The organism is Micromonospora sp. NPDC053740, from assembly GCF_040677775.1.
Taxonomy (GTDB): domain Bacteria; phylum Actinomycetota; class Actinomycetes; order Mycobacteriales; family Micromonosporaceae; genus Micromonospora; species Micromonospora alfalfae.
Genome location: NZ_JBFASO010000005.1, coordinates 64,181 through 119,045, shown reverse-complemented (window position 1 = coordinate 119,045; position 54,865 = coordinate 64,181). Strand labels below are relative to the sequence as shown.

The window sequence follows — 54,865 nt, the reverse complement described above, 5'->3', positions numbered from 1 at the left end:
CCTACAGCGAATGTGCGCGTTCGGCTTCCTGCGCCCAGCTGGCATCTCGTATCAGTTCCGCCACGACGACCTGCTGTCGCACTTCGCCCACCGGCACGACGCCCGTGCTCACCTGCGTCGAGTGAGAGCCCGGACGGGCGCTCGCCAAAGGCCAGACCGCTGGTCGAGTGAGTCAACGTGAATTCAACGCCTACTCCGGCAGCGGGGTGTGAGTCAGTGCGGAGACCCGGCAGAAATTCGCGCAGCGGAGCTGGCCCGGCGGGGAGTTGAGGGTGATGGCAAGATCGGTCCGTCACTCGGGACGTCCCCTGGGAGTGAGCCGAGAAGGCCTGTAGGAGGAAGCGTGCCGGACGCGCTGGACCTTCTGGCGGGCCCGGTCTGCCTCGGATTTGGCGTGGTGTTCACGCTGCAAGCAGTTCGGCGCTTGTGGACGGAAAGACGGCAGGGTCAGCAGCCGCCTCGCGGAGAACTTCTCAGTGGGCGCGAGTTGCTATGGGAGGGTCTCGCGGTCAGCCTGCTCGGGACCGCCAACCTGCTCGACAGGCCTTGGACACTTCTGGCCATTCCAGCCGTGGTCGTGATCCTGGTGCTCGCGGTGCGCATCCTCTTGCGCCTGGTACAGGAACGGTCACGCCGAGCAGGTTGAACAAGCCGGCTAGACAATCATCAGTTGCATCGGCCGCGCCGATGATCTCGTGGTCGGTTCCCGTTCGGCGATATTCGAGCAGCCTGGTCTGGACGAGTCGGCGGCCGAAAGCAGCGAGCGCTGATCTTCGAACAGTTCCTCGAGCTGTGGCGCTACCGTCCACCGCATGATCATCAGGGCGACGCCGCATTGCCAGTGCCGCCGGGTTCGCGGGTCTTTTCGCTCGTCGCCGGGAGGTGCCGGCGGCGCTGCGAGGTTGAGAAGGTTGAGTACGTCAACAAGAGGCGGATCGTGCCGGTCACCGCGCTCGACGTGACCCTCGCCCACGGCCGAGAGCGCGCACGTCGGCGCACTCCGCGGCTGTGGTCTGCGCGAGCAAGCAGTAGGCGCAGGGGAGTGTCAGAATCGTGTCGACGGAGCCGGTGCGTGGGGCGAGGAGAAGACATGAGTGACTGGAACGACAAGATCATCGCTGAGTTTCGCGACAACGGTGGGCAGGTCGGCGGTCAGTTCGCTGGCGCACCACTGCTGCTGTTGCACACTGTCGGCGCCAAGAGCGGCCAGCCCCGCGTGAACCCGATGATGTATCAGAAGGTGGACGGTGGCTATGCCGTGTTCGCGTCCAAGGGCGGCGCCCCCAGCAATCCCGACTGGTACTACAACCTGCTCGCCGACCCGAAGGCCCAGGCGGAGATCGGTACGGACAAGGTCGAGTTGGTAGCCAGAGTCGCCGCCGGGGACGAACGGGAACGGATCTGGAGCGCGCAGAAGGCCGCGTACCCAGGCTTCGCCGACTACGAGCGGAAGACCACCCGCCAGATCCCAGTCGTCGTACTGGAACCCAGGCAGTAGAGGGTCACCTCAGACAGTCGTCGGCGTGCCAGCCATGTCTCAGTCATCTCCGTATTCGTCCACGTCCAGCTCCGCCCCTGTGTGGCGAAGGAACTCCAGGGATCGGCGATCGAGGTGCCAGCCGAGACGGTGCTGCTGGTCGCCATCGTCGTCATTGAAGTAGCGCACCACCTGAAGTGTCGAGGGGAGATCGCGCGAACGCATCGAGAAATACACGTACTGGTGCACCCGCATGACCCCGATCGTGGCAGTGAACCGGCACAGCAAACACCCGCAATACCAGGGCATGCCCGATCCGTGCCCGACACCGCTGTCAACAACGGAGTCGGCGGTGGTGGGTGTGCGCCGCTGCGAGCCGGCATGGCAGGTCAGACGTGTCCCGTGGGTCCGTCGGCGGGGCGTACTCCCGCCGACGGACCTCAGCAGCAGACGGAGCCTACGGTTTGCGGGCGAGGAGCCCGACGAAGGTGTGATAGGTGTCGGTCTGCACCGTGGCCGGTGCGTCAGGCTCTGGACGCCACTCGGCCAGCGGCACCAGCCCCGGCTCCAGCACCGTCAGCCCGTCGGCGAACGAGAGGATCTCCTCGTCGGTGCGCCAGCGGCCGGTGCCCAACGATTCGTTGAAGACCCGCTCGACCTCGCGCGCCTTGCGGGAGCCTTCCGGGTCTCGCTCGCCCGGGTCGCGGAAGTGCGAGATCGCCACGTAGCTGCCCGAGGGCAGCGCGTCGATCAACGCGGCGGCGACCGCCTTCGGGTCCTCGTCGTCGCCAAGGTGGTGCAGGATCGCGAAGAGCAGCAAGCCGATCGGCCGGTCGAAGTCGAGGAACCGGCGTACGTCCGGGTGGTCGAGGATTTCCCGCGGCTCCCGGATGTCCGCCTGGATCACCGTCGCGGTGCCTTCCGCGGCGAGCAGGGCTCGCCCGTGTGTCAGGACGATCGGGTCATTGTCCACATAGACCACCTGAGCCTTCGGGTTCTGCTCGGTGGCGACCTCGTGCACGTTGCCCTGGGTGGGCAGCCCCGATCCGATGTCGAGGAACTGGTCGATGCCCGCCTCAGCGACAAGGAAGCGGATCACCCGACGCAGGAAGGCCCGGTTCGCCTGACCGGCGGCCGGCCCGTCCGGGGTGATGCGCAGGGCGTGCTCGGCGACCCTCCGGTCGGCCTCGAAGTTGTCCTTGCCACCCAGGAAGAAGTCGTAGACCCGGGCCACGCTGGGAATGTTGGGGTCGATACCGGGGGGTGCCGCCTTGTCGCGGGTCACAGGCGTCTCCATTCGATGGGGATTGGCGCAGGTCGAGGTCTGCGGCGGTGCCGGCGTTCCGGCGAGTGTAACGATCGGGCGGGTTGAATTTTGCCCCACTGGTATCGCTCCCAGTGAATCGTCCCATCGGTAATGGCGACACCGGGTCGCGGCCGGCGGCCGGCCGCGACCCGCCCCGCCCGAACGACGCGGCCCCGGCGTCAGGAGCAGTTCTTGCCCTTGTTGATGCAGGTGGCGATGCGTTGCATCGTCTGGGCTGAGTTGACGTTGACGAAGTCGTTGTGGTCGGAGAAGGGGTTGTGGTTCTCCTCGGGGAAGGAGTCGAGGGCGTACTGGCCCTTGACCTGCACGTCGCGGGCGATGTCGTAGGCCACTGTGATCCGCAGTTGCGGGATCGCCCGGAAACCCTGTGGGCAGGCGCCGGTGGCCTTGTCGGCGAACGCGACGTGGTTGCGGTGGTTGTCGCTGTCGACGTTCCTGCCGTCCCAGCAGCCGGGGAAGTCGTGGACACGCTGCACCTGACTGCCGGCGGGGCAGATCGGGTACTTGTCGGAGAGCCGGTCGGTGAAGCCCGAGCAGGTCCAGGTGGCGCGGGCGTTGGCCGGGCCACGGCTGGTGGGCTTGGCGTCGCCGGTGAGGGCCCGGAGGAACTTCGGCATCGGCACCACAGTGCTGACGGGGTTGCCGCGGTATTCGATCAGCACCTGCGCCGGGCGGACGATGCCGCCGGTGTTGCCGGGCAGCTCAAGGTTCGGTCCCTGCGGGTCGGGGAGCGCGGCGGCGGTGGTGGGTGCGCTGCTCGGTGCCGCCGGGGTGCTCGGGGCCTGGTCCAGCGTGCAGCCGGCGAGCGCGTCGAGACCCTGCGGGCGGGGGGCCTGCCGCCCGATCGCGGTGGCGATCCGGTCGAGCACGGCGACCCGCTTGGCGCGCAGCGGTCCGAGGATGGCGTTGTCGACGAAGGCCGGGCCGCCCTGGCCACGACTGGTGACCAGGCGCTCGTTGGCCTCGGAGATCTGCCGGTCGAGGTCGTCGAGGTTGCGGTTCACCTCGCCAAGCGCCCGATCGGGTACGCCGGGCAACCTGTCCCGCACGGCCGGGCACTGGATGCGTGGATTCGCGGCCTGGGCCGCCTTGACGCTCGCCCGGTGGGCGCTGCCGGGCATCCGGGCGTGCATGTCGTCGTAGCTGACGTCACAGTCGACAAGCGAGACCAGGCCAGGCTGGTTACCGCCAGCGGCGGTGATCGTGGTGCTGATCTGCTTGATCATTGCGGCGCGGCGGGCCCGCAGTGAGTCGATGACCTCCCGGTTGAATGCGGCGTCGATGCGGCCCCGGCTGGCGGTCATCCGGTGGTTCGCGGCGGCCTGCTGGCGATCCAACTCGGCCAGCAGGCGGTCGACGGTGCCGCGGGCCCCGGTGGGGACGGCGCGCAGCCGTTTGCCGACCGAGGGGCAGACGACCATGGGTTGGGTCTGGGCGAGGGCCTGCTGGAGCTGCTTGCCGCCGCGGACGGTCTTGTCGATGCGCACCACCGGCCAGAAGTAGGACGACTTGTCGCCGTTGCGGCAGGTGGTGCCGGAGGCGTCCAGATCGGCGTCGGAGGAGTTCGCGGTGATGGCCAGGTTGCCGACGAAGTCGTGGACGTGTTCGGCGCCGTTGCGGATGCCGGGCTGGGCCACCGGATTGTCCGGGCTGAACTTGCCGTTGCCGTTCGTGCCGCAGTCGACGGTGAACCTGCCGGTCGACGCACCGGCGGCCGGCCTCGGGTTCTGCACGTTCGGCGGCACGTTCTCGATCGACACGAACTGGTCCAGGCTGGTGGCGGCATCCGCGGTGCCCTTGCCGCCACCGGAGACGAAGGTGGCGGTGAGCGCGCCGGTGGCCGCCAGCACGAGCGCGGCCATGGCGAGTCGGGCCGGCCGGGTCTGGCCCAGTGCGGTCCCGTTCTTTCTGCGGTTCATCGGAATCTCCTCAAAGCCGGAAAGGGCTCCGGTGCTGTGCTGTCTCCCCTCGGTACGGGCCAACGGGCGGTCAACGGTCAGCGGTCACCGGGCACGTCACGGTTCGGTAAGAAGTCGGGCATGAGCCGCGCCGATCAGTGGCCGAGGCGTGAGACGCGTTGGCGATCATCGATGCCTTGCTGCATCGTCGACCTATGACAGGCGTTCGCTCGTCTTCGCTGTTCCGCCGTCTGCGGCCAGGCCTGCTGGCCGCCGTCGTGCTGTCGACGGCGGTGCTCGGCGCCGCTCTGAGCGCCGCACCGGCGGCCGACGCCGGCACCGTGACGCCCGCCGCGTACCCAGAGGTCGCCCCGGCGCCCGCTGGGGCCGCGGTGTCCGTCGCAGCGCCGGCCGGGACCGCCCCGCCAACGCCGACGCCGACAGCGCCGTCCAGTACGCCGAGCACCGCGCCCGTCCCGCCGAGCCCGCCCACGAACCTGACCGCCAGCGAGGTCCGGACCGGGTCGATCACCCTCACCTGGACGGCCGCCACGTCCAGCTGCTGCGCCATCACCGGCTACGACATCACGTACTACCAGGAGTTTGGCGACGTCATCTTCAGCGCTACCGCCGGCGCGGTCACCACCACCACGATCACCACCCACGTTGGGCCGGGCATGCAGCTCTCGTTCCGAATGATCGCCCGGGACAGCCTCGGGCAACGCTCGAACTGGTCGGACATGCTGACCGTGGTCACACCGGTGACGGACACCGGCCCGGACACCACCCCGCCGAGCGCGCCGCAGAGCCTGACCGTCGGCGAGGTGACCGCCTCGACGGCCACGTTGTCCTGGTCACCGTCGACGGACAACGTCGGCGTGCTCGGGTATGACGTCTACCGGTTCGACGGCTGGTTCATCTCCAGGCTGATCGCCACTGTGCCGGGTACGACGTACACGACGTCGCTACCTGCGTCGACGCCGCAGCGCAACCTCTACTACGTGCGGGCCCGGGACGCGGTGGGCAACGTGTCGATCGCGTCCAACACTGTCGAGTTGCCCACGACGCCCCCGCCGCCCTCCACCTGCCGGGTGACCTACCGCAACCAGTCCGAGTGGCCGAGCGGTTTCGTGGCCTCGGCGACGGTCCACAACGCCGGGACGGCGCCGGTCGACGGCTGGACCGTGACCTTCAGCTTCCCCGGCGACCAGCAGGTCACCTCGGGGTGGAACGCCACGATCGGCCAGACCGGTGCCACCGTGACCGCCCGTAACGTCGACTGGAACCGTGTCCTCGCGCCGGACGGCTCGGCGACCTTCGGCATCCAGGGCCAGTGGGGTGTCAGCGACGCGCCCCCGACCGGTTTCTCTCTGAACGGCACCCCCTGCACAGTGGGCTGAAGGAGTCTCGTGAACACCCAACCGGTCACCCCCCACCGCCGCCCCAGGGCCCTGCTCGGGGCCGTCACGGCCGGCATCCTCGTCGTCGCCACCACGCTCGGCGGCACGCCCGCACCCGTCTCCGCCGCGAACACGCTCACCATGCGCGGCGCCGACGTTTCCTCGTTGCAGCGCAGCCTGGACCTGGGTGCCAGGTACTACGACGCCGGCGGGGTCGCCCGAGACCCGCTGGACATCCTGAAGTCCGTCGGCGTCAACTACGTCCGACTGCGCGTCTGGAACAACCCCATCAGCGGCTACAACAACAAGAGCGCGGTGTTGGGCCAGGCGAGGGCGGCCAGGGCGAAGGGCCTCAAGGTGCTCGTCGACTTCCACTACTCCGACACCTGGGCCGACCCGGGCAAGCAGTACAAGCCGGCCGCCTGGGCCGGCCACAGCCTGAGCCAACTGCGTACCGACGTCTACACCTTCACCTACGACGTCTGCTCCAGCCTGCGGGGGCAGGGCACCCCACCGGACAGTGTGCAGATCGGCAACGAGATCAACGTGGGGATGCTGTGGAACGAGGGCAAGGTCGTCAACAACGACTTCGCCCCGCTGGCCGGCCTGCTGAAGCAGGGCTACAACGCCACAAAGGCCTGCGGCAGCGGCATTCCGGTGATGATCCATACCGCAAACGCCGACAGCAACGCCAACGCCCGGTGGTTCTACGACGGCATCCGCGCCCAGGGTGTGCAGTGGGACATCACCGCCCAGTCGTACTACTGCATGTGGCACGGCAGTCTGGCGAACCTCTACAACAACATCGTCGATCTGCGCGGGCGCTACGGCAAGCCGGTGGTGATCGCGGAGACCGCGTACCCCTTCACCCGCAACAACGCGGACAGCGAGCCGAACGCCATCGGCGACGCGACCTGCGACGGCATCAGCGCGACCTGGGCCGGTCAGGCCCAGGAGTTCGACTGGGTGCAGAACACCGCCCGCAACGCGGGTGCCATCGGTGTCTTCTACTGGGAACCGACCTGGTACGCCGTCCGCGGCAACGGCTGGGACCCGGCCAACATCAACGGCACCGGAAACCAGTGGGACAACATGGCCGTCTTCGACTGGTCCGGGCGGGTGAACCCGGGCGTGCGCTGGACACCCTGACCCTGCGCCGGACGCGCGGCGACGGTTCCTGGCCTCTGCCACTACCGCTCGGGCAGCAATGGAAGATCTCCTGAGATTCCTCCACGCCCGGTACGAGGCGGGCTGCCACGCCTACGTCGACGTGTTTCACCGCTTCGGGAGCGAAGCTCTCCTCGACAGCCAGTGCCGATGCTCGACCTGGTCGACATGCTGGCGCGGGAGTACGAGGCGATGGGCCACGGCGACGAGCGCTTCGCTGGTCTCGCGTATGCGCTCCGAGTGCTCGTGCAGTCGTACAACGAGCACCCCGACTACCGCAAGGAGTGGCGCCTCTAGCTGCCCAGCAGGCGTCCGGGAGCCGTCAGCGGTTGAGGTAGGCGTTCAGGCCACCGAGTTCCTCGCTGGCGATGAATACCGACCGCACGTTGAGGATGGCCTCTTCGACGTGGGCGGGGCAGCCCCACGCAGCGTCACCCCACGAATCGGCGACCTTGACCTCGGCTGGCGCGGTGCACCCCGCGGCACCGCCGAGCTGGCAGTGCTCGGGGTGCGGCGTGGCGGCCTGCGCGGCCGCGGCGGCACGCATCTGGGTGGCGAGTGCCGCGGCGGCGGCGGCGCGCTGCTCAGCCTCGGCGCGCAGTTCCCGCTCCACGCGCAGCACCTTGGCCAGCTCGTCATTTGCCGACTTGGCGCGTGCCTCGGCGGCGAGCTTCGCCTGCTCGATGTGGTGGCGTTCGATGGCCAGGGCCGCGGTGCCGGCGAAGAGCCGGGTGAGGGCGAGGTCGGTGTCCTGCGGGACGCGCGGCGTGCGGTGATACATCGCGAAGGTGCCCAACAGGCCGCCGTCGCGGGCCAGGATCGGCGTGGACCAGCAGGCCGCCAACCCGGCCTGGCCGGCCAGGCCCCGGAAGTCGTCCCAGAACGGATCGGTGGCGATGTCGGTGACGATGACTGGTTCCCGCCGGTGGGCGGCGGTGCCGCACGAACCGACACCTTCGCCGGTCGCGATGCCGTCGATGGCCTGGTTGTAGAAGTCGGGCAGGCTCGGCGCGGCGCCGTGGCGCAGGTGCCGGGCGTCGGGATCGGCGAGCAGGACGGAGACGAGCACCTCCTGCGGTGCGAGGTTCTCGATACAGCGGGCCATCCCGTCGAGCACCTCGGTCAGGGGCGCCTGGCGGGCGATCTGCTCCAGCAGGGCACGGTGTTCGGCCATCAACCGTTGGGCGTGCTTGACCTGCGTCGTCTCCACGCCGAGCACACGGATCCCGGTCACGTTGCCGTCGGCGTCCCGACGCGGCTCGTAGGTGAAGTCGAAGAACGCCTCCCGCGCCTGCGGGCCGTTGCCCAGCTCGACCCGGACGTCACGGCCGGTGTAGGGCTCACCCGTGCGGAAAACCTGGTCCAGGAGCGCGATGAATCCCTGACCGGCCAGTTCGGGCATCAGCTCGGCGATGGCCACCCCGACCCGGGCCCGCTCCTCGCCGATGGTGGCGAAGAACGCCGGGTTCGCCGTCTCCACCAGGTGCGATGGCCCCGCCAGAGACGCGAAGACGGCGATGGACTGCCCGAACAACGCGCGCAGGTCCTCCTCCGCTGCTTGCTCGGCAGCCGCCGAACCCGCAACAGCAGTAGACCGTTGGCCTGGTACTGCGGTCATGGTGTGGCTTCGCCTCTCGTCTGCGGATACGGGAACGCCGGTGGTGCCACCCGGGCGGTGAGGGTGGCCGTGCTGCGGAGGTGCTTGGCCGAGGCCACCGCCGGTGCAGCGTACCCATCTGCCCGACACTCAGGTCCTACCCACCAACCAGGCACCGCAACCCGGCACTCGAACGGCCACGAGAGCCAGCGAACTGGTCCGGCCGGCCGTGTTCATCAGCCCAGCTGAGGTGTGTGCTCTGTCGGGGCGGGCTGGGGTTGCTGTTGCCAGGGATCATTGGAGGCGCCGGCGGCGAGGTGTTTTTCGTAGCTGGCCACTTTGCCGTTGATGAGTCCGAGGGTGTCGTGCAGCTGCGTGAGCTGCTCGCTGATGTGGAGCTGGTGTTCGCGAAGCAACGCGAGCCGCTCGGCCTCGTTGCCGCTGCCCTCGCGTACGAGCTGGGCCAGGCGGCTGATGGTGGTGAGCGGCATCCCGGAGGCACGGAACTTCACGCAGTTTGCCAGCCACTCGACGTCCCAGGCGCTGTAGACGCGCCTGCCGGACCCGTCGCGCCGCACCTCGCTGGCCAACAAGCCCTCACGCTCGTAGAGCCGCAGGGTGTGCACGCTCAACCCGGTGCGCTGCGCCACCTGCCCGATGCTCAGGCCGCTGTCCGCCATGGCGTCGACCGTAGCCATTGACCTAGACCTCGGTCTAGCACCTAGCGTCCGCGACATGAGCAGAGACACGACCCACACCAGGTTCGGTGCCCACAGTACGGCCGGAGACGTCCTCGCCGGGCTCGACCTCACCGGAAAGACCGCCCTCGTCACAGGCGGCTACTCCGGTCTCGGTCTCGCCACGACCCGCGCGCTCGCCCGAGCCGGGGCTCGGGTCGTCGTCCCAGCTCTCCGTCCGGATGCAGCGCGGCAGGCACTCGCCGACGTAGCCGGGGTCGAGGTCGACCAGCTCGATCTCGCCGACCTCACCTCCGTCCGCGCCTTCGCCGTACGGTTCCTCCGCAGCCACCCCGCGCTCGACATCCTGATCGCGAATGCCGGCATCATGGCCTGCCCGGAAACCCGGGTTGGACCCGGCTGGGAAGGGCACTTCGCGGTCAACCACCTCGGCCACTACGCGCTGACGAACCTGTTGTGGCCCGCGCTCACCGCCCCCGACACGGCTCGCGTCGTCTCGGTGGCCTCCGGGCGCAACCCGGCGTGGCGTATCCGGTGGGACGACGTGCAGTTCCAGCGCGGGTACGACAAGTGGGAGGCGTACACCCAGTCCAAGCTCGCGAACATCCTGTTCGCCCGCCACCTCGACCTGCTCGGCAGGCCGCACCGCGTCCGTGCCTTCTCCACAAACCCTGGCTGGATCCGCACTCCCCTGCAACGGCACCTCGCAGCCGAGGAGATGGTCGCCGCCGGCTGGATCGACGCTGAAGGCGCTCCCACGCCGGGCCTGTTCAAAACCGTCGAGCAAGGCGCGGCGACCCAGGTCTGGGCCGCCACGTCACCCCAGCTCGACGCGAACGGCGGCGACTACTGCGTGGACTGCCGCATCACCGACGGCAGCCCCACGGACAGGGGCGAGGCGGCCCGCCTCTGGGCGCTCTCGGCCGACCTGACCGGCCTCGATCTCGTCGGGTGAGTCAGAGCGCAGTCGGAGGTCAGATCAGGGCTGCGGCGAGGGCGCGGAACGCGTCGGCGGGGAACGACGTGTCGTCGCCGCCGTTGAGCACCTGGATCGCCACCTCGTCCGCGCCGGCCTGGTAGTGCTTCTCCAACCCGGCCACCACATCCTCGACGCTGCCCCACGGGATCAGGGCGTCGACGAGGCGGTCACTGCCGCCGGCGGCGAAGTCCTCGTCGGTCCAGCCGAATCGCCGCAGGTTGTTGGTGTAGTTCGGCAGCGCGAGGTACCCGCTCGTGTACTGGCGGGCGGTGGCACGCGCGGTGGTGGGGTCCGCGTCGAGAACCACAGCGACCTCGGGGGCGAGCAGCCGGTCGGGCCCGATTGCCGCCCGCGCTTCGGCGGTGTGCTCGGCTGGGACGAAGTACGGGTGCGCCCCGGTCGAGCGGTCGCGGGAGAGTTCGAGCATCCGCGGGCCCAGTGCCGCCAGGATGCGCCGCTCGGGCGAAAGCCCGGCCGCGTCGAGGCCGTCGAGGTACTGCACCATCCGTGAGTACGGCTTGCGATAGTCGGTGCCGCCGCTCTCCACCACCACCGCGTGGCTGGCGCCGAGACCGAGCAGGAACCGGCCGGGATGCGCCTGCTCCGCGTCCTTGGCGAACGCCGCCGCCTCGGGAGGCGACGAGTGCCAGATGCTGACGATCCCGGTAGCGACCCCGATGCGCGTGGTCCCGTCCAGGATCTCCCGGAAGCGGGGAGCGACGTTCTCGCCGAAACCACCGGAGAACCAGATTCGTGAGTAGCCGAGGTCCTCCAACTCGGTCGCGGCGTCGATGGCCGCGCCCTGACTCTCGCTAGCAAGGAAGAACGGTTGCCATACGCTGACGAGTCGTTGTGCCATAGCGCAACCCTACGACCCATCAACCGCCGACCGTGTCAGCTAGCGCTTCCAAGCCCGATGTGAACGGGCCGACAGGGCCGCCGGCAGAGTCTGTGGGGTCAAGCGCCGAGCCGGTCCACGGTAGCCTCGCGGCATGGGTTCGACCTGGTCGATGACCAAGCGGCTCAGCCTGATGTGGATATCGACTGTGCTCCTGCTTGTGCTGTTCGCGCACGGACCGCGTGTCGAGTACCTGCCGATCGAGGCGCTCACCGGCAGCGTCTGGGCGGCGCTCCTCGGCGCGGGGGCGATCCTGTCGAGCAGGTTGGCCAGGCGGGGGCACGGCAAGAGTGCCATTGGGCTGCTGTGCGTGGCTGCCCTGGTTGCCTGCGATGTGGCCGTCGTCGTCGACAGCGCGTTGATCTACGACGGGGCCGGTTACTGGACGCTCAACGGTGGTGTCGGCCTGCCGTACTCGTACGCGCCGTTGTGGTATCCGGCCTCGCTGCTGCCGGGGACCGATGTCTTCGGCATCGACCAGACGGCCATCACGGCGGGCGATGTCGAGTGGCAGGCCGAGCACGTCGCTCCGGTGGCCGTGGTGCTGACCATCGCGTCGGCCCTCGTCATCGCCGTCGTGGCGAGGGCGCTGACCGGGGGGCGGCAGGCCAGCCCGCAGCGCCGGCCGATCCGCGCCGGCGCCTGACTCACGGCGTCAGGCCGGCCTGGATCGCCAGGATGGCTGCTCGTACGCGATCGCGGCTGCCGGTCTTGGCCAGCACGTTCGTGACGTGGGTCTTGACGGTGCTCATGGACAGGTAGAGGCGTTCGGCGATCTCGTTGTTGTTGAGCCCCGCGCCGATCAGGGCGAGCACGTCGGTTTCCCGGGCGGTCAGCTGGTAGGCCGCCAACTCCACGCGGGTGGCCGGGCCGGTCGCGCGGACCCGTTCGAGGACGGCGCCGGTGACCTCGGCGGAGAGGACCGCCTCGCCGGCCGCGACGGTGCGCACCGCGGCGATCAGGTCGCGGGCGCTGGAACGCTTGAGCAGAAACCCTCGTGCGCCGGCGGCGATGGCGTCCAGGACGTAGGCGTCGTCATCGAAGGTGGTGACGACGATGACGGCCGGGGCGTGGGGGATCGTGGCCAGCTCGCGGGTGGCTTGCAGGCCGTCGAGCACCGGCATGCGGATGTCGACGAGGGCGACGTCGATGCGGGAGTCTCGACGTACGGCGTCGAGGAACTGCCTGCCGTCGGCCGCCTCGGCCGCGACCTGGATGTCGGGTTGGGACCGCAGGATCAGGCTGAAGCCGTCCCGGACCAGTTCCTGGTCGTCGGCGATCGCGACGCGGATCATGTGTTCACCGGCAGGTCGGCCTGCACCACAGTGCCGCCGCCGGGGCGGTGGCTCAGCTCCCAGCTCCCGCCGCGCGCGGCAACGCGCTCCCCGATGCCGAGCAGGCCCGAGCCGCTCGTTGGTGCGCGGGGCGGGCCGACGCCGTCGTCGCTGATCCGCAGGCGGGCGTGATTGCCGACGCGGGCCAGTTCGACCCAGGCCTGGCTGGCTTTCGCGTGGCGGGCGATGTTGGTGAGGGCTTCCTGGGCGATGCGGTAGGCGGTCAACACGCCGATCTCGTCCAGGCCCGGCTCGGGGTCCACCTGGACCCGCACCGTCACGCCCTGCTGGCGCAGCGGCTGGGCGAGCAGCTCGTCGATGTCGGACAGGCGAGGCGGGGCGCTCACCGCTATCGACGCGTCCGGATCGCGCAGGTGCACGACGAGCGTGTCCAGTTCGCTCAGTGCGGTGCGGCCACTGCCCGCGATCGCCCGCAGCGCCGCCCCCGGGTCGTCACTGAGCTGGCCCGCCTCGGCCTGCACCACCATCGCTGTGACGTGGTGGCCGACCACGTCGTGCAGCTCGCGGGCCAGATTGGTGCGCTGTTCGAGCCAGGCGGCCTGGCCGCGCAGGTCGTCGGTCTCCCGGGTGAGGGCGTTGCCGCGTGACCACGATCGCAACAGGATCGCCAGGAGGTAGCCGGCCGTCACGAAGAAGAACGGCTGTTCGTACAGCCCGCGCCCGTTGAGCAGCGCGACGCTGAGGGCGCCGGCCGCGCCGGCCAAGCCACCCACCCACCCCAGCCACGGGTGTCGGGCCGGGTCCTCGCAGACCGAGACGAACACCAGGCCGGCGGCTGCCAAACCCAACTGCACCGACTCGCCGGTGCTCACGATCGCCACGAACCCCGCGCAGACCGCGAAGACCGCGGTTCGGTAGCGGGGGCGCAGCGCTATGGCCCCGAGGCCGACCGGCAGCACCAGCCACGCCCAGCCCGCCGGCACCGACACGCCGTCCTCGACGGTGGTGACCACCGCGGCGATGATCAAAACCACCGCGGCGTACGCGAGTCGGCGCACTCGCTCGGGGTCGCGCACCAGTTCGCGGATTCCAGTCATCACCTGCACAGTCTCCGTGACCAGCCGGAAGACCGACCAGTACCCAGGTACCGGATCGGCCGGCACCCCGGTACCGCCCTCGGAACCAGATCGGCACCGTGGCACGTTCCGCGACAACGCTCACCGGACGACTCTGCGGAGGTGACTCTCGTCGACTCCCGCGCCGCCATCACCGTCGGCCCGCTCCGTACGGTTCCCAACTACATCACCGCCATCCGCACGGTCGCCGCTGTCACCGTCGGTATCGTGGCCCTCGTCTCCGGGTCGGTGGCATTGATGGCGGTATCGTACGGTATCTACTGGCTCGGTGACGTGCTCGACGGCTGGGCCGCCCGCCGGCTCGGACAGGAGACCCGCGCCGGGGCCGTCTTCGACATCGTGAGCGACCGCGCCTGCACCGCCGTACTCTGCGTGGGCCTGGTCTCCCTCGTGCCGGACGTCGCGGTCGTGGCAGTGGTCTTCCTGCTCTCGTTCCTGGTGCTGGACACCATGCTGTCGCTGGCGTTCCTGTGCTGGCCGGTGCTCAGCCCCAACTACTTCCACCTGGTCGATCGGCGGGTGTGGGTGTTGAACTGGTCGCCAGTGGCCAAGGTCGCCAACACCGCCGGCGTCATCGGCGCCATCGCGTTCGGGCAGTACCTGCTCGCGCTGGGCGTCGCCGTCGCCGTCGTCGCGGTCAAGCTGTGGTCGGTCGCAGCGGTGGTCCGGCTGCTCGAACGGGACGGCCGGGCATGAGCAGCCTCGCCGAGGCCGTGGTGGCGCTCGGCTACGGTGTGGCTTCGGCGCTCGTCCCGGTCGTCAACGCCGAGGCGTACGCAGTGGTCGCCGGTCAGCGTGCCGGCCACGCTCTCGTGGCCGTGGTCGCCCTGGCGCTCGGGCAGACCGCCGGCAAGCTGCTGCTGTTCGAGTCGGCGCGTCGCGGATCGGGACGGCTGGCCCGGACGGTCGCGAAACGGGGAAAGTCAGGTCGCGCGGCGGCTCGGGCCGCGCGGTGGACCGAGCCGATCCGGCGCTGGCTCTCCCGCCGCCGCACCGCCCTACCGACAGTGCTGGCCTCCGCCGCGGTCGGGGTTCCACCGCTGGCCGTCGTCAGCCTCGCCGCCGGCACCGCGGGCCTTCGACGCTGGGAGTTCGCCGTCGCCTGCCTCTCCGGGCGGGTGATCCGTTTCGCCCTCCTGCTCCTGCCAGCGGTGCTGGCCTGACCCCGGCTCCCCGTCAGAGGAGCCGACCGTCGTGGGCGAGCAGAGCGATCTGGGTGCGGTTGTCGAGATCCAGCTTGGTCAGGATGTGCGAGACGTGGGCCTTCACCGTCGTCACGCTCATCAGCAGCTCGCTGGCGATCTCGGCGTTGGAGCGCCCCTGGGCGATGGCCAGTACGACGTCGCGTTCCCGGGGCGTGAGCAGGGCCAACCGCTGCTGCGCCCGCTCGTGGGACTCGGCCCCCGAGGCGACCCGCTGCATGAGGCGGCGCGTCACGCCCGGAGACAGCATCGGGTTGCCGGCCGCCACCGCGCGGACCGCCTGACTGATCTGCTCGGGCGGGGTGTCCTTGAGCAGGAAGCCGCTCGCGCCGGCCCGGAGGGCTCGCACCACGTGCTCGTCGGTGTCGAACGTGGTGAGCACGATGATCTCGGGTGGCCGGTGGCGGCGGCGCAGGCGCTCGGTGGCGGTGATGCCGTTGACGCCGGGCATCCTGATGTCCATCAGCACCACGTCGGGCAGGTGCCGGTCCACCGCCGTGATCGCCGTGGCGCCGTCGGCGGCCTCGCCCACGACGACGATCCCGTCGGCGCCGTCGAGCATCAGCGTGAGCATTCCCCGTACGAGGGGATCGTCGTCCACGATGACGACCCGGATCGGAACCGTCACGTCGGCCACGGCAGCCACGCGCTGAGCTGGAACCGGCCGGCGGCGTCGACGTGGTGGTCGACCCGACCGCCGCTGAGCGCAGCCCGTTCGGCAAGGCCGATCAGGCCGGTGCCGGCGCTGCCGGTGGCGCTGCTGTCGGGCGTCGTCGGGTTGCTCACCGCGATGCTGAGGCCAGAGCCGGGCGCGCCGCCGAGCACCAGCCGGACCGGCTGACCGACGGCGTGCTTGCGGGCGTTGGTCAGTGCCTCCTGCGCGATCCGGTACGCGGTGCGGCCGACAGTCGGGGGGATCTCGACCGGCGGGCCGAGCCTGTCGTCGACCTCGATCTGTTGCCCGGCGGCCCGCGCCTCGTCGACCAGGCACGGCAGGTCGTCGAGGGTCTGCCCGGGTGGCGCGTCGGTCGGCGAGTCGGTGTCGTCGCTGCGCAGCAGGGTGATGACCTCGCGCAGCTCGTCGAGGGCGTGGTGTGCGCTGGCCCGGATCACCCCGGCGGCGGCGCTGAGCCGCTCGGGCGGCGCGTCCGGCCGGTACTCCATCGCACCGGCGGCGGCAGCCAGCAGTGACAGCCGGTGTGCCAGCACGTCGTGCATCTCCCGCGCGATCCGGCTGCGCTCCGCCGCCCGCGCCTCGTCGACCCGTCGTTCCTGCTCCTGCTCGGCCCGCCGGGCCCGGTCCCGCAGCGCCGCCAACAGGGCGTTCCGGGCCTGCGCCCAGGTGCCCCAGCCGAGCAGGGCCGCGTAGGCGATCGTCATCAGCACCAGCCGCCAGCCGTACGGCAGGCTGGGCACCGGTCGCCAGAACGCCTGCACCGCCTCGCCCGCCACGCCGACCGCCGCCACCGCCGCCGCTTGCCGAAACGGCCGGTTGCGGGCGATGAACAGGACCGCGAAACTGGCCACCGGCGTGAGCACCGGAGACAGCGCGACGAGCAGGCCGGCCAGCACGCCACCGACCTGCGGGCGGCGGACGACCACCGGAACGAGGGCCAGGGCGGCCACCGCCAGCGCGACGTCAACGCCGACCAGGCCGGCGGAGCTGGACCGGGTGGCGGACCACAGCATGGTCGCGACGAGGACGCCGATCGCCACCGTCGTCACCACCACCGGGACGGAACGCCACGTCCGCGGCGGCTTGACCTCGCACGTCGCCGCATCCACATCGCGCACGCTACTGGGCTCGCGGCGGTCCGGACCACCTCCTTTGGTAGTACGCCGAGCGGCCGGCGGACGTACCCGCTGCGGCGTCTCGACCGACGCGTCCGGCCCGGCCCGGTCCGCAGACTCAGGCCATGACGAACAACCTTCTCCTGGGACGGGCCGCGGTGGTGGCCGGCGCGACAGTGGTGGCGGTGGTCGAGTTCGCGCTGCTGAACTCGGCGGCCGGCGTCGACCTGGCGGTCAGGTCCGCAAACTCGACCCGGCAGATCACCGTGGCCGCTGTCATCGTGGCCACCGTGGTCGCGGCACTGGCCGGCTGGGCGCTGCTCGCGGTGCTGGAACGCCGCACCAACCGCTCCCGCGTCTGGTGGACCTCGATCGCGGTCATCGTGCTGCTGCTGTCGCTCGTGGTCGGGCCGCCGAGTGGCGTCGGCGGGGGAGCGAAGGCGACCCTCGCTCTGCTGCACCTGAGCGTCGGCGTCATCCTCATCCTCGGCCTGCCCCGGTCACGTCCGGCAGGGGCGAACCGATGACCACGCTGACCGTACGCAAACAGGACGGGGCCTTCGTCCTCGACTCCGGGGCGCGCGCGTCGCTGCGTACCGGCTGGACCTGGCGGTGCGGCGAGATCCGCACCGGCACCGGCCGCTGGACCGTCGCGCCTACCGGCCGCCGACGCATCGGGTTCACCGCCCAGGGCGAGTACGGCGTGCCGGTGCGGCTCGATCCGGGCCGGTCGCACGTGCCGGGGCCCGGCGGGGTGGCCCGCTGGTCGCCCGGCCGCTGCGGCGGTGAGCTGGTACGCGACGGGCACCGCCTCGCGGTACGCCTGCCCGGCCGGCGCGGCGGGCCGATCCGCGTCGAGGTCACCGGCGAGTGGGCCGAGCTGGAGTTGGTGGTGCTCACCGCCTGTTTCGCGCTGATGAGTCAGCGGCGGCGACGCACCCTGATCGTGATGGCTGTCGTCAGCGCGGGCAGTGGGTGACCGCCGGCCCCGACGGTGAGGGTGAGTGCTCAGACGATGCGACGGAGCACCGTCTCCACGGCATCGATCAGTGGATCACCCTCGGTCCGGGGGTGCCGGGCGAGACCGAACTCGACGTCCGGCAGGGCGGGCAGGGCATCAGTGTCGCGGCAGATCATGACCGGTTCGAGGTTCGCGGGCATGAGCGCCGCGACGCCGAGCCCGGCCCGTACCGCGGCGAGCACCCCGACCAGGCTGTTGCTCTCGAAGGCCACCCGCCAACGCCGATCGGCGGTCTCCAGCGCGTCCAGCACCGACGTACGCCAGGAGCACGGGTTGGAGAAGAGCACCACCGGCAGCGGATCGGCGCTCACGTCCACACCCTGCCCGGTCGCCCAGACCAGCGGGGCGCGCACCGTCCAGCGCGGCGGCCCGGGAATGTCCGGTACCGCGTCCAGCACGAGTTGGACGCGGCCCGTGTCGTAGGCCTCCCGCATGGCGACGTTGGAGCAGCTGAGCACCTCCAGCGTCGCGCCGGGGTGCAGCCGGGCGAGGTCGGCGAGGGCCTGCGGAAGGTGGGACGCGGCGAGGTCTTCGAGCAACCCGACGCCACAGTGGCCGGTGAGCGCGCGTCCGGTTTCGGCGAGTGCCTGTGCGGAGAGCGAGAGGATGCGTTCGGCGTACGGCAGGAGTTCCTCGCCCGCCCGGGTCGGCGAGACACCAGACGACGACCGGTGCAGCAGTGGACGACCGACGACGCTTTCGAGCTTGCGTAGCTGCTGGCTGAGGCCGGGCTGGGTCTGCCCGAGAGCGGTCGCGGCACGGCTGATGCTGCCCTCCCGCACGGCGGCGACGAACGACCGCAGCAGGGCGGTCTCCAGGTCCTTTGCCATAAGAAATCATTATGCCAGCCTCAACGAAATCGAGTCTTCTTATGGCGGGCGGACGGAACTAGCGTCAACCGGGTGACCAGCTACCGCCAGGTGCTCGCCGTGCCTGGGATGGCACCGCTGCTGGGCGTCTCGTTGCTCGCCCGCACCGCGATAACGGCCGACGTGATGGCGCTGACCCTCGTCGTCGTCCTCGGCCTGGAGCTGAACTACGCGGCGGCCGGTGCTGTCGCGGCGGCCCTGACCGCCGGAGTGGCGCTGGGCGGGCCGCTGCTCGGCCGCATGATCGACTCACGGGGCCTGCGCCTCGTCCTGCTGGTGACCGTCACCGCGCAGGTCGTGTTCTGGCTGGGTGTGCCGGTCCTGCCGTACGGGTTCCTGCTGGTCGCCAGCTTCGTCGCCGGCCTGTTGATGGTGCCGGCCCAGGCGGTGAGCAGACAGGCGATCGCCGCGATGACGACGGCGGAACAGCGCCGGGCCGCGTTCGCGCTGGAATCGGTGCAGGGCGAACTGTCGTACATCGTGGGGCCGGCGGTGGTGATCCTGGGCGCGGCGACGGTGTCTCCCGACGTGGTGGCGTGGGGGGTCGGCGCCGCGATCCTGGCCGGCGGCGTCGGAATCGCCGTGCTCAACCCACCGATGCGCGGTCAGGACGAGGCGGACGCCGCAGCGGCGGAACGACCTCCGCGCCGGCAGTGGCTGGACGCCAGGATGATCGCCGCTCTGACGATGGCGTTCGGGACGACGACCCTGCTCAGCGGCGTCGACCTCGCCATCGTCGCCACCCTGCGGGAGGCAGGTCAGGTGTCCTGGGCAGCCGTGGTCGTCGTGGTGTTCGGCGTGTCGTCGGTCATCGGCGGGCTGGTCTACGGCGCGCTGACCCGGCCACTGCCGACCTGGCTGCTGCTCGGCCTGCTCGGGCTCGTGACGATCCCGGCCGGGCTGGCCCGCGACTGGCAGTGGTTGTGCGTGGCCGTCGTCGGCAGCGGGCTCCTCACCGCGCCGACCCTCGGCACGGTGGCCGACGCGGTGAGCCGGTTGGCGCCACCCGGTGTGCGGGGCGAGGTCATCGGTCTGCAGTCCTCGGCGCAGAGCGCCGGCTTCGCGCTCGGCGCCCCGCTGGTCGGCGTGGCGATCGACCTCTCCGTGCCGGCGGGTGGCTTCGCGACGGCCGGCCTCGCCGGCCTCGGCGCCGCACTGACCGGATATCTGCTGTCCCGCCGCCCGCCCGCGCGGACAGCGCGAACGAGCACGCCGATCAGCGTCCAGACCCGCGTGCCGTAGCTGAGGGAGGAGCGACGGTCGACGCCAGCCCGACGACGCGGCCCCGACGCGCGTCCACGGCGAGCAGCGTCAGGGCGGCCAGCGTCAGCAGACCCCCGGCGAGCGCCAGCGGGCGTGCCCCCAGGGCGGGCAGGAGGGCGCCGCCGAGCAGTGATCCACCGGCGATGCCGGCGTTGAAGGCGGTGCTGACCCCGGCCGACGCGATGTCGGTGCTGCCCGGGGCCAGTTGCAGCATCCGGTTCTGCACGGCGGAGCCGAACGCCGCGTACGCGAGGCCGATCCCGGCGAGAAGCGCTACCACGCCCGGTTTGAGCGCGCCGAGCGCGTAGAGCCCGAGCAGCGAGGCCGTGCCGATGCCCAACGGCGTCAGCAGCGAAGCGATCGGCTGGGTGTCCAGAGTCCGGGCCGCGACCAGGGTGCCGACGACACCGGCCGCGCCGGAGACGAACAGCAGCGGCGCCAGCACCGCGTCGGCGAAGCCGCTGACGTCGAGCAGGAACGGTGTCACGTAGGTCTGCAGGGTCATGAAGCCGCCGATGCCGAGGGCGGTGGCGATCAGCAGGACGGCGAAGCGCCGGCCGTCCGGTGCGCTGCCCCGGGCGGCGCCGCCGGCGGCCGGGGGATAGGAGGGGAGAAGGAGCAGCACCGCGGCGGCGATCGCCAGACCGATCCCGGCGAGCACAGCGAACGCCGCGCGCCAGCCGGCTTGCTGCCCGAGCCAGGTGCCCAGGGGTACGCCGAGCACCGGAGCGAGCGTCGCCCCGGTCGCGAACAACGCCACCGCCCGACCACGCACCGCGACCGGGAAGGGCCCGATCACTGTCGCCGTGGCGACGGACCAGAACAGCGCCTGGGCGAGGGCGGTCACCAGGCGGGTGCCGGCCAGCACGGCGTACGTCGGCGCGAGCGCGGCGGCTGCGTTCGCGGCGGCGAACAGGAACATCGTGACACCGAGCAGGTGCCGCCGGGGGACCCGCTGGGTCAGTCGGGTCAGCGGTACGGACGCCAGCACCACCACGATGGCGTACCCACTGACCAGCAGGCCCACCTGCGAGCGGGAGCGGTCCAGATCGGGTGCGATGCGGGTCAGCAGACCGACCGGCAGCAGCTCGGTAGTGATGAACGCGAACGCGGCGAGCGAGAGCGTGACGAGCACCGCCCTGGCCCTTCGCGGCGACACCTCCGGTGCCATGGCCCCACCCCCCCAGTGAAGTGGTCACCGTAACGAGGGCCTGACCTTGGGCCGCTCGCGGGCCTCGACGGAGGTGGACCACGTTGACGGAACAGTCCGGCCGCTCGCCGCGTCCGGCGGCCGGGCCTCCGGTCAGGTTCGGGTCCGGAACGGGGCAAGGACGGCGCGGATCTGATCGGCAGCGCCCCAGTCGTCGTCGAACTGGGCCAGCACCGCGAGGTGTTGTCGCAGCTGGATGACCGGCATCCGGGCCTCCCAGCCGGCGTCGAGCACGGTCAGCTCCGCGTAGACCTCGAACATCCGTCGTGCCTCGGGCGGGGGCGAGGTGGACCACACGTGCGCGAGGTCGACCTCGGCCCACAGGTACGACACGGCCGGGTCGATCAGCGCCGGCTCTCCGTCCGCGGTGGCCAGGACGTTCTGTGCCCACAGGTCGCCGTGCGTCAGACACGCCGGACGCTCCGGCAGCAGGTCGGGCAGCCGGTCGCAGAGCCGTTCCAGCGCCGACCGGTCCTCCGCGTCGAGCGCCGCCCCGACGCGGGGCTCGTCGAGCCAGCGCAGCAGCCGGTGCTCCGCGAAGAAGGCGAAGCCGTCGTCGTTCCACGTGTTGACCTGGCGGCGACGGCCCAGCCAGTTGTCGTGGTGCCAGCCGAAACGGGAATGGGTGGTATTCAGGTGCAGGTGTGCGAGCACGTGTGCGAACTGCTCCCAGAAGGCCTCGCTGCGCGGCCTCTCGCTCAACACCGACAACACCAGGACGTCCCGGTCCGCCAGGATCACCTCGGGTGTCGCCACACCGCCCAACTCGCGCAGGGCGGCCAGCCCTTCCGCCTCGGCGACGAAGACGTCGTCGGCCGGCGGGTCGTCGAATGCCTTGACGAACACCGGCGGCGCGTCCCGGCGGGTGGCGATGCCGGCGAGCGCCGCGAGCCCGCCGGTCACCGGCCGCACCGTGACGACCTCGCGCATACCGGCCAGGTGCAGACGCTCCAGCAGGGTCACGGCACGCTCCTCAGGTCCGGCGTACGAGGTCGTCCGATCCTATGTGGTTGATCACGGCTCGCCCTGCCGGCGGCGGGGGCGTTGGACACTGCTGGGCATGGGTCACGTGTCGGTGGATCAGCAGCGGCCGGGTCGAGGTGGTCTCCGGCGGCGCGCACTGGGGCGGGGGACTGGTCGTCCCGGCCCGGGACCTGGCAGTGATCGGGCAGCTCTTCCTGGACCGCGGGTCCCGTGGCGGGACCCGGTTGCTCAGCGCCGAATGGATTGAGCAGTCCTGGGCCCCGTGCCCGGTCAAACGGGAGTACGGCTATCTGTGGTGGCTCAACGATGAGCAGGTGCCGTGGCCCGGAGCCCCGACGACCGGCCGCAGCGCCCGGGGCAACGGAGGACGACACCTGCTGTGGGTCGACCCGGCCCGGGAACTGGTCCTCGTCTCCCACTGGACCGAAGAACCGCTCGGTCTGATCCGGGAGGTTTCTCGTACCGTCACGAGCCGCACGGGATGACCGGAGTTGATCCGGCGGTGGGCGCGGTCGAGAATCGACGTCGTGGATCTACCTCAGGACTGGGTCTCGCTGCTGGGCGAGCTTGACCGGCAGGTGTCGTCCGGGCGGCTCTCACCGGACACGACGGCGCTGTCCGAGCTGATGAGCAGCTACGACGTGCCGGGAGTCAGCATCGCCGTCGGCCAACTGAGCGGGCAGGTCCGGGCGGCAGGGTTCGGCGTCACGGCGGCCGGGACGTCAACTCCGGTGACCGCGAGCACCGCCTTCGCCGCCTGTTCGATCAGCAAGCACGTCGCCGCGTTCGGCGCGCTGCGACTGGTCCAGGCCGGTGTCCTGGACCTCGACGCCGACATCGGCGATCACCTCACCTCGTGGCACCTGCCCGGTCGGGAAGGCCAGCAGGGAGTCACGGTACGACAACTGCTGGCGCACACTGCCGGACTGTCCGACACCTGGTACCGCGGCTATCTTGCGGATCGTGCCCCGTCGCTGTTGCAGGTCCTGGAAGGCAGCGGCACGACGACAACGCCACCGGTTCGGCCGACCCTGTTACCGGGTAGCCGCTTCCGGTACTCGGGCAGCCACTACTCGGTGCTCCAGCAGGTGATTGTGGACGCGACCGGAACCCCGTTCGAAGATCTCCTGCGAACTCTGGTGCTGGAACCGCTGGCCATGGTCGACAGCAGCTTCGACAAGCAGTTTCCGCACCAGCGACCGGATCAGGTGGCGCATGGCCACCACGGCGGCGGCACCAGGATTCCTGGCGGCTGGCGAACGCAGCCGGAGCTGGCCGCGGCCGGGCTGTGGAGCACCCCGACCGACCTGCTCCGGCTCGACCTCGAAATCGCCCGGGCCGTCGCGGGAGGTTCGAAGCTGCTCGACCGCGACCTGGCCACCCAGATGTGTACGCCGCAGATTCCTGGCGGCAGCTACGGCCTCGGTACCGAACTCGACGACCGCGCCGAGCGTCGTCGTTTCGGGCACACCGGGTTGAACGTCGGCTACACCTGCTTCTCCTACGTCTGGCCGGACAGCGGCATCGGGGTAGCGGCGATGACCAACTCCGAAGATGGCTGGGAGCTGCTGGTCAGCATCCGCGCTGCCGCGGACCGTCGCTACGCCACCGCCAGAATCACCGCCGCGCCGCCTGCGGATGTCACGGGCCGTTACGTGCTGCGCGACGACTACCCAATCGACGTCGCCCTCGCCGACGGCCAACTGACCCTCGCCGCCGCAACCCAGCAACCGGTTGTCCTCCTGGCAGGCCCGGACGGTAGCTACCGACACCCGGACCTCGATCTTGAGGTGCGTTTCGTCCGGACCGACGACCAGCCCCACGTCCTCGAACTGCGCCAGGAAGGGGTCACGCAGACCGCGAGGCCAGCAACCGGGGGGCACCTGGAATAGCCACCTCTGTCAGGGTCGGTTGTGGACGAACCACGCGTCACCGGCCGCTAGGGCGACGGCGACCTCCCACTGGCTCAGTTCGAGATCCGGAGCGAGCGCCTTGAGCTGACCGGCGGCAGCCCACGCCTCGTCACCCGGCGTCGGGCGACGACCCACCTGAAACTGGAGCATGGTGCCCCACGACGCGACCAGGCGGGCGTCCCACCGGTGCCGCCACTGCGCCAGCACCTCGGCGAGCCGCTGCTGCTCTTCCTCGGTGAGCGCACCGTAGAAGTCCACCCAGTACGCGGAGGCACGGACGTCGCTGGTGGGCAGCAACATGAGCAGGACGCTGTCCGGCGTATACCAGTAGTCGGTCTGCGTCACGAGCCGCACGTTGCCAAGCACCTGGGCGTGCAGGTCGGCGTCGGCGAGCAGCCGGTCGTACAGCGCCCGCTCCAGCACCGGGAGTGGTGTCGGCAGCACCACATCGGGCACCAGGGCGGTCAGGTCGACGCCGGTCGTGCCACGCGCGTAGAACTCGATCTCGTCCTCGTCGACCTGTTGGTCCACCCTGTGGTGGCGGTAGGTCAGCCAGGGTTCGGAAGACGCCGCCGCCTCGACGAACGCGCGCAGCTCCGACTCCGACGGGCCCTGCTCGGGCTTGGACCGGATGGTCAGCGCGTCGTCGAAGTCGTCGGTGGCCATGACAGGTCGGCGTCCGATGACCGGCACCAGCGCGTCGGCGGCCTGCCAGACCTCGTGCAGCCGATCGGGGTCGACGTCGGCGACGAGGAGGGTGCCCGACGGGCCGTGCCCGATCGGCAGGCCGGCCAGTGGCGTGCCCACGAACGCCGCTTCGATCCGGGCGAGCTCGTCTCGCCCGTCGATGGGTTCGCCGATCACGCGAAGTGGTCGGCCAGCTTGGTCAGCTTGCTGACGTACGCCGGCCAGTCGTAGTCGTCGGGGATGTTGGTGTTCTCCCGTCGAAGGCCGATCGTTGTGTCGTGCTGTTCGCGGATGATGTCGGCGTGCCCGGCGTGACGGGCGAGATCGCAGGTCACGTGGATGATGATCCGCTGCAGGGTCACGTCCTGCGCACCGGGCTGCCACCACGGCACCTGCCCGGGCGCGTCGAGCGGCAGCTCGTCGATCGTCTGGTCCGCGAACGCGCCGACCCGGCGGTACAGGTCGATCAGCCCGTCCTTCGTCTCGTCCTCCCGGGCGTACCAGTCTGCCTGGGGGTCCTCGTCGAACGCCTCCATCGGGACCAGCTCGTCAGGGGTCGGGAAGTCGCGGCCGAAGGTGGGCCCGAAGTAGCCGGCTTCGACATTGAGGCAGTGCTTGAGAATGCCCAGCAGGTTGTTGCCGGTCGCCGTGCGGGGCAGCCTGACCTCACGTTCGCTGAGCCCGTCGAGCTTCCAGATGAGGTCTTCGCGGGTCCCGCGAAGGTAGACGTGCAGCGCGGCCTTCGCATCGCTCAGATCAGCCATGCCGGCCAGTCTTCCCTATCCGTCGGGCCGTCGCGCACCCACGGCGGGCCGGTGCCGGGGCACCGGCCCGCCGAGCGAATCGATTTGTCTGGGGTGTCAGCTTCCGGCGCAACTCGCTGTGGCTCCGCTGCCGCTGCCGGTGCCCTGGAATCCGAAGCTGGTGGCCTGACCTGCGGCCAGTCTCCCGTTGTAGCTCTGGTTGGCGACGGTGATGGTCCCGCTGGTGCCGCTGCTGACGCCGTTCCAGAGCGAGCTGACCGACGCGCCGCTCGGTAGGGTGAGGGTGACCCGCCAGCCGGTCAGCGCTGTGGATCCCGCGGTGACGCTGACGTTGGCGACGAATCCGCCGTTCCACTGGTCCTGGACCGAGTAGACAGCGGTGCAGCCGGGGGTGCCGGTCGGCGGCGGTGTCGTCGGAGATGGCGTGGTCGGCGGCGGCGGTGTCGTCGGAGGTGGCGTGGTCGGCGGCGGCGGTGTCGTCGGAGGTGGCGTGGTCGGCGGCGGCGTGCCGTCGTCGAGCGTCAGGTTCTTCTGCTGGACGCTCCACTGGCTGCGGCACAGACCGCAGTCGGCGCCGACGAAGTTGCGGCCGGCGGTGGTGTCACCCTTCAGTCGCCATTTGAAGTAGAGAGTCGCCACGCGGCCGAACTCGCCGCCGTTGGCCTGGTCGTAGGTGCCGCCATGCCCGACGTTCAGGTTGCCCATGAACGCGGGCAGGCCGGCGGGCAGCTTGCCCCAGTCGTCGATGGCGTTCGGGTAGGCGATGTCGCTGGGCCCGCCGACGAAGTAGGCGATCGGCTTGGTCAGTCTCCTGAGCTGGTAGTCGTCGGCGTCGTTCAGCAGTCCGCTGCTGAAGATGCCGGTCGTGGTGACGCGCGGGTCGTTCGAGACGGCGTACGCCTCCAGGCCTCCGCAGGAGAAGCCCGCGACGGCGACCTTGCTCGTGTCGATCTTGTTGTAGTACTTGCTGCCCTGCCGGGAGTTCTCCGCGACCGCCCAGTCGATGGACTGGGTGAGCATCTGGGAGGTGGTGGAGCCGGAACCGTTCGGGGCGCCGTTGGCGATGGCGAGGAAGCCGTGGGAGGCGATCTCGCGGAGGAAGTTGCCCTGGGAGAGGCCGTTGGCCGAGCAGCCGCCGTTGCCCCACACGACGATGGGCAGGCGTTCGGACGGGAGGGTCTGCGGTCGGAAGATGGTGTGGTTGGCCAGGGTGGCCGAGGTTTCGTAGTCGGCGGGGTAGGGACCGGAACCGCCGATGGCGGCGGACGCCGGTGTCCCGCCGAGCGCCATGATCACGGAGGTGACCGGGACGATGGCGGCAGCCAGCCCCGCGTAGATCTTCGCTCGCCTTCTCATTGAACCCTCCAGGAACAGTCACTGTGGCGCTCCCCGCGGTGGCGGTTGTGTCACTCGCGTCCCGACGAGAGTGGTCAGCGCTGGCCACGGGTCTGGTCGACGGGGCGCGTCGCGGCCTGAGTGGCGGCCGTGCCCTCGGTCGCCACTGCCCGCTCATTCAGCGCCGGCGACCGCCCGGCCGCGGTCCCTACAGGCGCTCCGATGGGAGCTGTATGCAGTTACTATCACTGTCGCAACGAAAAGTGTCAATGTCTGGTTGGCTCTGACCGGCCGCGACGCCGTCAGCCGGGACGTGGGCCGCTGCCGTGGTTTCCGCCGGTCGGCTCGGGCCGCGATGGATCCCTCGACGCCTGGAAGTGGGTGATCCACGAGGCGGCATCCGGCCAGTGCGGAGTTGCCACCTCGACCAGACGCGCCTGAGCGAGCGAGCCGAGCGTGGTGTGGATGTCCAGGAAGGTCTCCCGGGCCTCCTGGCGGGGCCAGGGCTCCGGCAGCAGGTGCGGTGGGAGGTCCGGGTCGATGTCGGCGAACTTCCGCCAACAATCCATCGCGGAGGTCCGAGCCACCAGCGCCCGGGCCGGCTCCACCTCCCCGGTGCGTGCGGCTGCCCGCAGCTCCGCGTACTGCTCGATGAAGTCCGAGTACGCCGAGGCGAGCCTGGTCAGGTCGTACGCGGAAGCCGGGCCGTGTGGCCCTGCCTCCTCGTCGAACCGGGCGTGCAGGACCGACCATCGGGCACCCTCGACGTGCTGCAGCAGCGCGTGCAGCGCCTCCCGTGCCGGCGCGGCGTCGGATCCCGGCCGGATCCACACGCTGTCGTACAGGCCGACGAACCCCAGTGCGGTGAACGACCTGCGGAGCGCATGACGCGACGCCTGGCCGGCGTTCGGAACGGAGAAGGAGGCCAGCACCCATTCGCCGGTCCAGGGCGCCGGGTGGGAGCCGAAGTTCAGGAAGTGCCGCATCCGGGAGCGGTGCTTGGCGATCGCCTGCGGCGTGAGGTGGTAGACCGGCGATCGGCCCTTCCTCCGCGTCGCGATGAGACCACGTTTGACCAGCCGGGACAGCGCGGCACGGGCGCTGGACTCGCTGATCCCGAACTCCCGCAGAATCGCGATGACCGCCGTCGACGGCAGGTCGGCGTCGGAGGAGTCCAGGTACTCGCCGAGCACCGTCGTCAGCAGATGCTGCGGGCTCGACCCCGCTTGGGCCCGGGGCACTCGGACGTCGTCGGCGTTCACCTCATCAGACTGCCGCACCCGGATGCCCGTGCCTTGTCAGGTGCGGCGGGGCAAGGCGCCTTCCGGGGCGGGTGGAGGCACTATCGTTCTGGCGTGCACATCCGCTTTGACGTTCCGGCCGATCCCGCCTACCCGAGCCGGGTGGCCGCTGCCCTCGGCAACGTCCGGCTCCGCAGATTCGGCTACATCGGGGCGGCCCTGACGGCGGTCGGGGTCATCGGTCTCGTCGTCTCGCGGGGGTTCGGGTGGGGCGAGCGGAGTTCGCCGCTGTGGACCGCGCTGGTGGTGGCCGGCGTGCTGTCGATGCTGTACCGGCCGTGGGTGCTGGCGCGCGCCCGACGCCGTTCCGGTAGTTACGCCGTCGAGGGCGCCTACGACATCACCGATGACAACATCATGATGCGCAGCGGTTCGGAGTCCGGCGGCATCGCCTGGGACGGGGTTGCCCAGGTGCAGGACGCCGGCGACTTCTGGGTCGTGTACGTCGGCCGAATGCCGGCGACCGTGATCCCCCGCTGGCTGATGTCCGCCGAGGATGCCGAGACGTTGCGGGCCTACATGACCGAACGAGGGCTGCTGCCCCGTCGCTGAACTCGGCTGCCCGCAGGCCGCCGGGGATCGGACTACCGCGTCCTGGCCGGTCACGAGGGGGCGCTGAGGAGTACCTCGTACTGGTAGAGATCATCGTTGGTGCCGGTGTGCCGGAAGCCGGCACGTTCGAGGGTCCGCCGGGAGGCGACGTTGTCGGCCGTGGTCTCGGCGACGACGCGGGACAGCCCGTGTGCGGTCGCGAGGTCGAGCAGGGCGGCGAGGGGCTCCGCCGCGTAGCCGTTTCCCCGGGCTGACGGGGCGAGGCCGTAACCGACCTCGATGCGTCCGTTCTCCGGCTGACCCTTGAAGCCGATTCCTCCGATGGCCTTGCCGTCGGCGGTGCGGGTGATCCGGTAGTGCCCGAATGGACGTCGGTCGCCGTAGGCGGCGGTGGCGGCGAGAAAGCCCCGCACGCCGAGGATGTCGCCGTCGAACGGGAAGTCCTCGGCCCAGTCATCCCCGGCCCCGGCGCGCCGCCCGACGATGCGTTCACCCTCCGCGGTGTCGATGGGGTGCAGGCGCAGTCGCGGCGTACGAAGCTCGGTCACGGGCAACAGCGAAACAGTCCTCAGGAAACAGCACAAGCCGATTTACGCGCCCCGCACAGGCCGGCGTCGTGGAATCGAACCTCCGTGTCGGCATCCCCGCCCCTAACCGTCTGCGGCTACCTATCCTCGACGGGGATGCACCAATCCGAGTAATGGCCGTCGGCCCGACGGCTCACAGGAGGCCGTGATGAGCACCAAGGATCGACCGGAGGGGATCAGCCCCACAGCGGTGGAGTCAGCACCAGGGCTGTGGCGGATCGATCTGCAACGGCACGACCTCAGCATTCCCGGGCGAGAGGTCATCCAGACTCGGGTGGAGTTCACTCCGGATTCGCCACCGTTCAAGCATTTCCATCCCGGCGAGGAAATCATCTGTGTTCTGCAGGGAACGCTCGAATATCGGCTGGAGGGGCAGCCACCCATGGTGTGTAATCCCGGCGACGCGCTCACGGTCCCATACGGTGTGCACCACCAGGCCCGCAACGTTGGCGACGGTATCGCTGTCGAACTGGCCACGTACGTCGTTGAGAAGGGGAAACCACTTCTCACCAAGGTGGAGTGAGATCACCGCCCCCGGCTGACGGCGGCGGCCTGATCCACGCTGCACCGTTTACGCGATTGGCGCCTCGGGCAGAAGGCACACCATGACGAATGAACGGGTCAGGTCTGTCGGTGGCTACACCATGCGGATCCTCGGCGTGCTGGCGATCGTCGTGGGCGTGCTGGGGATCGTCTCCAGCCTCTCTCAAGGCAACCTCGTCGGGGTGATCCTCGGCGTCGTCTTCATCGTCGGCGGGGCGTTCCTGCTCAAGCGCTCGGGCGCGACGCCGACGCCGAGGCCGCGGAGCACGCACTGACGTCTGCGGGGTTCATGGACGCCGTGGTCGTGGCGACGCTCGACCACGGCGACCGAACCCCAGGGCATCATCGGGCCGGTCCGAATCCTGGTCAGACCGTCGCCGAGTCGACGAGCACGTCCGTCGTAGCCCTGCACCTTGACGATGATCGACCGTCGGACCCGGCCCAATGGCCCTGGGCACGCTCAGCCTTCACCGTGAGCACTGTCGCGCCGGCAGACAGCGGCGTCGATGGCTCGCATATCGTCGCCGGGTGACCGACGAGCAGACCGCAGAAAACGTCCTCGATCGCCTGCTCCTGGCGTTCGCGGCGCAACTGCAGACGTCGGAGGGGCCGGCCCTGGCGGCCGGTGCGGTCGAGGCGCTCGCCAATCTGAGCAGAGCCGAGGCCGACCTGATCTTCGGCCAAGCGGGCCATCTCGTGCACTACGGTGCGGACACCGCCCCGCTGGAGACTCTCCTCGACGCGATCTCGGCGGTTCAGCGCGGTGAGGCTCCGGACGGCGCGGTGCTCAGGCCCGGCGACGACGTGCGACTCGTCGGTGAGTTGCCCGAAAGCCTTGTCGGGTACGACGAGACGTGGCTCCGCTCAACCGTGTTCGTCGTCCGGTACGTGGGGAGGGACGCGACGGTCGACGTGCAGTCGGACCTGACCGAGGATTACGTGATCACCACGGTGCCGGCCGCCAGCGTGACGCCCTGGCGGAGGTAGCTCACCCGTGCTCAGGATGGCGGGGTACGGGAAACAGCGGGGGCAGCGCGACTCTTAGAGTGAACGGATGTCGGTCAAGCAGGTACAAGTGACTTTCGACTGCGCCGAACCTGTGCGCGTCGGTCGTTTCTGGTGTGAGGTGTTGGGGTACGTCCCGCCGCCTCCTCCGGAGGGGTTCGCCTCCTGGGACGATGTCAATTCCGAGCAGGGTTCGTGGTTCGCGTGCAGTGACCCGTCGGGAGTGGGCCCGCGCCTGTACTTCCAGCGGGTGCCCGAGGGCAAGGTCGTCAAGAACCGGGTGCACCTCGACGTGCGGGTCGGCACCGGGCTCGTGGGCGAGGAGCGCCTGGCCGCACTCGAGGCCGAATGCGCGCGGCTGATCCCGCTCGGCGCGGTACGCGGGCAGTTGTTGCTCGCCGACGGCGAGAACGAGTCGTGCCTGAACATGGAGGACGTCGAGGGCAACGAGTTCTGCCTCGACTAGTGCCGCCTGCCGCGCGTCTCCTGAGCGCGGCCGAACCTGATGGGGGCCAGGCGAAACCGCCTGGCCCCCGATGTGTGGGCTCGGTCAGCCCAGGTACTTCTCCCACGGACCGGTGATGGCCAGGGTGAGGCCCGGGTCCTGCATGTTGACGAAGAGCACCTTGCCGTCCGCGCTGAAGGTCGGCCCGCAGAACTCCGAGTCGTTGAGCTGGTTGCGGGCGATCGCGTACGTGGGCCCGCCCGGGATCGTGCTGAGCACGTGCGAGGCGCCGGTGCCGTCCTCGGCGAGCACGAGGCTTCCCCACGGAGTGACTGTCACGTTGTCCGGGCCGTCGAAGGTGAGGTCGGTGTACTTGACCGCCGCACCCTCCTCGGACTGGGTCTGGTGCGGGAAGTACGTCACCAGCTGGATGGTCTGGTTCCTGTAGTTGTAGAACCAGACCATTCCGTCGTGCGGCGCCGCGTCCGCCGGCAGGTCACCCTCATCCCAGGCGTACGAGTTGACCACGTACACGCCCTCGTCGGTGGCCCACACGCCCTCGAACTTGCGCCCGCGGGTGACCTGACCGTCGGCGAACTGCTCGCGCACCGACGTGGTGCGCGCGTCGCGGTCCGGCACCTCGATCCACCGGACCGGGAAGGGGCGACCCAGTTGGGCGGAGGTCAGGTACGCGACGTCCGGCAGCACCGAACCGTCATCCATGATGATCTGCATCGCGGCGAGGACGCCGGCGTTCGGTGCGAGGCGGGTGAGCACGCCCGGGCCCAGCTTGACGCCGTGTGGCGCGGTCCAGCGGTAGAAGAGGCCGTTGGGCTCGTCGGCGTCCTCGGAGAGGTAGATCCGGGTGCGGTCCTTGTCGACGGCCAGGGCCTCGTGGGAGTAGCGGCCCAGGCACTTGATCGGCTTCGGGTCGGCGCTGCCGTCGGCCCACACCTCGAAGACGTAGCCGTGGTCCTTCTGGTAGACGCCGGACCGGCCACCCTCTTCCCACGTGTCGCCGGCCCGGTCCTCGGTCTCCTCGCAGGTGAGCCAGGTGCCCCAGGGGGTCGGCCCGCCGGCGCAGTTGGAGATGGTTCCGGAGAGCGCCACGAACTCACCGAGGTTGCGGCCCGCGAGGTCGGTCCTGATCACGGTGCAACCACCGGCGTCGACGGCGCCCGCGTCGTAGACCGTGCCCTTGACGTGCGGCACGCCGAACTCGGCGCCCGGGTCGATCTCGTGGTTCTGGATGAGGGTGTACCGGCCGTGGCCGGCTTCGTAGACGGCCATGCCGTCATGATCCGACGGGGTAACGCCCTGGCCGCGGTCGAGTCGGGTGACACCGGTCCGGGTGACCACTGTGTAGCTGAAGCCCTTGGGTAGGGCCAGGATTCCCCTGGGGTCGTCCACGAGCGGCGGGAAGGGCACGTTACCGGGCTTCACCGGCGGGTGCGGCCGGGCCGGGCTGGCCTGGGCCAGGGACGGCAGGCCGCCCGCGACGGCAAGGCCGACGCCGGCGGCGGCGCCACTGGCGAGGAAGGTACGACGAGAGGAAGGCACGTGGATCAACTCCTGGTCCAGGCAAGTGCGACGTCTGGCAGCCAACTCCTTCGGGCGAACAGCGACACGTCACCAATGGGATCGGGCGGTGACATCGGAGTTAAGAGTCAGGGTCGCGCACGCGTCGCCGGCAGCAGGGCGGGCCAGTCCTGGGCGGCGGCCCAGTCGGCGAAGCTGTGCCAGCCGACCTCGGGGTAGTCGCGACGCAGCGCGGCGACGTCGACGGTCAGGCCCGCGGTGCTGAAGTAGTCGAACATGGCCGCCAGGTCGGTGGACCGCTGTCGAACCTGGGCCAGCGGCACCTGCACGTGGGTGATCGGGCTGCCGATGGCGCCCGCCAGGATCTCGGCCAGTTGGGTGGGTGTGTGCGTTCGTCGGAGGCGATGTCGATGCGGCGCCCGGCGAACTCGTCCGAGCGCTGGAGGACGAGCGCGGCGAAGGTGCCGATGTCGACCGCCGGGATGAGGGCGAGCGGCCGGTTCGCGGGCATCGGCCAGGCGAAGGTGTCCCTGCGCAGGCCGTCGAGCGTCCAGCCGCTGGCGTAGTTGTCCATGAAGGCGGCTGGCGCGATGACCGTCCAGGGCACCGTGGAGGTGCGCAGATGCTGCTCGACCAGGTGTTTGCTCTCGTAGTGCGGGACGCCGGTGTCGCGGTCGGCGTGCGCGACGGTGGTCAGCACGAGGTGGCTGAGGCCGGCGGCTGCCGCGGCATCGATGAGGGCCCGGCCCTGCCGGACCTCGGTGGCGAGGTCGCTGCCGAACGGTGTGGTGACAGCGAACAACGAGTCGGATCCGGCGAGCGCGGCGTCGAGGGACGCGCTGTCGTCGAAGTCGGCCTGGCATATCTCCGCCCCGAGGTCGCGCAGGGCTTCGGCGGCCGGCGAGGTGGGCTGGCGGGTGATGGCGCGTACCCGCTGACCGGCCGCCAGCAGGGCGCGGGCGGTGGCACCGCCCTGGGCTCCGGTGGCGCCGGTGACGGCGACGGTGAGCATGGGTCCTCCAGGAGGTAAGATAGCTGCGTAACGCATTAACTGCGCCACGCAGCAGATTATGGCGGATTGCTGCGTCGCGCAACTGATTGGGATGTGATGCGGATGACTGCGAAGCGTCGAAGCCGGCTGTTCGAGGAGCTGTCGATGGCGTCCCGGCGCTATCTGGCCTCGTACGTCCTGTTCAACCAGGCCATCGCCGACCACCTGGGGCTCCACCCGACCGACGTGCAGTTCCTGAGCCTGCTCTCGGCGGCTCCCGCGCCGCCCACTGTGCGCGAGGTCGCCGAGATGACCGGACTGACCACGGGATCGGCCACCCGACTGGTCGACCGGCTCGAACGTGGCGGCTACGTCAAACGGACGCCCGATCAGGAGGACCGGCGTCGGGTGCTGGTCACCCCGGTGCCGGATCGCCTCGACCGGGTCACAGCGGTCTGGGACGACCTCGGCCAGTCCTGGCAGGCACTTCTCGACGAGCACACCGACGAGGAGCTGGAGGTGGTCACACGCCACATGAACCGAGCGCACGACCTCAGCCACGCCCAGATGCGTCGCCTGCGGTCCCAACCCAAGCCCGACTGAGACCCGCGGCGCCGGGCTTGACCTTGACGCTGCGTCAACCCTCCATGCTGCCGCCATGAGCAATTCGCACACAACAGCTCAGGCCGAGCAGCCCGCGATCCACGTGCACGGCCTGGAGAAGTCGTTCAAGCAGCTCACGGTGCTGCGCGGCGTCGACATCGACGTCGCGCGGGGCAGCATCTTCGCCCTGCTCGGCTCGAACGGTGCCGGCAAGACCACAGTGGTGAGGATCCTGGCCACGCTCCTCAGGGCCGACGGCGGGACGGCCCGGGTCGCCGGCTTCGACGTGGCGACCCAGGCCGCCGACGTACGGCAGTCGATCAGTCTCACCGGGCAGTTCGCGGCGGTCGACGAAATCCTCACCGGGCGGGAGAACCTGGTCCTGGTCGCCCGGCTGCGGCACCTCAAGGAGCCCGGTTCGACAGCGGACGACCTGCTGCGGCGCTTCTCGCTGACCGAGGCCGGCGCCCGGAGGGTGCGGACCTACTCCGGCGGCATGCGTCGCCGTCTCGACATCGCGATGAGCCTGATCGGGAACCCGCCGGTCATCTTCCTCGACGAGCCGACGACGGGGCTCGACCCCGAGGCGCGCATCGAGGTGTGGCAGGCGATCAGGGAACTCGCCCGCGGCGGCACGACGGTGCTGCTGACCACCCAGTACCTCGACGAGGCCGAACAGCTCGCCGACCGGATCGCGATCCTCCACGAGGGACGGATCATCGTGAACGGCACCCTCGAAGAGCTCAAACAGCTCCTGCCACCAGCCGAGATCGAGTACGTCGAGAAGCAGCCGACCCTTGAGGACGTCTTCCTCACCCTGGTGGGCGCCAAGACCGAGAAGGAACAACGATGAACAGGCACTTCCTCGGCGACACCACAGTCCTGCTGGGACGCTCGCTGCGCCACATCGCCCGCAGCCCGGACACCATCATCACGACGGCGGTCATGCCTGTCGCCTTCATGCTGCTGTTCGTCTACGTCTTCGGCGGCGCTATCGAGACCGGCTCCGACTCGTACGTGAACTATCTGCTCCCCGGCATCCTGCTCATCACGATCGCCTCGGGCATCTCGTACACCGCCTTCCGGCTCTTCCTGGACATGCAGGGCGGCATCTTCGAACGGTTCCAGTCCATGCCGATCGCACGATCCTCGGTGCTCTGGGCGCACGTGTTGACCTCACTGGTCGCCAATCTGATCTCGTTGGTCGTCGTCGTCCTCGTCGCCCTGCTCATGGGCTTCCGCACCGGGACGAGCGTGCTGGGGTGGCTCGCCGTGGCCGGCATCCTGGTGCTGTTCACCCTGGCGCTGACCTGGATCGCCATCATTCCCGGCCTCACCGCCCAGTCAGTCGACGGTGCGAGCGCCTTCTCGTACCCGCTGATCTTCCTGCCGTTCGTCAGTTCGGCCTTCGTGCCCACCGCGTCGATGCCCGGCCCGGTGCGCGCCTTCGCCGAGCACCAGCCGGTGACCGCGATCGTCAACGCGATCCGAGACCTCTTCGCGCAGGAGCCGGTCGGATCGGGCATCTGGACCGCCCTCGCCTGGTGCGTCGGCATCCTCGCGGTGGCCTACCTGTTCGCCAACCTGACCTACCGCCGCAAGATCTCCTGAGCTGGATTCGGGTGGGGCCGAGCGAGTCGAGGGGCAGGATCAGGGCATGCTGACGATCAGCCAACTGGCTGCGTACGCCGGCGTCACGGTGCGGGCGGTACGGCACTACCACCAGATCGGCCTGCTGCCGGAGCCCGAGCGGGACGCCTCGGGCTACCGGCGGTACAGCGCAGGAGCTGTGGTGTCCCTCATCAGGATCCGGATTCTCGCCAACGCCGGCGTGCCGCTGTCCCAGATCGGTCAGATGCTGGAGGCCGACGCGTCGACCTTCGCGGCCGCCGTCGAGGAGATCGACAGGCAACTGGGCGACGAGATCGCACGACTGGAGGCCAGCCGGAAGCAGATCGCGCAACTCGCCGCCGGGGATCGTCTGGCGCTCGCACCAGAGGTGACCACCTACCTGGACCGGCTCCGGGACATTGGCGTCTCCGAGCGGGTGGTGGCGGGTGAGCGGGACAGTTGGATCCTGATGTCGGCGCGCTGGCCCGATCGTGTCCGCGAATGGATGCCTGACAAGATCGCGCAGCTCGACGACCCGCAACTCATCCGGCTCTATCGGATCCTGTCGGAGATCTTCGAGAGTGACAGCGGCGACGACGCGGGTCTGGTGGAGGCCGCCGACATCCTGGCCAGCCTGGCCGAGCAGGCATACCGCTCTGGCGAGATCGACCTCGGTGAGGTGGCGCAGGACGATCTACCGTTCGACCTTCTGGACGCGTTGGCCGTCGAGGCGGACCCGCGGGTGAAGCGACTGCTGGGTCTGATGCGTGAGCGTGGCTGGGATGGTCTGGCGCGGCTGGAGCGGCTGGCAGAGCCGCCGACATGATCGACTGTCAGCTCTGTTGGTAGTTCACCGCGGCGAACCCGCACGGCTGGTGCAGGTGCAGGTAGTAGGCGCCCTCGCCGACGTCGTCCAGGTCCGCGCCGCCGATCAGACCCAGGTAGTCCATCGGTTCCCCGCAGCCGGGGCAGTCGGCGTGCTCGGCGTCCTGGATCCAGTCCGGTCGGCCACCCAGGGTGGAGCCGCCCTGATTCCAGGCGCTGGCCTGGTACGGGCTCGCCAGTGCCGGCCCCGCAACCGGGAGCAGTGTCGGCGGGTCCTCCGGCCCGGCATCGGCGCCCAGGTAGCTCGGACGGGTGTTGTCGGCCCACCAGGTGGTGGCGCCGGCCGGCGTGACCCGGCTGTACAACGTCGTGTAGCAGGCGCAGAAGTGGCAGGTCTCGATGACCAGGCGGCCGGACCAGCCGGTGTGGGCCAGCGCGGCACCGATGGCGGGGTCGGTGGTGTCGAGGTCGGCAGCGACCCAGAGCGGAGACGCGCACCAGGGGCAGGCGGTGCGGTCCGCGGGCGCCGGCGCGTCCCGCATGACCCACCGGTACGCGACGTCAGCGCACAGGTCGCGTCGGTTGCCGTCCGGGCCGATCGTCCAACCGCCCTCGACCGCGTAGCTCAGCGCACCCACGTGCAGGTCGTCCGCGCCGGCCGGCGGGTGCGTCGACCAGCGACGCAGGGCGTTCTCGGCGAGTGGGTGGGCGCTGTGGGCCAGGATGAGGAGCAGATGGTTGAGTCGGTCCGGTGTCCGCCCGCCGTCGACCTGCTCGACGACCCGGCCGACCACGTCGGCGCCCGCCGCCCGGTACAACGTCGGCGGCCACAGCAGGTCGAGGTCGAGAAGGGCCCCGTGGTACGGCGACAGCCGCTGTGGATCGGCAGCGGCGATCTCGCTCAACTCCTCGATCGCGTCGTCGTCCTCGTCCGCCACTCTCCTGATCAATTCCTCGATCACCAGCGGATGGTAGCTCCCTCCTCCGACGCTCAGCGTCGCGCTGCCGGGGCCGGCCGAGGTCGACGATCTGTGGACGCGTCGGGCTTGGCCGGCCACCAACGGCGTGACGCCAGCGCCGCCAGCCCGGCGCCCGCTGCGTTGAGCAGGACGTCGTCCACCGACGACACCCGGTCCAGCCGCAGGACGTACTGGGCGGTCTCGACCACTACCGAGCAGCCGGCCGCGAGGACCAGGATCCGCGGCACCGACGCCAGCGCCGGGAACCGCAGCGGGGCAAGGAACCCCAGAGCCGCGAAGACCAGCAGGTTGCCGACGACCTGGACCGTCGCCGTCAGCGGCCCCCCGTCGGAGAAGATCGTGAGCAGGTCGCGCAGCGGCACCAGTGTCACCCGGCCGGAGACGGCACCGGCCTTGTCACCCGGCAGCATGATCATCCATACCCAGGGGACCGTGCCGTAGACAATGCCGACGTCGGCCAGCGACGTCCGCCACGCCGACGTGGCGCCGGCGGCCCGTCGGCGGCGGGCCAACGCCCACACCGCAAGCGCGGCCAACGGCAGGACGACCACAGTGATGAGGACGACGCCGTTGAACGTACCGAGCCAGCCGTGCCAACCCTTGACCATCCGACCCCCGCTGTTCGCCAGCCCCGAAACATACCCGCACCGGGTCGCTGGCCAGCACTTCCGAAACACGCCCTTAAAGGTCGTGCCGCCCCCGGTGGCACTGCGGGGGCGGCACTGGTGATCAGTCGTGCGGTGGGTCAGCTGCGGGTGGACCACCGTTGGTTGGTGCCGCCGTTGCAGGCCCAGAGGATGAGCTTGGTGCCGTTCGCGGTGCCGGCAGCGTTGGCGTCGAGGCAGAGCCCGGACTGGACGCCGGTGATGGTGCCGTTGGAGTTGAGGTTCCACTGTTGGTTGGTGCCGCCGTGGCAGTCCCAGATGATGGCCTGGGTGCCGTTGGTGGTGCCCTGGCCGAAGGCATCAAGGCACTTGTTGCCGTACACCTGGAGTTGTTTGCCGGCGGTGTAGGTCCAGCGCTGCGCGGTGTTGCCGGTGCAGTCCCAGAGTTGGACCTGGGTGCCGTTGGTGGTGCTGCCGTTCGGTACGTCGATGCAGCGGCTGGACTGGGCGCCGACGACCTGGACGTTCTGTTGCGGGTTGCCGCCGCCGGACGGCGCGTAGGCGGCGGCGTTGATGTTGGCCTGGACGGCGTTCTCGGTGGCCGCCGTCGGGTAGCCGGAGGTCAACACGCCCTCGAAGAAGGTGCCGCGACCGGTGATGCTGTTGTCACCGCCGATGCCGAGCAGGATGGCGCCCTCCTTCTTCATCGGGTGGTAGCCGTTGGGGCGTGGCCCGTCGAAGTAGGTCGTCAGGCTGCCCGACTGGGCGTTGCCGCCCCGGATCGCCCAGTGGTTCGGCTCGCCCTTGACCATGGCGGTGACGAAGCGGTGGTTGATCGACGCGATGTTGTTGTAGCCCGCGTTGACCCCGGAGAACAGCCCCCACTCCAGGTCGGCCATGATCCAGGGGCCGGCTCCCGCCCCGTAGCCCCACTGCTTGTTGGCGCCGAAGTAGACGGTCTCCATGATGGCGCGTTCGTCGGCGAGGCTGTTCGTCTGCGCGTTGCCGTAGTCGAAGCAGCACCACTGGTTGTAGTGCGTGCCGTCGACCACCGCGTAGATGCCCTCGGGCTGGTCGCCGGTCGCGACCCCGTTCGTGTTGTTGTTGCGGTAGCCGGTGCCGGGGGCGATGTAGACGCCGTACGCCTTCTGCCCGCCGACGGTGACCGGCGCCGCCTTCGCGTCGGCGAGGTTGTCGAATCCGCCGGGAGCGGGGCCGACGAAGTAGCCGGGGGGCGCCTGGGTGAGACGGTTGTTGCGGCCGGACTGGTCGTAGATGATCGTGATGACGCAGTTGGTGTTGGCGCAGAACGTGTCCTGGGTGGCGGCGTTGGCGTAGCCGCCCTCGCTGAGCACACCGACGTCGCGGGTGGTGTTGTCCGACGATCGTCGGACCTGGTAGAGCGGGCCGTTGTACGCGCCGTACAGCGCGCGGGTGGTGCTGTGCGCGGCCACGCACGGCGTGCCGCCGGAGGCGTAGATGTCACACGGGCCGGTGCCGGCGGCGTGGGCGACGCCCGGCGCGTCCGAGACCGCGTAGGCGCCAGCGCCGACGACGAGGACGAACAGGGTTCCGGCGGCGGCCATCAGGCGACCCAGTTTTCTCTTCACCTTCATTGGAACCTTCCGGTGGGTGGTGTGGGGTGGGGTGCGGCGATGGAATTGACGTCACACGTCATACCTGTGACATTAATGGTCGTCCATCTATTAGCGCTAGTTGGCACGCGTTGGTCATCGATCGATGAGCCTGAGGACGGATATGCTGGTCAGCGGAGCACGGTGCGTCCCCGTATCGGGGCAAAAATCGATTCGAGGGCGATTGATGAACATCGGGGAGATCGCTCGCCGGGCGGGGGTGTCCCGCAGCACCGTTTCCTACGTGCTCAGCGGAAAACGCAGCGTGTCGGAGGCGACCCGACAACGGATCCAGTCGGTCATCGACGAGTTGGACTACCGGCCGAACGCCAGCGCCCGTGCTCTGAAGGAGGGGCGCACCCGTACCCTCGGGCTGGTCATCCCGCCAGCGAGCCAGCGGTTGACCGACATGCAGCTGGGCTTCGTCGCCAGCGTCGTCGAGGCCGCCGCCCGACACGACCTCGACGTGCTGCTGTCCCCCTCCGGTGGCGACCATGACCGGTCGTTCGAACGGATCGTCACCGGGCGTCGGGTGGACGGCGTGGTCCTCATGGAGATCCGGTTGGCAGACGACCGGGTGACCCGGCTGACCAGGGCCGGGCTGCCGTTCGTCACCATCGGCCGGACCGCCGAGCCGCACGGAATGAGCTGGATCGACATCGACTACGCCGGGCTGATCGCCCGGTGCGTGCAGCACCTGGCCGATCTGGGGCACCGGCACGTGGCACTCGTGAATCGCTCCGCCGAGTTGGTGGCCGCCGGGTACGGCCCCAGCCATCGCGCGCTGACCGGCTTTCGCGCGGCGGCGGTGGAGCGGGGGTTGACCGGCGTGGAGGTCTGCAGCGGCGATGACACCGCCTCCGGCGAGGCGTGTATGGAGCAACTGCTCGCGACGCACCCGGAGGTCACGGCGGTGGCCACCATCAACGAGGCCGCACTGCCCGGAATGCAGCGCGCGTTGACCGGCGCCGGGCTGTCCGTGCCACGCGACTTCTCCGTCACCGGAGTCGCCGCGCAGCACTGGGCCGAGGATTTCCGCCCGCCGCTGACCGCCGCCGACGTGCCGATGGTCGAGATGGGCGCCGAGGCGGTGTCGCTGCTGCTGGAGAGCATCGCCGCTCCCGGCGCCGTGCCACGACACCGCCTCTACAGCCCGCCCATCTCGTTGCGTTCCAGCACCGGCCCGGTCCGGGCCCGCTGATCCGAACCGGCTACCCGCCGGTGACCCGCCGCTCCTCCTGGGCGGCGGCGAGGATGAGATAGCTGCTGGCGGTCCAGGTGTAGGCACGGTCCCGCAGCCCGGTGCCGGTCTCGGCGTCGAAGTTCTCCGCGAAGCCGGACTTCTCGCACAGCGCGAGGAAGCGCCGACTGATGTCGTCGGCGATCCTGGTCTGCCCGGCCCGGCGCAGACCGTCCTCGACCAGGACGGTGGAGGGTGCCCAGATCGGGCCACGCCAGTAGCCGTCGGCGAGGTAGTGGGCCGAGTCCGTCGGCTCGGTGGCCAGCCCGTGCGTGGTCAGGTGGGTTTCGACGCCGCGGGCCAGCGCGGCGGCGACCGGGGCCGGTAGGTCGGCCCCGAGCGCGACGGGCATCAGGTCGAGCAGGCTGCGGCTGGGTCGCCGGTGCCCGGTGCGGGGGTCTCGGGCGCAGAAGCGTTCGCCGTCCCACAGGTCGCGCAGCATGGCCTGATGGATCCGGTCGGCCTCCCGGGACCAGCGGGTGGCGGGCTCACCCAGCTCGGTGGCGAGGTCGGCGAGGCAGCGCAGCTGCGAGACCAGGAACGCGGCGAGGTCAGCCGTCTCGAGGACCCGGTTCTCGTCGAAGGTGGTGGCGTTGTCCCAGCCGCTGTCGTTGCCGTGCTGGTAGTGCGGCAGGTCGTGGCCGGGGGCGCGCCGCGCGTCGAGCCAGAACCCGGTCCAGCGGGCGAGCCGGTCGTAGGTCTGCGCCAGCGCCGCCCGGTCCGGCGGCTGGGGAAGGCGGCGGCGCAGGTGCCGCAGGGCCCAGCCGTGGATGGGGGGCTTGACGTAGTTGTGCAGGACCTCGGAGTGGGTGACCGAGTCGGGGAGGGCGCCGGCCTCGTCCTGGTGGTCGAAGGGCAACTGGAACTGGTGCCAGGCCAGCTCCGGCTCGCCGGCCGCCAGGGCGATCGCGTTGAAGCAGTGGTCCCAGCTCCACACCTTGTCCATCCAGTGCTTGGACATCAGGACGGCCGGCCGGGTGACGAAGCCCGCCGGCGCGACGGTGGCCGACCACAGGACGTACGCGGCCAGCTCGGCGGCCGGGGTCTCCGGGCCGCGCCAGGGCGCGATCGCGTCGACGAACGCGGTGAACTCGGCGAACCGGTCACGGCACAACTGCTCGAACGGAACCGCTCCGGCATACGGGCGGCGGGCGGTGGCGTACTCCTCGATCGCGATCTCCCAGGGCTGGTCGCCGGGAAGGTCCAGGAATCGGTCGGCGGTGCCGAGCGCCTGCGCGCCGTTGGTGCGCAGCAGAGCGCCGGAGAGCACAGTGATCCGGTATCGGCGACCGGTCTCGTACGAGGTGAACACGTGTGATCCGTCGACCGGGTCGGCGTACAGGTAGGTGCCGCTGAAGGGGGTTAGGGTGGGCGCGGCGGCTGCCACCCGCAGGCCGAGTCGGTGGCCCCGGATCCGGACCGTGTCCGGCCCGTCGTAGACGGCCTCGATCCGGTCGGCCCCGTTTCGCCAGGTCAGCAGCGCGGGCGTGGCGACGACTGTGGTGCCGGCGACGGTGGGGGTGAGCCGCAGTACGGGGTGCAGCCCGGTCTGGTGGGAGACCAGGTGCAGGTCGTCGGCGTACGTCTTCTCGGCTACCACCGGGGAGATGTTGAACCAGGATCCGCGGTAGCTGAACGGGATGTCCTGGATTCCGAACTCCGGACCGGACGGGGCGACGGTCATGGGTGGCGGGTGCCTTTCTGTGGTGCGGGTGGTCAGTCCTCGACCGCCGCGGATGGTCAGTCCTTGACGGCGCCGGCGGTCACGCCCATCGAGACGTACCGCTGGGCCAGGATCAGCAGCACGGCTGCGGGGATCGAGGCGACGACGGCGGTGGCCATGATGGCGTTCCACTGCTGGTTGTTGTTGCCGATGTAGTGGTAGATGCCGAGGGTGATGGGCTGGTAGTCGCCGCCGCCGGCCAGGGTCGAGGCGAAGATGAAGTCCGACCAGGACCACAGGAACGCGAAGAGCGACACCGTGACGATCGAGTTGCGGCTGACCGGCAGCACCACCGACCAGAAGGTCCGCAGCCGTCCGGCCCCGTCGACCACGGCGGCCTGGAGCAGCTCGTCGGGGATGCCGGACATGAAGGCCGTGAAGATCAGGACTGCGAACGGCACCGCGAGCGTCGTGTCGGCCAGGATCAGGCCGGGCAGCGTGTTGAGGACGCCGAGGGTGAGGTAGATGGCGTAGAAGCCCATCGCCATGATGATCCCCGGGATCATCTGCGCGATCAGCAGCACGAAGCTCAGCGCCGGGCCGCCGGGTGGCCGGAGCTTCGCCAGCGCGTAACCGGCGGGAGCGGCCAGCGCCACTGTCAGCGCCACAGTGCCGAGGCCGACCAGGAAGCTGGTGCCGAGGTACGGCAGTTGCTGGTCGAGCACCGCCCGGTAGCCGTCCAGCGTGCCGTTGGTGGGGAACAGGTGCGGGGGACTGGCCCGCATGTCCTGGTCCCGGGTGAAGGACACATTGATCATCCAGTAGACGGGGAAGAGCATCAGCCCGGTCAGCACCAGGCCGACGCCGGTCTTCCACCAGGCCCGAGGCGTCGAGGTGGTCATCGCAGCTGCTGCCTCCGCTCGATCCGGATGTAGAGGAGGCCGGCGATCAGCGCCAGCACGATGAGCAGGTTTCCGATGGCCGCGCCCGGACCGAACTCGGGCAGCAGGTTGCCGAAGCCGAGCCGGTACGACCAGGTGGCGAGCGTTGCCGAGGAACTGGTCGGGCCGCCCTTCGTCATGATCCAGATGATGTCGAAGACCTTCAGCGTGTAGATCAGCCCCAGCAGCAGCGTGATCAGGGAGACGGGCCGCAGCAACGGGAAGGTGATCCCCCAGAACCGTTGCCACCCCGTCGCGCCGTCGAGCGCGGACGCCTCGTACATCTCGGTCGGGATCGCCTGTAGGCCGCTGTAGAGCACCACCAGGTTGAACGGGATGCCGATCCAGACGTTCGCGATGATCACCGAGGTGAGTGACCAGCCCGGCGAGGTGAGCCAGTTGACCGGGTCGATCCCGACGACCCCGAGTGCCGCGTTGACCAGCCCCGAGTCGCTGTTGAGCAGCCACGACCAGGTCGACGCCGAGACGATCAGCGGCAGCAGCCACGGTACGAGGATCAGCGCCCGCAGCGTGCGCGACAGCGGGAAGTGCTGGTGGAAGAAGAGGGCCAGGGCCATGCCGATGGTGAACTGGAAGGCGAGCGAGGCCGCTGTGAAGACCACTGTGTGCGTCAGCGTCGGCCCGAACGCCGGGTCGGTCAGGACCGTCCGGTAGTTGTCGAGGCCGGCGAAGGGCGCTCCGCCCTGCACGAACGAGCGGACTGTGTACTCCCGCAGGCTCAACTCGACGTTGCGGTAGAGCGGGTAGGCGTAGAAGGCCGCCAGGTAGATGGTCACGGGTGCCAGGAAGCCCCACGCCCACCATCGGCTGGGCCGGCGGGCACGGGACGGGGGAGACCCAGGTGGGACGGCGGTCGCCGCCCCACCCTGGTCCCGTACGTCGGTGGAGGTCTCTGTCGTGGAGGGCATGGTGTCGGGTCGGATCGCTTACCTGGTGGTGGCGGCGGTCTGCGCGGCGGCCAGTGCCTCCTGTGGCGACTTCCCGCCGCTGAGGGCCGACTGCACCGCTGTCCACAGCGCTTCGGAGATCTTCGGGTACTTCGTGCCGAGGTCGTCACCGGTGCGGCCCTTGGCTGCCCGGACCGCCTCCACCCAGACCTTGAGCTTGGGGTCCGCGGTGGCCTGTCGCTCCTGCACGGCGGCGACGGGTGCGACGTAGGAGAGCGTGGTGTCAGTGGTGAGGAGGTTGTCGGCGTTTGTCAGGCAGGTGACGAGCTTCTGCGACGTCTCGTACCGGCCGGTCTTCTTCTGCACCGGAATGGAGACGAACTCACCGCCGGTGGGCGCCGGGGCGGGGCCGCCCGCACTGGCCGGGATCGCGATCGTGCCGTACGAGAAGCCCAGCTTCTCCGCGTTGGCCAGCTGCCAGGTGCCGTTCTCGGCGAACGCGTAGTCGCCGGTGGCGAACTCCTGCCAACTCGTGGTCTGGGTGTTGTTGATGACGGAGTTCGGGGCGTGGCCCTGCTTGAGCCAGTCGGTCCAGAGCGTCAGCGCGGACACCGCCTGCGGCGAGTCCAGGCTCGTCAGTTGGGCACCCGATCCCCAGAACCAGGGCAGGAACTGGAAGCTGCCCTCCTCGGTGCCGATCGCGGAGAAGGTGATGCCCTTCTTCCCCTTGGCCTTGACCTTTGTCAGTGCCGCGGTCAGTGCGGTCCAGTCCTTGACGGCGGCGGGATCGACGCCGGCGGCGGTGAGCAGATCCTTGTTGTAGTAGAGGGCGAGGGTGTTCGCCCCGATCGGCACCCCGTAGGTCTTGCCGCCGCTCTGGCCGGCGCCGAGCAGGTTCTTCTCCATGGCCGAGACGTCCAGCTTGTTGTCGTCGGTGGTGGTGAGCGCACCGGCCTCGGCCAGAGTTGAGATGACCGGGTTGTCCACGATCAGCACGTCCGGTGAGTTTCCCTGCTGGGCCGCGAGCAGCGCCTTGTTGGTCAGGTCGGTGGTGTCGTAGCCGGTCCGCTCGACCGTCACCCCCGCTGAGGTGCCGCACTTCTTCAGCAGCGCGACCCACTCGGAGTCGTCGGCGAACTGCGGGTACGGGTCCCAGACGAGGTAGGCGCCACCGTCAGCGCCACTGTCGGCGGACGACGAGCAGGCGCTGCCTGTCACTGCGGCGAGTGCTATCACGGCGACGGCGGCCAGGCGCCGCCGACGACTGAGTCCGGTCATGTGTGGCCTCACTTCACATCGATCATCAGGGGTCGTGCGGATGTGATCGTCGCGGGCCGGATCAGCCCGGCCAGTATGCGAATCGATTCGACGAATCGGTTCGCCCGAAGATAGGTCTGGCCATACCCAGGGGTCAAGGGCTGGTCGGCCGCGTCAAGAGGAAAGCTGGGCAACACGGTCTTCATCCGGCCGTCACTTCATTGACATCGTTCAGTCCCCGGTCCTACGATCCGTGCGAATCGATTCGCAAGCGCTGCCCTCCGGAGAGCGTCCCCGCGCCCCACCAAGGAGCCGCCCGTGAAAACCCCGTCCCGCAGCAGGCCAGGACGAGCCCGCGTGCTCGTGGCCCGACTCGTCGTCGGCCTGCTCGCCGCCGCTGCCGCCGTCACCGTCGTCTCGTCCCCCGCCCAGGCCGCCGACGAGTCGATCAGCGTCAACTTCGCCACCACCAACGGAGCGCCGACCTACCGCGCCTCCGGCTGGATCTACGGCATGACCGAGAACGCCAGCGGTCCGGCCGACCACTTCTACCGGGACGTCAAGTTCCAGTACATGCGCGCCGGCGGCGCGCAGCTCCCGGGCAGTGGCTGGGTCGGTGGCACCTACGACCGTCGCTGGAACTCCACAGTCGCCCAGGCACGTCGCACCACAGCCCTCGGCGGCAAGTTCATCATCCTGCCGCACGACCTCTGGGGTGCCGACGGCGCCGGAATCTCCCGCTTCCCCGGCGACAACGGCAACTGGACCGACTACGACAACTTCCTGACCCGCCTGATCAACGACGTCCGGGCGTCCGGCCTGTCGGTGCAGTGGGACATCTGGAACGAACCCAACATCACCATCTTCTGGAACCGGCCGATCTCCCAGTACCTGGAGTTGTGGCGCCGGACCTACCAGCGCATCCGGGCGGAGTTCCCCAGCCAGCTCATCGTCGGGCCGAGCTGCGCCTGCGTGCCGTCGACCAACCACGCCTTCTGGAACCAGTACCTGGACTTCGTCCGCTCGACGAACACGGTGCCGGACATCATCAGCTGGCACTCGCTGCCCGGTGACCCGGTGGCGAACGTTGCCGCCGCCAACGCCACCCTCGACCCGCGCGGCATCGCCCACCCGCGCCCGTACCAGATCAACGAGTACGGCGCGCCCGACGAGCAGAACCCGGCCGACGGCGCCTGGTACATCGCGCGCCTGGAGCGGGCCCGCGCCGACGGCCTGCGGGCGAACTGGGCCAGCGGCGGCAGCCTGCACAACGACCTCGGCAACCTGTTGATCCGTAACTCGGCCGGCCAGCACCAGCCCAAGGGGGAGTGGTGGAACTACCGCTTCTACGCCTCCCAGGTCGGGGAGATCGTCGCGGTGACCCCCAGCCAGTCGTACGACGCGTACGCCACGAAGACGGCCGGGGTGGCGAAGGTACTGGTCGGCGGTGGTCGTACCACCGGGAACCTGACCGTCAACCTGCAACGCCTGGACACCACCAGCGGCGTCGTGCAGAACAACCAGGTCAGGGTCCTCACCCAACGCATCCCGCACAACGGTGGCGGTGCCGTGGCCGGGCCGGTCACTGTCTCGAACAGCGTGGTCGGGGTGTCCAACAACAACGCCACAGTGACAGTGCCGTACACCAACCAGACCGACACGTACACTGTCACGCTGCTGCCCCCCTCGGACGGTGGCTTCCAGTCGGTGGCGGTGGCCCAGCACTCCCAGCAGTGCCTGAACAACCCCGGCCTGAGCACCACCGACGGCAACGTCCAGCAGCAGAACTACTGCGACGGTGGTGACCAGCAGTTCTGGAACTTCCGCCCGGTCGCCGGCGTGGCCAACACCTACACGGTGGTCAACCAGCAGAGCGGCAAGTGCCTCGACGTCAGCGGAGTGTCCACCGCCGACGGCGCGGCAGTGCACCAGTGGACCTGCCTGAACAGCCTCAATCAGCAGTTCACGCTGCGGAAGGTGACCTACTCGGGCAACGACTCGCACGACTATCAACTGGTCGCCCGGCACAGTGGCAAGTGCGTCGACGTCAACGCGGTCTCCACGGCGGCCGGCGCGCTGGTTCACCAGTGGACCTGCAAGGCGGTCAACCAGGGCAGCCCGTTGAACCAGACGTGGCGGCTCCTGGGGCGGTAGGCGTCCCTGGGGAGGTGGTGTGCTGGCCGTCCGCCCAACGGCCAGCGCGCCACCCCGTCACCGCATTCATTGACATGAATTAAACAAAGGTCATACGATTCGCTGCGAATCGATTCGCCATCACCACCACCCCCCTGGCGCGTCGACACCCCCACCGCGCTTCCACGACTCCGAGGAGCCACCTCGTGCGAACCCCGTCCCCCACCGGGCCAGGAAAAGCCCGTGAACTCATCCCGAGACGTCATCGCGCCCGACGTTTGACAGCCCTGGCGGCCGCCCTGGTCGGCGTTGTCGTCGGCCTCGGCGCCACCCCCGGTGCCTCGTCGCCGTTCGCCGGATCGGCCGCGATGGCGGCCGCCATCACGCCGGGGCAGAGCACCACCATCGTCGGTACGCCGTCTGGCCGCTGCATCGAGGTGCCCAACTCCAGCACCACCAACGGCACCCAGACGCAACTCTGGGACTGCAACGGCGCCGCCGGCCAGACCTGGACGTGGACGTCGGCGAAGCAACTCCAGGTGTACGGCAACAAGTGCCTGGACGCGAGCGGCCGCGGCACCACCAACGGCACCCAGGCAATCATCTGGGACTGCAACGGCCAGAACAACCAGCAGTGGAACGTCAACAGCAACGGCACCATCACCGGCGTGCAGTCCGGGCTCTGCCTGGACGCCAACGGCGCGGCCACCGCGAACGGCACCAAGCTGATCCTCTGGGCCTGCAACGGCGGTGCCAACCAGCAGTGGGCCTCGCCGACCACCACCCCGCCGACGGACCCGCCGACGGACCCGCCGACCGGCGCGCGCCCCTGCGACATCTACGCCTCGGGCGGCACTCCCTGCATCGCGGCGCACAGCACCACGCGGGCGCTCTACGAGGCGTACGCCGGCAACCTTTACCAGGTCCGGCGCTCGTCGGACAACACGACCCGCAACATCGGGCTCACGGGCACGGGCGGCACCGCCAACGCGGCGACGCAGGATTCGTTCTGCACCGGCACGACCTGCGTGATCACCGTCGTCTTCGACCAGTCCGGGCGCGGCAACGACCTCTGGTACCAGGGGTCGAGCGTGGTCCCGGGGTCACCGCAGAGCCGGCCGGCGACCGCGACGACGGAGTCTCTGACGGTGGGCGGCTCCAAGGCGTACTCGCTCTACATCAACCCCGGCAACAGCTACTGGCGGGACGGGCACCTGACCGGTGTACCGACCGGCGCCGCGCCGGAGGGCATGTACATGGTGACCAGCGGCACCCACGTCAACAGCGGCTGCTGCTTCGACTACGGCAACAGCGAGACGACCAGGAAGGCCGACGCCGCCGGTGCGATGGACGCCATCAACTTCGGCAAGCAGTGCTGGTTCGGCGGCTGCTCCGGCACCGGCCCCTGGGTGCAGGCGGACCTGGAGTGGGGCCTGTTCCCCGGCGGGAGCAGCTCCTGGAACCCGAACCAGCGTGCGTTCACCAGCAAGTTCGTGACCGCGACGCTGAAGAACAACGGCACGTCCCGCTTCGCGATCAAGGGCAGCAACGCCCAGTCCGGCAGCCTCTACACGCTCTATGACGGCTCGCTTCCGCCGGGATACAGCCCGATGAAGAAGCAGGGCGCGATCATCCTGGGCAGTGGCGGTGACTGCTGCAAGCCCGACGGCGGCGCGAACCTCAGCGCCGGCACCTTCTACGAGGGGGCCATGGTCGCCGGTTATCCGTCCGACGCCACCGAGAACGCCGTGCAGGCCAGCGTGATAGCCGCCGGCTACCGCTGACCTCGGACAACGCACGAACCGTGCGCCGGTCACCACTGTCGTGGTGACCGGCGCACGCTCGTGGACGGGACTGGCCTCAGGCGACGGTGCAGGACGCGCCGTTGAGGGTGAACGAGGACGGTCGGGCGTTGTTACCGGTGTGGGTGGCCTGGAAGCCGAAGCTCACCGACCCGTTGGCAGGGATACCGCCGTTGTAGGCGACGTTGCGGGCCGTCACCTGCCCTGAATTGGGCGAGTAGGTGGCGTTCCAGCCCGAGGTGATGGTCTGCCCACCCGGCAGGGTGAAGACCACGGACCAGCCGTTGACGGCGCTGGTGCCGGTGTTCGTGACGGTGATGTTCTCGGTCAGCCCGGTGTTCCAGGCGTTGACGTCGACAGTCACCCGGCAGGCGCCGGAAGCTGGCGGCGGCGTGGTCGGCGGCGGTGTGGTCGGGGGAGGTGTGGTCGGCGGCGGTGTCGTGGGTGGCGGTGTCGTGGGTGGCGGCGTCGTGGGGTCGGTCAGTCCGAAGAACGCGATGGCGGACGCGGCCATGCCGCCGGAGGGCAGACTGTGTCCGGCCCCCTGGATGCTGTACGCCTCGACCTGGACGGTGCCGCCGCTGTCGGCGTACCGACGCCGGTTCCAGTTGGCCTGCGGCGTGTCGGTGGAGGTGGGTGTCTGACTCAGCCCGAACACGTTGGTCCACTGCTCGATCGTCTCCTGCAACAGCGAGTACGGCACGAGCGTGTCGCTGGTGCCGTGCCACAGCTGCACCCGCGGCCGGGGCCCGGAGTAGCCGGGGTACGCCTGACGGACCGCGTCACCCCACTGCTGCGGGGTCCGGTTCATGTTCCCGCCGGTGCACTGGCTGCTGCCGGGCGGGTAGTCCGCCGCGTTGGCGAAGCAGTTGTACGGCACTCCCATGAACGCGGCGCCGGCCTTGAACACGTCGGGGTAGAGGGCGAGCATGTGGTTGGTCATCATGCCGCCGGACGAGCTGCCGGTGGCGTAGACCCGGTCCGGGTTTGCCGCGTACTGCTGCTGCACGTACCGGATCATGCTGATGATCGACACCGGGTCGCTGCCCCCACCTCGCCGCTTGGCGGCGTCCGACCAGGTGTCGAAGCAGTTGCCGAAGCCGGCCTGCTGGGTGGCGGACGGGTAGATCACGATGTACCCGTAGCGGTCGGCGAGGCTGGCGAACTCGCTCCCGGAGTAGAAGCCGGGGCCGGACCCGCCGCAGCCGTGCATGGCCACCACGACCGCCGGCCGGGCCGGGCGGTTGTCCGGCACGTAGACGTGCATGCGCATCCGGCCGGGGTTGTCACCGAAGCTGGTCACCTCGGTCAGTGACGCCGCGTACGCGGGCCCGACAGTTGGGGCCACCAGGCCGGCCGCCACCAGTGACGCGGCCAGGGCGAACAGCAGTTTCCTTCTGATTCTCAACGGACGACTCCTTCGATTGGCTGTGCAGGCGGGATTGGCCGTGCGATCGGGTCGCGGGTCTGCCCGACTCCCGCGGTGATCGCACGCTGCCCGCTACCTGTGGCTCGCCCAGCCCGGCTTCGGATGGCATCGCGTGGCAATTAGTGTTCCCCTCGGGCCAACAAGTGTCAATCGAGGGTTCTCTATTTATGACGAGTCGCGGAGGTCCGTCTAGAGTCGTCATACCGTCCCCCGAGGAGCACGGAGCGTCTGTGGCAAGCCTCTTCGACATCGACGAGATCTATCCGGACGACGGAGACCACCCACTCCGGCTGCCCCGCCGGCAGGTCGGCAACTCGCCCCAGGGTGTCGCGGTGACCCTGTTGGCGGACTACACGCTGCGGACCCGGGTCGCCCTCCCGTCCGCCGCCATCGTCGCGTTGCTCGGGGAGACCGGCGTGACGACGGCCGGAGCGCGGACGGCGATCAGTCGGTTGGCCCGCCGTGGCGTGTTGGAGGGCAGCCGACTGGGACGGCGCAGCTCCTACCGGCTCAGCCGTGCCGCCGCCGCCAACCTCTCCGCCGGCGGGCACTGGATTCTCGCCTCCACCACCTCGACGGCGAGGTGGGACGGGTGTTGGACGATCGTCGCCTTCTCGCTGCCGCAGGATCGCAGTACGCAGCGTCGGGCCCTGCGGGCGCAACTCCGGTGGCTCGGTTACGCACCGCTGTACGACGGACTGTGGATCTCCCCGCGGGAGCTGACTCCCGCAGCTCGGGCCCAGCTCGACCGGCTCACCCTCGGCGCCGTGACCGTGTTTCGCGGGCGGCAGACCGCGCTCGCCTCGACCATTCACCGTGCGCCGATCGAGGCCTGGGACATCGAGGCGATCAGCCGGAGCTATGACGCGTTCCTCCGGCGGTGGACGCCTCTGTTGCCCGCCGTGGTGTCCGGGCAGGTCGCCGGCGCCGCTGCGGTGCGGGCCCGTACCGAGGTGATGGACACCTTCCGGCGCTTCCCCGTCCTCGATCCGCAGTTGCCTGTGGAACTCCTCCCACGGGACTGGCTCAGGCAGCCGGCGCGGGAGTTGTTCGAGGCCGTCTACGACGGTCTCGCCGCACCCGCCGAGCGACACGTCCGGGCGGTCGTCGAGCGGTTCGTCGACGCTTCGCAGCCCGGCATCGCGGCCCACACCACCGCCGACCTGGTCGCCGGAATGCGCGCCGACGCCGGCTCGGCGCAAACGTCTCCGAGTGGCCCGGCCGCCGGGAGTTCGTGAACCGCGAACAGTGGTGGCTGGCGACTGTGAGCGATAACAGGGTTGCCGTCCGGCGTGCTCCGAGCGGCCCGGTGCTACGACCCGTCAGCTGACCCCACCGTGGCTGAGCACTGTTGCCCTGGGCCTTTGGTACCGGGTGAAACGTGGCGTTCCGGGAGATCGGCGTGAACGGCCCGTTACGTCTTGACGAACGGCATGTTATCGCTCACTCTCGATATAGAGGACGATCGCTGTCGTGGCTCACCGGGCGAGCCGCACGGGTCGTTACCTCCGATCACGACGTCCGCAAGGGCATGCGGACGTCACCTCGGGACCCGGCAGGTGCCGGCGACAGCCCTCTCGGACTGTGCGTGCTGATGCCGGGCGGCCAGGATGACCGCCCCGATCGGTCGCCCCGAGTGAAGTGGCACATCACCACCACCGATGCAACCACTGAAAAGGAACGCCATGAAATCCATGAGAACGATGCTGGCTGCGGCGTCAATCGCCGTCGCCCTCACCACCGGCATGACGGTGGCGATGACCCCCGCATCCGGTGCCGGCACGACCCTGAAGGCGGCCGCCGCCGAGAAGGGCCGCTACTTCGGCGCGGCCGTCGCCGTCGGCAAGCTGTCCACCAGCGCCTACACGACCATCCTGAACCGTGAGTTCAACAGTGTGGTGCCCGAGAACGAGATGAAGTGGAGCTCCACCGAGCCGCAGCAGGGCACCTTCACCTACTCGAGCGGCGACCGCCTGGTCAGCCACGCGCAGGCCAACGGCATGAGCGTGCGGGGTCACACGTTGTTGTGGCACGCGCAGCAGCCGGGTTGGGCGCAGGGCATGTCGGGCAGTGCGTTGCGCAACGCGGCGATCAACCATGTCACGCAGGTGGCGACGCACTTCCGGGGCAAGATCTATGCCTGGGACGTGGTGAACGAGGCGTTCGCCGATGGTGGTGGTGGTGGGCGTCGTGATTCCAACCTGCAGCGCACCGGTAACGACTGGATCGAGGCGGCGTTCCGGGCGGCGCGGGCGGCGGATCCGGGTGCGAAGTTGTGTTACAACGACTACAACACCGACGGGATCAACGCGAAGTCGACGGGCATCTACAACATGGTGCGGGACTTCAAGTCCCGTGGCGTGCCGATCGACTGCGTGGGCTTCCAGTCGCACCTGGGCACCTCACTGGCCGGTGACTACCAGGCCAACCTGCAGCGGTTCGCCGACCTCGGCGTGGACGTGCAGATCACCGAGCTGGACGTGATGACCGGCGGCAACCAGGCCAACATCTACGGCGCCGTCACCCGCGCCTGCCTGGCCGTCTCGCGCTGCACCGGCATCACCACCTGGGGCGTGCGCGACTGCGACTCGTGGCGTGGTTCGGACAACGCGCTGCTGTTCGACTGCAACGGCAACAAGAAGGCCGCGTACACCGCCGTCCTGGACGCCCTCAACGGCGGCTCGACCCCGCCCACCACGCCCCCGCCGGGTTCCGGGGTGGACACCAGCGCCTGGTACGTGTTGTTGAACCGCAACAGCGGCAAGGCACTGGACGTCTACGCCTCGGCCACCACCGACGGGGCGCGAATCAGCCAGTGGACGCGCAACAACGGCGTCAACCAGCAGTGGCAGTTCGTGGACTCGGGGAGTGGCTACTACCGGGTCAAGTCCCGCAACTCCAGCAAGGTGCTCGACGTCAGCGGCTTCTCCACCGCCGACGGCGGCGCGATCGTGCAGTGGTCCGACCTCAACGGCACGAACCAGCAGTTCCGACTCGCGAATTCGGCCGACGGCTACGTGCGCCTGATCAACCGCAACAGCAACAAGGCCGTCGAGGTGCAGGGCGCATCCACCGCCGACGGTGGAAACGTCGTCCAGTACGCCGACTGGGGCGGCAACAACCAGCAGTGGCAACTGGTCCGGATCGGCTGACGACCGTCGCCATCCACCAGGGGGAGCGGGAACTGCCGGCCGCTCGGGATCCGGCCGGCGCCCGCCCAGGCGAGGTGTGACCAGTGGCGGGGGGCCCCCCCCCCGGGGGGGGGCCCGGGCCCCCCCCGGGGGGCGCGCCCCCCCCGACCGGGCGGAATCCCCAACCAATTAGGTATTAGTAGTAAACCCACAAAATAAAAACACCCCC

59 protein-coding genes (1 of these 59 only partly in view) are annotated in these 54,865 nt (G+C 69.8%); 29 read left to right on the top strand and 30 right to left on the bottom strand.

Translation table 11 applies throughout. The annotated features are described in order from the left end of the window. The 3 genes from AB0K35_RS15675 to AB0K35_RS15665 form a co-directional block, all read left to right on the top strand. A protein-coding gene (locus AB0K35_RS15675) for a hypothetical protein (RefSeq protein WP_363885846.1) crosses the window boundary here: on the top strand, positions 1-181 show its 3' portion. Its footprint begins 1,853 nt before the window's first position; 181 of the gene's 2,034 nt are visible here — the last part of the coding sequence; its start codon lies off the left edge, out of view; it ends in the stop codon at positions 179-181. A gap of 162 nt (positions 182-343) precedes the next feature. Then, positions 344-646, top strand: a complete 303-nt coding sequence (locus tag AB0K35_RS15670) for a hypothetical protein (RefSeq protein WP_363885844.1) — start codon at positions 344-346, stop codon at positions 644-646. A gap of 444 nt (positions 647-1,090) precedes the next feature. Further along, positions 1,091-1,498 (top strand): nitroreductase family deazaflavin-dependent oxidoreductase, encoded by a 408-nt coding sequence (locus AB0K35_RS15665; RefSeq protein ID WP_238671491.1) that lies wholly within the window; start codon positions 1,091-1,093, stop codon positions 1,496-1,498. Positions 1,499-1,537: 39 nt separating this feature from the next. Here the strand turns inward: AB0K35_RS15665 and AB0K35_RS15660 are convergent, their stop codons facing one another. From AB0K35_RS15660 to AB0K35_RS15650, 3 genes are all read right to left on the bottom strand, one after another. Beyond that, on the bottom strand, positions 1,538-1,732 hold the full coding sequence (locus AB0K35_RS15660) for a hypothetical protein (RefSeq protein ID WP_363885842.1): 195 nt from the start codon (positions 1,730-1,732) through the stop codon (positions 1,538-1,540). A gap of 202 nt (positions 1,733-1,934) precedes the next feature. Continuing rightward, positions 1,935-2,762 (bottom strand): SAM-dependent methyltransferase, encoded by an 828-nt coding sequence (locus tag AB0K35_RS15655; protein WP_238671489.1) that lies wholly within the window; start codon positions 2,760-2,762, stop codon positions 1,935-1,937. A gap of 200 nt (positions 2,763-2,962) precedes the next feature. Continuing rightward, positions 2,963-4,723, bottom strand: a complete 1,761-nt coding sequence (locus tag AB0K35_RS15650) for a DUF1996 domain-containing protein (RefSeq protein WP_363885840.1) — start codon at positions 4,721-4,723, stop codon at positions 2,963-2,965. Positions 4,724-4,917: 194 nt separating this feature from the next. Between AB0K35_RS15650 and AB0K35_RS15645 the strand changes: the two genes are divergently transcribed. The 3 genes from AB0K35_RS15645 (at position 4,918) to AB0K35_RS15635 (ending at position 7,566) form a co-directional block, all read left to right on the top strand. Next, entirely contained in the window at positions 4,918-6,102 is a 1,185-nt protein-coding gene (locus AB0K35_RS15645) for a cellulose binding domain-containing protein (protein WP_363885838.1), read from the top strand. A gap of 9 nt (positions 6,103-6,111) precedes the next feature. Next, positions 6,112-7,251 (top strand): glycosyl hydrolase 53 family protein, encoded by a 1,140-nt coding sequence (locus tag AB0K35_RS15640; RefSeq protein WP_363885836.1) that lies wholly within the window; start codon positions 6,112-6,114, stop codon positions 7,249-7,251. Positions 7,252-7,419: 168 nt separating this feature from the next. Beyond that, the gene (locus tag AB0K35_RS15635) at positions 7,420-7,566 is read left to right on the top strand and encodes a DUF6221 family protein (RefSeq protein ID WP_238666799.1); all 147 of its coding nucleotides are present in this window, start codon (positions 7,420-7,422) and stop codon (positions 7,564-7,566) included. Between the two features lie 25 nt (positions 7,567-7,591). On the opposite strand, the gene AB0K35_RS15630 is transcribed toward AB0K35_RS15635, so the two are convergent. Together AB0K35_RS15630 and AB0K35_RS15625 are read right to left on the bottom strand one after the other, a co-directional pair. After that, positions 7,592-8,887: a GAF domain-containing protein gene (locus AB0K35_RS15630; RefSeq protein WP_238666800.1), complete on the bottom strand. Its 1,296-nt coding sequence runs from the start codon at positions 8,885-8,887 to the stop codon at positions 7,592-7,594. 215 nt (positions 8,888-9,102) lie between these two features. Then, positions 9,103-9,546, bottom strand: a complete 444-nt coding sequence (locus AB0K35_RS15625) for a MerR family transcriptional regulator (RefSeq protein ID WP_238666801.1) — start codon at positions 9,544-9,546, stop codon at positions 9,103-9,105. Between the two features lie 55 nt (positions 9,547-9,601). Between AB0K35_RS15625 and AB0K35_RS15620 the strand changes: the two genes are divergently transcribed. Then, positions 9,602-10,519 carry an oxidoreductase gene (locus AB0K35_RS15620; protein WP_363885834.1) on the top strand — a complete coding sequence of 306 codons (918 nt, stop codon included), beginning with the start codon at positions 9,602-9,604 and terminating at the stop codon, positions 10,517-10,519. A 19-nt stretch (positions 10,520-10,538) separates the two neighbouring features. On the opposite strand, the gene AB0K35_RS15615 is transcribed toward AB0K35_RS15620, so the two are convergent. Further along, positions 10,539-11,402: an LLM class F420-dependent oxidoreductase gene (locus tag AB0K35_RS15615; protein WP_363885832.1), complete on the bottom strand. Its 864-nt coding sequence runs from the start codon at positions 11,400-11,402 to the stop codon at positions 10,539-10,541. A 133-nt stretch (positions 11,403-11,535) separates the two neighbouring features. Here AB0K35_RS15615 and AB0K35_RS15610 point away from each other — a divergent pair, with 133 nt between their 5' ends. After that, the gene (locus tag AB0K35_RS15610) at positions 11,536-12,087 is read left to right on the top strand and encodes a hypothetical protein (RefSeq protein WP_238666804.1); all 552 of its coding nucleotides are present in this window, start codon (positions 11,536-11,538) and stop codon (positions 12,085-12,087) included. A gap of 1 nt (position 12,088) precedes the next feature. Here the strand turns inward: AB0K35_RS15610 and AB0K35_RS15605 are convergent, their stop codons facing one another. Together AB0K35_RS15605 and AB0K35_RS15600 are read right to left on the bottom strand one after the other, a co-directional pair. Beyond that, positions 12,089-12,736: a response regulator transcription factor gene (locus AB0K35_RS15605; RefSeq protein ID WP_238666805.1), complete on the bottom strand. Its 648-nt coding sequence runs from the start codon at positions 12,734-12,736 to the stop codon at positions 12,089-12,091. Further along, positions 12,733-13,833, bottom strand: a complete 1,101-nt coding sequence (locus AB0K35_RS15600) for a histidine kinase (RefSeq protein WP_363885830.1) — start codon at positions 13,831-13,833, stop codon at positions 12,733-12,735. The genes AB0K35_RS15605 and AB0K35_RS15600 overlap by 4 nt, the downstream gene beginning before the upstream one ends. Positions 13,834-13,974: 141 nt before the next feature. On the opposite strand from AB0K35_RS15600, the gene AB0K35_RS15595 reads away from it, so the two are divergent. Continuing rightward, positions 13,975-14,568, top strand: a complete 594-nt coding sequence (locus AB0K35_RS15595; RefSeq protein WP_363885828.1) for a CDP-alcohol phosphatidyltransferase family protein — start codon at positions 13,975-13,977, stop codon at positions 14,566-14,568. Further along, positions 14,565-15,035, top strand: a complete 471-nt coding sequence (locus tag AB0K35_RS15590; RefSeq protein WP_238666808.1) for a VTT domain-containing protein — start codon at positions 14,565-14,567, stop codon at positions 15,033-15,035. Before AB0K35_RS15595 ends, AB0K35_RS15590 begins: the two co-directional genes overlap by 4 nt. A 13-nt stretch (positions 15,036-15,048) precedes the next feature. On the opposite strand, the gene AB0K35_RS15585 is transcribed toward AB0K35_RS15590, so the two are convergent. Continuing rightward, positions 15,049-15,702: a response regulator transcription factor gene (locus AB0K35_RS15585; RefSeq protein ID WP_357367295.1), complete on the bottom strand. Its 654-nt coding sequence runs from the start codon at positions 15,700-15,702 to the stop codon at positions 15,049-15,051. Next, complete coding sequence (locus AB0K35_RS15580) at positions 15,699-16,859, bottom strand: histidine kinase (protein ID WP_363885826.1); 1,161 nt, start codon at positions 16,857-16,859, stop codon at positions 15,699-15,701. Before AB0K35_RS15580 ends, AB0K35_RS15585 begins: the two co-directional genes overlap by 4 nt. Before the next feature lie 131 nt (positions 16,860-16,990). Between AB0K35_RS15580 and AB0K35_RS15575 the strand changes: the two genes are divergently transcribed. Together AB0K35_RS15575 and AB0K35_RS15570 are read left to right on the top strand one after the other, a co-directional pair. Then, positions 16,991-17,392, top strand: coding sequence for a DUF6069 family protein (locus AB0K35_RS15575; RefSeq protein WP_238666811.1), 402 nt, complete (start codon positions 16,991-16,993; stop codon positions 17,390-17,392). Continuing rightward, a complete protein-coding gene (locus AB0K35_RS15570) occupies positions 17,389-17,844 on the top strand; it encodes a hypothetical protein (RefSeq protein ID WP_238666812.1) in 456 nt (151 codons plus the stop codon). The genes AB0K35_RS15575 and AB0K35_RS15570 overlap by 4 nt, the downstream gene beginning before the upstream one ends. Positions 17,845-17,873: 29 nt before the next feature. Here the strand turns inward: AB0K35_RS15570 and AB0K35_RS15565 are convergent, their stop codons facing one another. Then, positions 17,874-18,716, bottom strand: a complete 843-nt coding sequence (locus tag AB0K35_RS15565) for a LysR family transcriptional regulator (RefSeq protein ID WP_238666813.1) — start codon at positions 18,714-18,716, stop codon at positions 17,874-17,876. Between the two features lie 72 nt (positions 18,717-18,788). Here AB0K35_RS15565 and AB0K35_RS15560 point away from each other — a divergent pair, with 72 nt between their 5' ends. Continuing rightward, positions 18,789-19,997 (top strand): MFS transporter, encoded by a 1,209-nt coding sequence (locus tag AB0K35_RS15560; RefSeq protein WP_238666814.1) that lies wholly within the window; start codon positions 18,789-18,791, stop codon positions 19,995-19,997. Here AB0K35_RS15560 and AB0K35_RS15555 read toward each other — a convergent pair. Both AB0K35_RS15555 and AB0K35_RS15550 read right to left on the bottom strand, forming a co-directional pair. Further along, positions 19,972-21,189, bottom strand: a complete 1,218-nt coding sequence (locus AB0K35_RS15555) for an MFS transporter (protein ID WP_363885823.1) — start codon at positions 21,187-21,189, stop codon at positions 19,972-19,974. The genes AB0K35_RS15560 and AB0K35_RS15555 overlap by 26 nt on opposite strands. Before the next feature lie 132 nt (positions 21,190-21,321). Further along, the gene (locus AB0K35_RS15550) at positions 21,322-22,191 is read right to left on the bottom strand and encodes a fructosamine kinase family protein (protein WP_363885821.1); all 870 of its coding nucleotides are present in this window, start codon (positions 22,189-22,191) and stop codon (positions 21,322-21,324) included. 47 nt (positions 22,192-22,238) lie between these two features. Between AB0K35_RS15550 and AB0K35_RS15545 the strand changes: the two genes are divergently transcribed. After that, positions 22,239-22,697, top strand: a complete 459-nt coding sequence (locus tag AB0K35_RS15545) for a hypothetical protein (protein ID WP_363885819.1) — start codon at positions 22,239-22,241, stop codon at positions 22,695-22,697. A 42-nt stretch (positions 22,698-22,739) separates the two neighbouring features. Continuing rightward, positions 22,740-24,104 (top strand): serine hydrolase domain-containing protein, encoded by a 1,365-nt coding sequence (locus AB0K35_RS15540; RefSeq protein ID WP_363885818.1) that lies wholly within the window; start codon positions 22,740-22,742, stop codon positions 24,102-24,104. A 9-nt stretch (positions 24,105-24,113) separates the two neighbouring features. Here AB0K35_RS15540 and AB0K35_RS15535 read toward each other — a convergent pair whose 3' ends face one another. From AB0K35_RS15535 to AB0K35_RS15520, 4 genes are all read right to left on the bottom strand, one after another. Then, complete coding sequence (locus tag AB0K35_RS15535) at positions 24,114-24,989, bottom strand: DUF4253 domain-containing protein (protein WP_363885816.1); 876 nt, start codon at positions 24,987-24,989, stop codon at positions 24,114-24,116. Next, on the bottom strand, positions 24,986-25,576 hold the full coding sequence (locus AB0K35_RS15530; protein ID WP_238666820.1) for a DinB family protein: 591 nt from the start codon (positions 25,574-25,576) through the stop codon (positions 24,986-24,988). Before AB0K35_RS15530 ends, AB0K35_RS15535 begins: the two co-directional genes overlap by 4 nt. Positions 25,577-25,672: 96 nt before the next feature. Beyond that, the gene (locus AB0K35_RS15525) at positions 25,673-26,932 is read right to left on the bottom strand and encodes a cellulose binding domain-containing protein (protein WP_363885814.1); all 1,260 of its coding nucleotides are present in this window, start codon (positions 26,930-26,932) and stop codon (positions 25,673-25,675) included. Between the two features lie 281 nt (positions 26,933-27,213). Further along, a complete protein-coding gene (locus AB0K35_RS15520) occupies positions 27,214-28,173 on the bottom strand; it encodes a PaaX family transcriptional regulator C-terminal domain-containing protein (RefSeq protein ID WP_363885812.1) in 960 nt (319 codons plus the stop codon). 93 nt (positions 28,174-28,266) lie between these two features. Between AB0K35_RS15520 and AB0K35_RS15515 the strand changes: the two genes are divergently transcribed. Then, entirely contained in the window at positions 28,267-28,764 is a 498-nt protein-coding gene (locus AB0K35_RS15515) for a YcxB family protein (protein WP_363885810.1), read from the top strand. Between the two features lie 50 nt (positions 28,765-28,814). Here AB0K35_RS15515 and AB0K35_RS15510 read toward each other — a convergent pair whose 3' ends face one another. Beyond that, positions 28,815-29,312, bottom strand: coding sequence for a GNAT family protein (locus AB0K35_RS15510; RefSeq protein ID WP_363885808.1), 498 nt, complete (start codon positions 29,310-29,312; stop codon positions 28,815-28,817). Positions 29,313-29,499: 187 nt separating this feature from the next. Between AB0K35_RS15510 and AB0K35_RS15505 the strand changes: the two genes are divergently transcribed. The 4 genes from AB0K35_RS15505 (at position 29,500) to AB0K35_RS15490 (ending at position 31,365) form a co-directional block, all read left to right on the top strand. Next, complete coding sequence (locus tag AB0K35_RS15505; RefSeq protein ID WP_091400980.1) at positions 29,500-29,874, top strand: cupin domain-containing protein; 375 nt, start codon at positions 29,500-29,502, stop codon at positions 29,872-29,874. 82 nt (positions 29,875-29,956) lie between these two features. After that, complete coding sequence (locus AB0K35_RS15500; RefSeq protein WP_238666825.1) at positions 29,957-30,169, top strand: hypothetical protein; 213 nt, start codon at positions 29,957-29,959, stop codon at positions 30,167-30,169. Positions 30,170-30,422: 253 nt separating this feature from the next. Beyond that, entirely contained in the window at positions 30,423-30,881 is a 459-nt protein-coding gene (locus AB0K35_RS15495; protein ID WP_363885806.1) for a hypothetical protein, read from the top strand. Between the two features lie 67 nt (positions 30,882-30,948). Further along, entirely contained in the window at positions 30,949-31,365 is a 417-nt protein-coding gene (locus AB0K35_RS15490) for a VOC family protein (RefSeq protein ID WP_238666827.1), read from the top strand. Between the two features lie 84 nt (positions 31,366-31,449). On the opposite strand, the gene AB0K35_RS15485 is transcribed toward AB0K35_RS15490, so the two are convergent. From AB0K35_RS15485 to AB0K35_RS15475, 3 genes are all read right to left on the bottom strand, one after another. After that, on the bottom strand, positions 31,450-32,904 hold the full coding sequence (locus tag AB0K35_RS15485; protein WP_363885804.1) for an alkaline phosphatase PhoX: 1,455 nt from the start codon (positions 32,902-32,904) through the stop codon (positions 31,450-31,452). Positions 32,905-33,011: 107 nt separating this feature from the next. Continuing rightward, entirely contained in the window at positions 33,012-33,161 is a 150-nt protein-coding gene (locus AB0K35_RS15480; RefSeq protein WP_363885802.1) for a hypothetical protein, read from the bottom strand. After that, positions 33,131-33,895 carry an NmrA/HSCARG family protein gene (locus AB0K35_RS15475; RefSeq protein WP_363885800.1) on the bottom strand — a complete coding sequence of 255 codons (765 nt, stop codon included), beginning with the start codon at positions 33,893-33,895 and terminating at the stop codon, positions 33,131-33,133. Before AB0K35_RS15475 ends, AB0K35_RS15480 begins: the two co-directional genes overlap by 31 nt. 102 nt (positions 33,896-33,997) lie before the next feature. Here AB0K35_RS15475 and AB0K35_RS15470 point away from each other — a divergent pair, with 102 nt between their 5' ends. Genes AB0K35_RS15470 through AB0K35_RS15455 form a run of 4 tightly spaced genes read left to right on the top strand, consistent with a single transcriptional unit; the run spans position 33,998 to position 36,914 of the window. Continuing rightward, a complete protein-coding gene (locus AB0K35_RS15470; RefSeq protein ID WP_363885798.1) occupies positions 33,998-34,477 on the top strand; it encodes a MarR family transcriptional regulator in 480 nt (159 codons plus the stop codon). Between the two features lie 55 nt (positions 34,478-34,532). Continuing rightward, complete coding sequence (locus AB0K35_RS15465; RefSeq protein WP_238666831.1) at positions 34,533-35,330, top strand: ATP-binding cassette domain-containing protein; 798 nt, start codon at positions 34,533-34,535, stop codon at positions 35,328-35,330. After that, positions 35,327-36,088 carry an ABC transporter permease gene (locus tag AB0K35_RS15460; protein ID WP_238666832.1) on the top strand — a complete coding sequence of 254 codons (762 nt, stop codon included), beginning with the start codon at positions 35,327-35,329 and terminating at the stop codon, positions 36,086-36,088. Before AB0K35_RS15465 ends, AB0K35_RS15460 begins: the two co-directional genes overlap by 4 nt. Before the next feature lie 46 nt (positions 36,089-36,134). Beyond that, positions 36,135-36,914: a MerR family transcriptional regulator gene (locus AB0K35_RS15455; RefSeq protein WP_238666833.1), complete on the top strand. Its 780-nt coding sequence runs from the start codon at positions 36,135-36,137 to the stop codon at positions 36,912-36,914. 7 nt (positions 36,915-36,921) lie between these two features. Here the strand turns inward: AB0K35_RS15455 and AB0K35_RS15450 are convergent, their stop codons facing one another. The 3 genes from AB0K35_RS15450 to AB0K35_RS15440 form a co-directional block, all read right to left on the bottom strand. Continuing rightward, entirely contained in the window at positions 36,922-37,875 is a 954-nt protein-coding gene (locus AB0K35_RS15450) for a hypothetical protein (protein ID WP_363885795.1), read from the bottom strand. A 29-nt stretch (positions 37,876-37,904) separates the two neighbouring features. Next, positions 37,905-38,501, bottom strand: a complete 597-nt coding sequence (locus tag AB0K35_RS15445; RefSeq protein ID WP_238666835.1) for a VanZ family protein — start codon at positions 38,499-38,501, stop codon at positions 37,905-37,907. 137 nt (positions 38,502-38,638) lie between these two features. Further along, entirely contained in the window at positions 38,639-40,114 is a 1,476-nt protein-coding gene (locus AB0K35_RS15440; RefSeq protein WP_363885793.1) for an arabinofuranosidase catalytic domain-containing protein, read from the bottom strand. A gap of 205 nt (positions 40,115-40,319) precedes the next feature. Here AB0K35_RS15440 and AB0K35_RS15435 point away from each other — a divergent pair, with 205 nt between their 5' ends. Further along, the gene (locus tag AB0K35_RS15435) at positions 40,320-41,333 is read left to right on the top strand and encodes a LacI family DNA-binding transcriptional regulator (RefSeq protein ID WP_238666837.1); all 1,014 of its coding nucleotides are present in this window, start codon (positions 40,320-40,322) and stop codon (positions 41,331-41,333) included. 10 nt (positions 41,334-41,343) lie between these two features. Here the strand turns inward: AB0K35_RS15435 and AB0K35_RS15430 are convergent, their stop codons facing one another. The 5 genes from AB0K35_RS15430 to AB0K35_RS15410 form a co-directional block, all read right to left on the bottom strand. Continuing rightward, positions 41,344-43,056 carry a trehalase family glycosidase gene (locus tag AB0K35_RS15430; protein WP_363885791.1) on the bottom strand — a complete coding sequence of 571 codons (1,713 nt, stop codon included), beginning with the start codon at positions 43,054-43,056 and terminating at the stop codon, positions 41,344-41,346. 56 nt (positions 43,057-43,112) lie between these two features. Further along, positions 43,113-43,937 carry a carbohydrate ABC transporter permease gene (locus tag AB0K35_RS15425; RefSeq protein ID WP_238666839.1) on the bottom strand — a complete coding sequence of 275 codons (825 nt, stop codon included), beginning with the start codon at positions 43,935-43,937 and terminating at the stop codon, positions 43,113-43,115. Then, the gene (locus AB0K35_RS15420; RefSeq protein ID WP_357286598.1) at positions 43,934-44,773 is read right to left on the bottom strand and encodes a sugar ABC transporter permease; all 840 of its coding nucleotides are present in this window, start codon (positions 44,771-44,773) and stop codon (positions 43,934-43,936) included. The genes AB0K35_RS15425 and AB0K35_RS15420 overlap by 4 nt, the downstream gene beginning before the upstream one ends. Positions 44,774-44,923: 150 nt before the next feature. Next, the gene (locus AB0K35_RS15415) at positions 44,924-46,162 is read right to left on the bottom strand and encodes an extracellular solute-binding protein (RefSeq protein WP_238666841.1); all 1,239 of its coding nucleotides are present in this window, start codon (positions 46,160-46,162) and stop codon (positions 44,924-44,926) included. A gap of 8 nt (positions 46,163-46,170) precedes the next feature. Continuing rightward, positions 46,171-46,347 (bottom strand): hypothetical protein, encoded by a 177-nt coding sequence (locus tag AB0K35_RS15410; RefSeq protein WP_363885788.1) that lies wholly within the window; start codon positions 46,345-46,347, stop codon positions 46,171-46,173. A gap of 112 nt (positions 46,348-46,459) precedes the next feature. On the opposite strand from AB0K35_RS15410, the gene AB0K35_RS15405 reads away from it, so the two are divergent. Together AB0K35_RS15405 and AB0K35_RS15400 are read left to right on the top strand one after the other, a co-directional pair. Further along, positions 46,460-48,295, top strand: a complete 1,836-nt coding sequence (locus AB0K35_RS15405) for an RICIN domain-containing protein (protein WP_363885786.1) — start codon at positions 46,460-46,462, stop codon at positions 48,293-48,295. Positions 48,296-48,552: 257 nt separating this feature from the next. After that, positions 48,553-50,058 (top strand): arabinofuranosidase catalytic domain-containing protein, encoded by a 1,506-nt coding sequence (locus AB0K35_RS15400; RefSeq protein ID WP_238666844.1) that lies wholly within the window; start codon positions 48,553-48,555, stop codon positions 50,056-50,058. A 76-nt stretch (positions 50,059-50,134) separates the two neighbouring features. Here AB0K35_RS15400 and AB0K35_RS15395 read toward each other — a convergent pair whose 3' ends face one another. After that, on the bottom strand, positions 50,135-51,484 hold the full coding sequence (locus tag AB0K35_RS15395) for a PHB depolymerase family esterase (protein ID WP_363885784.1): 1,350 nt from the start codon (positions 51,482-51,484) through the stop codon (positions 50,135-50,137). Positions 51,485-51,735: 251 nt separating this feature from the next. Here AB0K35_RS15395 and AB0K35_RS15390 point away from each other — a divergent pair, with 251 nt between their 5' ends. Beyond that, positions 51,736-52,743 (top strand): PaaX family transcriptional regulator C-terminal domain-containing protein, encoded by a 1,008-nt coding sequence (locus AB0K35_RS15390; RefSeq protein ID WP_357366950.1) that lies wholly within the window; start codon positions 51,736-51,738, stop codon positions 52,741-52,743. 456 nt (positions 52,744-53,199) lie between these two features. Further along, positions 53,200-54,657, top strand: a complete 1,458-nt coding sequence (locus AB0K35_RS15385; protein ID WP_238666870.1) for an endo-1,4-beta-xylanase — start codon at positions 53,200-53,202, stop codon at positions 54,655-54,657. Positions 54,658-54,865: the final 208 nt, after the last annotated feature.

Coding starts and splice junctions, on each gene's coding strand:
- AB0K35_RS15625 (WP_238666801.1), bottom strand. CDS start 9,546: ATGGCGGACAGCGGCCTGAGCATCGGGCAGGTGGCGCAGCGCACCGGG.
- AB0K35_RS15635 (WP_238666799.1), top strand. CDS start 7,420: ATGCTCGACCTGGTCGACATGCTGGCGCGGGAGTACGAGGCGATGGGC.
- AB0K35_RS15490 (WP_238666827.1), top strand. CDS start 30,949: ATGTCGGTCAAGCAGGTACAAGTGACTTTCGACTGCGCCGAACCTGTG.
- AB0K35_RS15660 (WP_363885842.1), bottom strand. CDS start 1,732: ATGCGGGTGCACCAGTACGTGTATTTCTCGATGCGTTCGCGCGATCTC.
- AB0K35_RS15555 (WP_363885823.1), bottom strand. CDS start 21,189: ATGGCACCGGAGGTGTCGCCGCGAAGGGCCAGGGCGGTGCTCGTCACG.
- AB0K35_RS15465 (WP_238666831.1), top strand. CDS start 34,533: ATGAGCAATTCGCACACAACAGCTCAGGCCGAGCAGCCCGCGATCCAC.
- AB0K35_RS15415 (WP_238666841.1), bottom strand. CDS start 46,162: ATGACCGGACTCAGTCGTCGGCGGCGCCTGGCCGCCGTCGCCGTGATA.
- AB0K35_RS15575 (WP_238666811.1), top strand. CDS start 16,991: ATGACGAACAACCTTCTCCTGGGACGGGCCGCGGTGGTGGCCGGCGCG.
- AB0K35_RS15645 (WP_363885838.1), top strand. CDS start 4,918: ATGACAGGCGTTCGCTCGTCTTCGCTGTTCCGCCGTCTGCGGCCAGGC.
- AB0K35_RS15430 (WP_363885791.1), bottom strand. CDS start 43,056: ATGACCGTCGCCCCGTCCGGTCCGGAGTTCGGAATCCAGGACATCCCG.
- AB0K35_RS15630 (WP_238666800.1), bottom strand. CDS start 8,887: ATGACCGCAGTACCAGGCCAACGGTCTACTGCTGTTGCGGGTTCGGCG.
- AB0K35_RS15435 (WP_238666837.1), top strand. CDS start 40,320: ATGAACATCGGGGAGATCGCTCGCCGGGCGGGGGTGTCCCGCAGCACC.
- AB0K35_RS15440 (WP_363885793.1), bottom strand. CDS start 40,114: ATGAAGGTGAAGAGAAAACTGGGTCGCCTGATGGCCGCCGCCGGAACC.
- AB0K35_RS15410 (WP_363885788.1), bottom strand. CDS start 46,347: ATGAAGACCGTGTTGCCCAGCTTTCCTCTTGACGCGGCCGACCAGCCC.
- AB0K35_RS15455 (WP_238666833.1), top strand. CDS start 36,135: ATGCTGACGATCAGCCAACTGGCTGCGTACGCCGGCGTCACGGTGCGG.
- AB0K35_RS15615 (WP_363885832.1), bottom strand. CDS start 11,402: ATGGCACAACGACTCGTCAGCGTATGGCAACCGTTCTTCCTTGCTAGC.
- AB0K35_RS15620 (WP_363885834.1), top strand. CDS start 9,602: ATGAGCAGAGACACGACCCACACCAGGTTCGGTGCCCACAGTACGGCC.
- AB0K35_RS15385 (WP_238666870.1), top strand. CDS start 53,200: ATGAGAACGATGCTGGCTGCGGCGTCAATCGCCGTCGCCCTCACCACC.
- AB0K35_RS15500 (WP_238666825.1), top strand. CDS start 29,957: ATGACGAATGAACGGGTCAGGTCTGTCGGTGGCTACACCATGCGGATC.
- AB0K35_RS15470 (WP_363885798.1), top strand. CDS start 33,998: ATGACTGCGAAGCGTCGAAGCCGGCTGTTCGAGGAGCTGTCGATGGCG.
- AB0K35_RS15590 (WP_238666808.1), top strand. CDS start 14,565: ATGAGCAGCCTCGCCGAGGCCGTGGTGGCGCTCGGCTACGGTGTGGCT.
- AB0K35_RS15425 (WP_238666839.1), bottom strand. CDS start 43,937: ATGACCACCTCGACGCCTCGGGCCTGGTGGAAGACCGGCGTCGGCCTG.
- AB0K35_RS15665 (WP_238671491.1), top strand. CDS start 1,091: ATGAGTGACTGGAACGACAAGATCATCGCTGAGTTTCGCGACAACGGT.
- AB0K35_RS15505 (WP_091400980.1), top strand. CDS start 29,500: ATGAGCACCAAGGATCGACCGGAGGGGATCAGCCCCACAGCGGTGGAG.
- AB0K35_RS15445 (WP_238666835.1), bottom strand. CDS start 38,501: ATGGTCAAGGGTTGGCACGGCTGGCTCGGTACGTTCAACGGCGTCGTC.
- AB0K35_RS15565 (WP_238666813.1), bottom strand. CDS start 18,716: ATGGCAAAGGACCTGGAGACCGCCCTGCTGCGGTCGTTCGTCGCCGCC.
- AB0K35_RS15605 (WP_238666805.1), bottom strand. CDS start 12,736: ATGATCCGCGTCGCGATCGCCGACGACCAGGAACTGGTCCGGGACGGC.
- AB0K35_RS15460 (WP_238666832.1), top strand. CDS start 35,327: ATGAACAGGCACTTCCTCGGCGACACCACAGTCCTGCTGGGACGCTCG.
- AB0K35_RS15480 (WP_363885802.1), bottom strand. CDS start 33,161: ATGTTCGACTACTTCAGCACCGCGGGCCTGACCGTCGACGTCGCCGCG.
- AB0K35_RS15475 (WP_363885800.1), bottom strand. CDS start 33,895: ATGCTCACCGTCGCCGTCACCGGCGCCACCGGAGCCCAGGGCGGTGCC.
- AB0K35_RS15525 (WP_363885814.1), bottom strand. CDS start 26,932: ATGAGAAGGCGAGCGAAGATCTACGCGGGGCTGGCTGCCGCCATCGTC.
- AB0K35_RS15570 (WP_238666812.1), top strand. CDS start 17,389: ATGACCACGCTGACCGTACGCAAACAGGACGGGGCCTTCGTCCTCGAC.
- AB0K35_RS15600 (WP_363885830.1), bottom strand. CDS start 13,833: ATGACTGGAATCCGCGAACTGGTGCGCGACCCCGAGCGAGTGCGCCGA.
- AB0K35_RS15530 (WP_238666820.1), bottom strand. CDS start 25,576: ATGGCTGATCTGAGCGATGCGAAGGCCGCGCTGCACGTCTACCTTCGC.
- AB0K35_RS15650 (WP_363885840.1), bottom strand. CDS start 4,723: ATGAACCGCAGAAAGAACGGGACCGCACTGGGCCAGACCCGGCCGGCC.
- AB0K35_RS15610 (WP_238666804.1), top strand. CDS start 11,536: ATGGGTTCGACCTGGTCGATGACCAAGCGGCTCAGCCTGATGTGGATA.